The following is a 57,152-nucleotide window of genomic DNA, read 5'->3' on the forward strand; positions in this document are numbered from 1 at the left end:
CCCCACGCACAGCGCCCCCGCCCCCACGGCCGCCCACACGGCCGGGGGGGCGCCCGCCGCGGCCGCCGCCGCGGCCGCGGCCCCCACCGAGACCACCCCGGAGGGAGACGCGTGAGCCCCGCCGCCACCCTGGCCGCCACCGCGGCAGGCCCCGGTTTCCTCTCCCCGACCGGCGTCGAGATCGCCTTCGTCCTGGTCGGCCTCGCCACCCTCGGCGCGGCCCTCGTCACCGTCACCACCAAGCAGCTGGTGCACGCCGCCCTCTGGCTGGTCGTCGCCCTCGGCGGGATCGCCGTCGAGTACCTGCTGCTGACCGCCGAGTTCATCGCCTGGGTCCAGGTCCTGATCTACGTCGGTTCGGTGGTCGTCCTCCTGCTCTTCGGGCTGATGCTCACCAAGGCGCCCATCGGGCGCTCCCCCGACGCCGACTCCGGCAATCGCTGGGTCGCCCTCGCGGTCGCCGTGGCCGCCGCGGCGTGCCTGGTGTGGGTCGTCGTCGACGCCTTCCGCACCACCTGGATCGACCTCGACGGTCCGGCCCGGGGCTCCACCAAGGTGTCCGGCGAGTTCCTCTTCCAGCACTGGGTACTGCCCTTCGAGGCGCTGTCCGTCCTGCTGCTGGCGGCCCTGGTCGGCGCGATCGTGCTGTCCCGCAAGTCCGATCCGGCGGACGCCGGCGATGACAAGGAGCGGCAGCGCTGATGCACCTCGCCTATCCCGCCGTACTGGCGGCGCTCCTCTTCTGCACCGGCCTGTACGGAGTGCTGGCCCGCCGCAACGCCATCCTGGTCCTGATGTCCGTCGAGCTCATGCTCAACGCCGTCAACCTCAACCTGGTGGCCTTCGACGTCTGGCTGCGCGACACCCTGCACGCCGGACAGGCCCTCACCCTCTTCACCATCGCCGTCGCCGCCGCCGAGATCGGCATCGGCCTGGCCATCGTGCTGATGGTCTACCGCAACCGCGGCACGGCGGACATCGACAGGCTCCGCGACACCGCGGAACCCGCGGACGCCCGGAACCGGCCGAGCGACCCGAACAACCCGAACAACCCGAGCAACCCGAGCAACCCGAGCGAGGTCACCGCGTGAGCACCACGACCCTCGCCGTCCTCGTCCCGCTGCTGCCGTTCCTGGGCGCGCTCGCCGGACTGCTCTTCGGCCGCAAGGCCCCCGGATTCGTCCGCCCGCTGGCCGTCCTTCCGACGCTGGCCGCCGCCGTGGTGGCCGTCCTCGTCGCCGTCCGGCACGGTGGCGGGCAGGCCGTCGACGCCGCGACGGAACTGACCCCGACCGGCTCGGTGCCGATCGAACTCGCGCTCCACCTGGACGGCTTCGCCGTCCTGACGGCCGTCCTCGTCGGCGTCGTCGCCACCTGCGTCCAGATCTTCTCCACGGCGTACCTGCGCGAGGACCCGCGCTACCCGTCCTACGCGGCCCTGGTCTCGCTGTTCACCTCCGCCATGCTGCTCGTCGTCTACTCCGGCGACCTGATGGTGCTGCTGGTGGGCTGGGAGATCATGGGTATCTGCTCGTACTTCCTGGTCGGCCACTACTGGGAGACCGAGGCCGCCCGGGCCGCGTCCCTCAAGGCCTTCCTCGTCACCAAGCTCGGTGACGTGCCCTTCCTGATCGGCCTGTTCGCGCTCGCCGCCGACGCCGGTTCCTTCCGGATCACCAAGATCCTCGGGGCCGTCGCGGGGGGCGGACTCGACCACCCGACCCTGATCGCGCTGCTCCTGCTCGCCGGGGTCGCGGGCAAGTCCGCGCAGTTCCCGCTGCACACGTGGCTGCCCGACGCGATGGCCGGCCCCACCCCCGTCTCCGCGCTGATCCACGCCGCGACGATGGTCGCCGCCGGCATCTACTTCATCGCGCGCCTCCTGCCCGTCTTCACGGCCTCCCGGGCCGCGCTGGTGGTCATGGCCGTGATGGCGGCCGTGACGATGATCGGCTCGGCGCTGGCCGCCCTCGCGCAGGACGACATCAAGCGGGTGCTGGCCTACTCCACCATCGGCCAGCTCGGTTACATGACCGGAGCCCTCGCCGTCGGCGAGCGCGGCGCCGCCGTCTTCCACCTCCTCTCGCACGGCGCCTTCAAGGCGCTGCTGTTCCTGGGAGCGGGCGTGATCATCCACGCCGCCGGTACGAACTCCCTGGCCGCCATGGCCCGGATGGACGGCCTGTCCCAGCGCATCCCGGACGCCTTCTGGACGATGACGATCGCGCTGCTCGCGCTCGCCGCCGTCCCGCCCTTCGCCGGGTTCTTCTCCAAGGAGACCGTGCTGGTCGCGGCCGAACACGCCGCCCGCGGCCACGCGGAGCACGCGCCCGGCGCGGCCGGCTGGCTCGTGCTGATCGCCGGTGTGCTGACCGCCCTGCTCACCGCCGCCTACGCCACCCGCCTCTGGCTGATGGCCTTCCGCGGCCGCGGCGCCGCCGCCCCGGACCACGGCAGGGAACCCCTCGCCATGACCGGCGTGCTGTGGCTGCTGGCGATCCCGTCCCTCGGCTTCGGCCTCGCCGCCGGACCGATCGCCGACTGGTTCGACGGCGGAGAGCTCACCCCGACGCTGACGACCTCCGTCTTCGGCACCGGCGCCGCCGCCATCGGGGCCCTGCTCACCTACGGCCTGTGGCAGCGCGCCGTTGCCAGGGCCGCCGCCGGTGCGGGCCCGGCCCGCGCGGGCGTGCCCGCCGCTGCCGCCGCCGCGGAATCGGCCGCCGAGGCCCCCGAGGTCGCCGAGGTCACCCACGACCACCCCGCCGTCCCCGCAGGCCTCGCCCCCGACCCCGGCAAGGCGCTGCTCGGGCCCCTGCACCGCCACGCGGCCGCCGGGTTCCACCTGGACGCCGTCTACGACGCGCTCTTCGTCCGCCCCGTCCGGGGCGCCGCGAAACTCGTCCGCTTCCTGGACCGCGAAGTCGTCGACACCTACGTCCGGGGCGCGGGCGGCGCCCCCCGGCTGCTCGGCACCCTCGTACGCCGCGCCCAGACCGGCAACGTACAGAGCTACCTGAGCGCCCTGCTCGCCGGCGCCGTGGTCCTGGCGCTCGCCACCGCCGTCCTCGCCAACGTCAACGCCGGATCGTGAGCCGTGAGTCAGCCGTGATTGATATCAGCGCATCCGTGATGCAGTTCCTTCTGGCGTTCATCGTGGCCGCACCGCTCCTCGGCGCCGTGGCCGCCCTGCTCCCGGCCCCGCCCGGGCTCAAGGGGCGCGGCCCCGAACAGGCCGTGCTGCGCCACGGCGTGACCGTGACCGGCGTGATCCTCGCCGCGGCGATCGCCCTCACCCTGGGCTTCGACCACGACGCCCCGTCCCGCTTCCAGGCGACGACGGACATCAGCTGGATCCAGGCGCTGAACGTCCGGATCCACCTCGGCATCGACGGCATCTCGCTCCCCCTCGTCCTGATGACCGCGCTGCTGTTCTTCCTGTGCGCGCTCTACAGCTACTTCAAGCTCCCCGCGGGCCCCTCCCCGAAGGCCTTCGTCGCCCTGCTGCTCGTCCTGGAGTCCGGCACCCTCGCCACCTTCGCCGTCCTGGACCTGCTGCTCTTCTTCCTCGCCTTCGAGATGGTCCTCATCCCGATGTACTTCCTCATCGCCCGCTGGGGCGGTGCGCAGCGGCAGGCCGCCGCTTGGAAGTTCATCCTCTACACGCTGCTCGGTTCCGTGGTCATGCTCCTCGGGCTGCTGCTGATCGGGATCGACAGCGGCACCTTCGACATGGTGGCACTGGCCACCGACAACGGCCGCGGACTGTCCCACACCACCCAGCTCCTCGCCGTCCTCACCATCGGGATCGGCCTCGCGGTGAAGACCCCGATGTGGCCGCTGCACAGCTGGCTCCCGGACGCCCACACGGCCGCGCCCACCGTCGGATCCGTCCTGCTGGCCGGCGTCATGCTGAAGATGGGCACCTACGGGTTCGTCCGCATCCTGCTGCCCGTCGCCCCCGACGGGATGCACACCTTCGCGCCCTACCTGGCCGCCTTCGCCGTCGTCGGGATCGTCTACGGATCCCTCGCCTGCCTCGCGCTGGCCCGCAAGGGCGCCCAGGGCGACCTCAAGCGCCTGATCGCCTACTCCTCCGTCGGACACATGGGCTTCGTGCTCCTCGGCATCGCGACGATGACCCCCACCGGAGTCAACGGCGCGCTCTTCGCCAACATCGCCCACGGCCTGATCACCGGCCTCCTCTTCTTCCTGGTCGGCGCGCTCAAGGACCGCTACGGCACGAGCGACCTCGACACCCTCGCCGGAGCCACCGGCGCGGCCCTCTACGGCCGTGCGCCCCGCTTCGGCGCGCTCCTCGCCTTCGCCGCCGTCGCCTCCCTCGGGCTGCCCGGACTCGCGGGCTTCTGGGGCGAGATGCTGACCCTGTTCGGCGCCTTCGACCCGGCCGAGGGGCTGTCCCGGCCCGCGTTCCTCACCTTCATGGCGATCGGTGCCTTCGGCACGCTGCTCACCGCCGCCTACATGCTGGTCGTCGTACGGCGCATCTGCATGGGGGACCCGCAGGCCCGCCCCGCGGACCAGCCCCCGCTCGTCGTGGCCGACATCCAGCGCTACGAGTTCGTGGCCTGGACCCCGCTCGCCGCCCTCACCGTCCTCGCCGGCCTGTGGCCCGCGGTCCTCCTCGGCCTCACCGACCCGGCCGTCCAGAAGCTCCTCGCAGGAGGCACGTCATGACGGCCCTGTACGCGGCCACCGCGGCCACCGCGTCCGCCGCCGCCCCGCAGCCGGGCGCGGCCACCCTGGTCCAGTCCGTCGACTGGCTCGCCATCGCGCCGGTGGTCATCGCGGCCTCCGTCGGCCTCGTCATCCTGGTCGCCGACCTCTTCGTACCCGAGCGCCGCAAGACCCTCCTCGGCTGGACCGCCGTCGCGGGCCTGGCGCTCGCCACCCTCGCGCTGCTGCCGCTGCGCGCCGGCGACCGCGCGACCTTCTGCCTCACCGGCGACGCGGGCGCCTGCAGCTACACCGCCGATCACTTCGCGCTCGTCGTCCAGTTCCTGGTCCTCGGCGGCGCTCTGGTCACCGCCCTGCTGTCGGTCGCCACCGTCGAGGAGAGCAGGCTGCCCGCGGGGGAGTTCTGGTTCCTGCTGCTGTCCTCCGCGGCGGGCGCGGCCCTGCTGCCCGCCTCCCGCGACCTCGCGACGCTGATCGTCGCCCTCGAGGTCGCCTCGTTGCCCGCCTTCGCCCTGGTGGGCCTGCGCCGGGGCGACCGGCTCTCCTCCGAGGCCGCCCTCAAGTTCTTCCTGTCCTCGGTCACGGCCACCGCCGTCTCCCTGCTCGGCGTCAGCTTCGTCTACGCCGCCACCGGCAGCCTGCACCTGACCCGGGTCGCCGAGGGCCTGCGGGACGTCCCCGGACAGCTCGACACCCTGGCCATGGCGGGCGTCGCGCTCACCCTCGTCGGCTTCGCCTTCAAGACGGCCGCCGTCCCCTTCCACTTCTGGGTCCCCGACACCTACGTCGGCGCCCCGCTGCCCATCGCCGCCTACCTCTCGGTCATCGGCAAGGCGGTCGGCTTCACCGGCCTGATCCTCGTCACCGTGATCGCCTTCCCGGCGTTCTCGGACATCTGGGGCCCGGCGCTGGCGGTGCTGGCCGCGCTCACCATGACCCTGGGCAACGCCGCCGCGCTGCGCCAGGCCAAGGACCGCGCGCACAGCGCCGTCCGGCTGCTGGCCTGGTCCTCCGTCGGACAGGCGGGCTACCTGCTGGTCCCGATCGCGGCGGCCGCCTACGCGGGCCGGGAGCAGATCGGCTCCACCGTCGCCTACGCCCTGATGTACGCCGTGGTGAACCTGGGCGCCTTCTCCGTCGCCGCCCTGGTCGCCCGTACGAGCCCGCTGGGCCGGATCAGCGACTACCGCGGCCTGTACGCGACGCGGCCCTTCGCCGCCCTGTCGCTGGCCTTCTTCCTGCTCTGCCTGGCGGGCCTGCCCCCGGGCATCATCGGCCTCTTCGCCAAGGTCACCGTCTTCCGCTCGGCCGTGGACGCCGGGCTGGGCTGGCTCGCGGTCGTCATGGCGGCGAACGTCGTCGTGGCGCTGTACTACTACCTCCAGTGGACGGCGCTGCTCTTCCGCACCCCGGCCGAGGGCGCGGACGCGGCGGCCCCGGCGGCATCCCGCCCCAAGGCCCCGCTGCCCGTCGTGGTGGCCATCGGCCTCACCGCTGTCCTCGCTCTTGTGTTGTCGGGCGCCCCTCAGCTGGTACTACGTTTCGCGACCACCGCCCTGTTCCCGCTGTAACCCGTACGGAGTAACGCCCGCCCGGCGGCCCGCCCCGGGCCGCCGTCCCGCCCGCCGCCTGCCCCCGCCCGGCCCCGTCCGGGACCGCGGCGGGAACCCGTCGTGCCCGCCTGGCGTTGACCAGGAAGGAAGGGTCCACTGGACCGGAGACCCCCGGACCCTCGGATCCACCGGTTCGCCGACCGGCGATCACCGATCACCGATCACCGATCACCGATCACCGATCACCGATCACCGATCACCGATCACCGATCACCGATCATCGATCACCGATCACCGATCACCGATCACCGATCATCGATTGACGATCACCGGTCGACCGATCCTGGACGGGGTCCCTGCCGCACCACTTGGAGGGCGTACCGTGCACCGCCGGCACAACGGGCTGAAGACCGCCGTACTCCTGGGCGGGCTCTCGGCGCTCATCATCGTCATCGGCAGTTTCTTCGGCCGGGCCGGTCTGGTCGTGGCCGTCCTCGTCGCCCTCGGGACGAACGCGTACGCGTACTGGAACAGCGACAAGCTGGCTCTACGCGCGATGCGCGCCCGCCCGGTCAGCGAATTCGAGGCCCCGGACCTCTACCGGATCGTGCGCGAGCTCTCGACCTCGGCCCGCCAGCCGATGCCCCGCCTCTACATCTCCCCGACCGAGGCCCCCAACGCCTTCGCCACCGGCCGCAACCCGCGCAACGCCGCCGTCTGCTGCACCGAGGGCATCCTGCGCATCCTCGACGAACGCGAGCTGCGCGGGGTCCTCGGCCACGAGCTGAGCCACGTCTACAACCGGGACATTCTGATCTCCTCGGTCGCCGGAGCCCTGGCCTCCGTGATCATGTTCCTGGTGAACTTCGCCTGGCTGATCCCGGTCGGCCGCTCCAACGACAACGAGGGCCCCGGCATCTTCGGCATGCTGCTGATCATGATCCTCGGCCCGGTCGCGGCCTCCGTCATCCAGCTGGCCATCAGCCGCTCCCGCGAGTATGAGGCCGACGCCTCCGGCGCCCAGCTCACCGGTGACCCCTTGGCCCTCGCCAGCGCCCTGCGCAAGCTCGACGCCGGGACGAAGCAGCTCCCGCTGCCCGCCGAGCCCCGCCTGGAGACCGCGAGCCACATGATGATCGCGAACCCCTTCCGCCCGGGCGAAGGGATGTCCAGAATGTTCTCAACGCACCCCCCGATGGCCGAGCGCATCGCCCGGCTCGAACAGATGGCAGGCCGACGGCAGTGAAAACCATCCTGAACATCATCTGGCTCGTACTGAGCGGCTTCTGGCTCTGTATGGGTTACGCCCTGGCCGGCCTGATCCTCTGCATCACGATCATCGGCATCCCCTTCGGTATCGCGGCCTTCCGGATCGCGGTCTACGCCCTCTGGCCCTTCGGCTACACCACGGTCGAGCGCCGCGACGCGGGCGCCCCGTCCTGCGTCGGCAACGTCCTGTGGCTGGTCCTCGCGGGCTGGTGGCTGGCCCTGAGCCACATCGTCACCGGGCTCGCCCTGTGCGTCACGATCATCGGCATCCCGTTCGGCATCGCGAACTTCAAGATGGTCCCGCTGGCCCTGCTTCCGCTCGGCCGCGAGATCGTCCCCACCGACGCCCCGTTCGCCTCGCGCTGAGCGGTCCGATGCGCTCCTGAGGCCCATGCGCCGTCAGGCTGAAACCACGAGCAGGATCACCCATGTCGGCAGCGCCCTCCACGACGACCCTGTCGGTCGTCGTTCCCATGTACAACGAGGAGGAAGCCCTCCCGGCGCTGGTGGAACGCCTGCGGCCCGCGCTCGACGGCACGGCCGTCGGCTACGAGGTCATCGCCGTCGACGACGGCAGCGCCGACCGCACCGCCGAGCTGCTGGAGGAGTTCCGCCGGACCTGGCCCGAGCTGCGCATCGTCACGCTGCGCGGCAACTCCGGCCACCAGGCCGCCCTGACCGCCGGTCTGCACAGCTCCAAGGGCGCGTACGTCGCGAGCATCGACGCCGACCTCCAGGACCCGCCGGAGAAGATTCCGGAGATGCTCGACCTGGCCGTCGCCGAAGGCCTCGACATCGTCTACGGCGTCCGCACCGACCGCAGCACCGACACCGGCTTCAAGCGCCGCACCGCCGGCCTCTACTACTGGCTGATGCGCCGCATCGTCGGCAAGCAGGTCCCCTCGCAGGCCGGTGACTTCCGCCTGCTCAGCCGCGAGGCCGTCGACGCGCTCAAGGCCCTCCCCGACCAGCACCAGGTGTACCGCCTGCTCGTGCCGTGGCTCGGCTTCCCCAGTGGCCAGGTCACCTACCACCGCGACAAGCGCGTGGCGGGCCAGACCAAGTACCCGCTGGCCAAGATGATCCGGCTCGCGGTCGACAGCGTCATCACCTTCTCCGCCGCCCCGCTGCGCCTGGCGACCTGGCTCGGGGTGTTCACCTTCTTCTCCTGCTTCGTGCTGATGGCCGTGACCTTCGTCATCTGGCTCATCGGGCACACCGTCCCCGGCTGGACCTCGCTCTTCGTGGCGATGCTCTTCCTCGGCGGCGTGCAGTTGATCTGCGTCGGGCTGCTCGGCGAGTACATCGGGCGCATCTACACCGCCGTGCAGCGCAGGCCCACCTTCTTCATCGGCCACGACTCGGACACGGGTCCCGCCAAGGGCGCGTCCAAGGGCCCCGAGCAGTACGCACGACACGCCCCGACACGACCAGGACGCGACGACGCGACGCGACCAGGACGCGACGACGCGACACGACCAGGACACGACGACGCGACGCGCTAGCGCGCCGCCCCGGATCCCGCCCCGGACCCCGCGCGGGGACCGGGGCGCCGCCGTACGCCGTACAGCAGCGCGCCCAGCGCCAGCACCCCCGCGCCCGCCACCGCCGACGCGAGCGGCAGCGCGCAGGCCAGCACCACGCACCCGGCCAGCCCCACAGCCGCCGTCACACGCCCCCCGAGACGCCCGCCAAGGCCCCCGCCCACGCCCCCGCCCAGCGTCCACGCCGCCGCGTTGGCGATCGCGTAGTAGGCGAGCACCCCGAACGACGAGAACCCGATCGCCCCCCGCAGGTCCACGCACCCGGCCAGCACCGCCACCACGGCCCCCACCGCCAGCTCCGCCCGGTGCGGCGCCCCGTGCCCCGGGTGTACGGCCGCCAGCGCGCGCGGGAGATGGCCGTCCCGGGCCATCGCCAGGACGGTCCGCGACACCCCCAGCACCAGCGCCAGCAGCGCGCCCAGGGCCGCCAGTACCGCCCCCGCCCGCACCACCGGGGTCAGCCCGCCCCACCCCGCCGCCCGGACCGCGTCGGACAGCGGGGCCGTCGAGGCGGCCAGCCCGGCCGTCCCCAGCACCGACAGCGCGGCCACCGTCACCGCCGCGTAGACGGCCAGCGCGATCCCCAGCGCCAGCGGCACGGCGCGCGGGATGGTCCGCTCCGGATCCCGGACCTCCTCGCCCAGGGTGGTGATCCGCGCGTACCCGGCGAAGGCGAAGAACAGCAGCCCGGCCGCCTCCAGCAGCCCCCGCACCCCCCGGGGCCCGTCCCACGAGAACGGCACCCCGCCCCCGGCCGCGCCGTAGGTCAGGCAGAGGACCACGACCCCGGCGAGCACCGCCAGCACGGCCGCGACGATCACCCGGGCGATCCGGGCCGACTTCCGCACGCCCCCGTACCCCGCCGCGGTCAGCGCCACCACCGCCACGACGGCCACCAAGTGCTCCCGCCCCGGCCACAGGTACGCGCCCACCGTCAGCGCCATCGCCGCGCACGACGCGGTCTTGCCGATCACGAAGCCCCAGCCCGCCAGATACCCCCAGAACGGCCCGAGCCGTTCGCGCCCGTACACGTACGTCCCCCCGGACGACGGATGGCGGGCGGCCAGCCGGGCCGAGGACCAGGCGTTGCAGTACGCCACCACCGCGGCCACGGCGAGCGCGGCGAGGAGCGCGCCGCCGGCCGCCCGGGCCGCGGGGGCCAGTACGGCGAAGACCCCCGCGCCGACCATCGCGCCCAGCCCGACGACGACCGCGTCGCCCACTCCGAGGCTGCGCGTCAGCCCGCCGTCCGGGGCACTGCTCGGGGCACCGCTCACGTCGTTCGTCACGGGCGGGAGATTAGCCGGGCCCGGTGACGCCCCCGTGGCCGGGAGCCGAAGCCTCGCGCTCCGCACGCTGCGCCTGCCAGCCGTCCAGGGCGGTCAGGCACGCGTGGTCGAGGTGGCGCACCCCGCTCAGGTCGAAGCGCACGGCTCCGTCACCCGGCAGCGCGTCGAGGACGTCGAGCAGCCGCGGCAGCCGCAGGAAGCTGGCGTTGCCCGCCACCCGCAGGCACAGCACGTCCCCCTCCCACACCTGCTCGAGCTGCATGCTGGAGGTCTCCCAGGCCGCCTTCGCGACCGCGAGCACCAGCCCGACCAGCACCCCTTCGAACAGGTTGGTCGCCACGATCGCCCCCGCCGTCGCCACCAGCACCACCGCCTCCCCGCGGTGCGAGCGCCACAGCGCCGCCACCCCGCGCACCGGCAGCAGCTTCCAGCCCGCGTGCAGGAGTACGCCCGCCAGCGCGGCCAGCGGTACGACGGCCAGCGCGTGCGGCAGCAGGACGGCGAACAGCAGCAGCCAGGCCCCGTGCAGCACCCGGGCGGCCCGGGTCCGCGCCCCCGCCTCCACGTTGGCCGCGCTGCGCACGATCACGGCGGTCATCGGGAGCGCGCCGAGCAGCCCGCAGACCGCGTTCCCCGCGCCCTGGGCGATGAGTTCGCGGTCGTAATCAGTGCGCGGGCCGTGGTGCATCCGGTCGACGGCGGCCGCACTGAAAAGGGTCTCGGCGGAGGCGATCAGCGCGAGGGCGACCACGGTCCCCACGGCCCCGGCGGAGCCGAGCACGGCGAACGCGCCCCAGCCGGGCGGCGATACGGCGTCCAGCACCCCGGTCACCTCGACCTTCGCCACCGGCAGTCGCAGCAGCACCGCGGCCCCGGTCGCCGCCGCCACCGCGACGAGCGCCCCCGGCACCACCCGGACCGTGTCCGGCAGCCGCCGCCACCCCGCCATCACCAGCACGGTGGCGGCCCCCAGGGCGATCGCCGCCCAGTCGGCCTCCGCGAGCAGCCGCGTCAGCCCCCCGAACTTCTCCAGGGTCCCGCCGGGCGCGTCCACCCCGGCCACGGCGTACAGCTGTCCGGCGATCAGTACGAGCCCGATCCCGGCGAGCATCCCCTGGACGACGGCCACCGAGACCGCCCGGAACCACCGCCCGAGGCGCAGCGCGCCCATCGCGAGCTGGAGCAGCCCGGCCGCGAGGACCAGGACCCCGAGCGCGGCCACGCCGTACGTCCGCACCGCCTCGTAGACCAGCACGGTGAGCCCCGCCGCCGGGCCGCTGACCTGGAGCGAACTCCCGCGGAACCAGCCGGTGACGAGCCCGCCGACGACGCCGGTGACGATGCCCAGCTCGGCGGGCACCCCGGAGGCCACCGCCACTCCGACGCACAGGGGCAGCGCCACCAGCGCGACCACGACGGACGCTCCCACGTCCTCACGGAAAGTGCCGTCCCCTGGCATCCGAGCCCCCCTGCCCACGCGGTGATGGTCGCCCCCCAGGGTGGTGGGGCGCGTCCCGCCGGGCCCAGTCCGCACCGAAGCCCCCCGGGGCCCGTGCGCCGCACGCGCTCCGCGCACACCCCGCCGGGCGCCCGACCGCGGGCGTGACGTCCCGAACGCCTGCCCGAAACGGCCGAGGGCGCAACGGGGTGTTCCCCATTGCGCCCTCGGCGGCCGTGCCAGGTCGGCCGTGCGCCCGCGATCAGCGGGCCCGCGGCCAGTGGGTCAGCCGGTCAGCGGTAGTTCACGAACTGGATCGCGAAGTCCAGGTCCTTGCCCTTGAGCAGGGCCTGGACCTCCTGGAGGTCGTCGCGGCTCTTCGAGGTGACGCGTAGTTCCTCGCCCTGGACCTGGGCCTTGACGGCCTTGGGGCCCTCGTCCCGGATGATCTTCGCGACCTTCTTGGCGTTCTCCTGGGAGATGCCTTCCTCGATCGTGGCGAAGATCTTGTACTCCTTGCCGGACAGCTGCGGCTCGCCGGCGTCGAGCGCCTTCAGCGAGATGCCGCGCTTGATCAGCTTGGTCTCGAACACGTCGAGGATCGCCTTGACGCGCTCCTCGGAGTTCGCCTCCATGACGATCTTCTCGCCGGACCAGGCGATCGTGGCGCCGGTGCCCTTGAAGTCGTAGCGCTGCGAGAGTTCCTTGGCGGCCTGGTTGAGGGCGTTGTCGACCTCCTGCCGCTCGACCTTCGAGACGATGTCGAAACTGGAGTCGGCCATGTGCTGTGGCTCCTTGAAATCGGCTGTGATGGCCCGCAGGGGCACGCGCCGGACGTTCCCCGGCCGCGCCGTCAAGCCTAGGGCCTGTCTCCGCGATCGGACCGGACAGCCCGGAGCCCCGTGTCCGATCAATGCGGTGGCGGAGCACCCCTGTCCATCAGGTATCGTTTACGTCGTTGCCAGAGAGCACCGCCGCAAGGCGGAAATCGACGGCGGCCTCCCATGGCGGTGTGCCCGAGTGGCCAATGGGAACGGACTGTAAATCCGTCGGCTTAGCCTACCCAGGTTCGAATCCTGGCGCCGCCACGTGGTAAAGAAGTCCCCCTCATCTGCGGAAACGCAGGCGAGGGGGACTTCTTCGTTTCCGTACGTCCCCGCGCCCGTGCCGGGGCTGCGTGACGGGGCTAGATGATGTCCCGGCGAGTCTCCTCCACGACCGGGATCGCCGCGCCCGCGGTCCGGCGGCGCTTGAATATGCTCGTGTACACGGCGAGGCCGATCGCGCCCACCGCCATCATGATCAGGCCGACCAGATCGAGGTTGACGCTCTCCATCTTCCAGTCGGTGGCGAAGGTGAGGATGGCGCCCACCACGATCAGGATGATGCATCCGCCGATACCCATGAGTTGCCTCCGCTGTCGTGGCCGTCTGACGGCGCGGCTACCCGGCTTCCCGGGGTGAAAACGCCCCCGGGGGCGCCCGGTTGGGCCGGCGGCCGCCGCCGGGCGCCGCCGGGCGCCGTCGCCCGTATGCCGCACGGAGGGCGTACCGGCCGCAACGCGCGGGCCCGTCGGTCGTTCACCCCGCGTGATGTGGACTACTGACACCCGCGGAAAGCTCGGCGGCGGGGTACTCCTCGCCCTGCTCGGAGCGGGCATCCCGGCCCTGGTCGGCGCGGCGATGCACGGGCACACCGGCGCGCCCTACCGCGAAACCCGGCTCTACTTCGGCACCGAGCGCCCCGGTGGTGCGCCGCCGGTCGCGGAGCGGGAGTTCGACCGCTTCCTGGACCGGGAGGTCACCCCCGCCTTCCCCGACGGGCTGACCGTGCAGCCGGGGCACGGGCAGTGGCGCGGCCCCGACGGACGGATCGTCCGCGAGACCTCGTACGAGGTCGTCCTGCTCTACCCGCAGAAGGGCGCCGACGAGCGCGGCGAGAGCATCGAGCGGATCCGCCGGGCGTACGAGAAGCAGTTCGCGCAGGATTCCGTCCTGCGCTCCGACGACCAGGTGAACGCCGACTTCTGACGCCCCGTGAGCGCTGTGCCCGGGCTGAGCGCTGTGCCCGGGCTGAGCGTCGCGCCCGGGCTGAGCGTCGCGCCCGGGTTCGCGGGCTTCCGCCTCAGTTGCCCGCCACGTCCTTGACCGCCACCGCGACCGGCTTCGTACCCGACACCAGCTCCAGCGTCAGGCCGGCCGTCGCCGGGGTCTCCACCAGCTCGGCCAGCACCGCCGCCACGTCGTCGCGGGGGACCTGCCCACGGCCCGTACTGGCCTCCAGACGGACCAGGCCCGTCCCCGCGTCGTCGGTGAGCGAGCCGGGGCGCAGGACGGTCCACTCCAGGCCCAGCCGGGTCCGCAGGTGGTCGTCCGCCTCGCCCTTGGCGCGCAGGTAGACGTCGAAGACGTCGTCGCCCGGATGGTGCGCGTCCGCCCCCATCGAAGAGAGCATCAGGAACCTCGGTACGCGCGCCCGTTCGGCCGCGTCGGCGAACAGCACCGCGGCACCCCGGTCCACCGTCTCCTTGCGCCCGGCGCCACTGCCCGGGCCCGCGCCGGCCGCGAACACCGCGACCTGCGCACCCTGCAGGATCCCCGCGACGTGCTCGACCGTCGCCGACTCCAGGTCGCAGAGGACCGGTTCGGCACCGGCCGCCCGGAGATCGTCGCCCTGTGCCGGGTCGCGGATGATGCCCGCGACCTCGTACCCGCGCGCGGCGAGCAGGCGCTCCAGCCGCAGCGCGATCCGACCGTGTCCACCAGCGATGACAATGCGCATGCCTCGACCGTACGTCGACCCGCGCGCCCCCGCGCCCGAACGCGGCGCCGACGCTCAGGGACCGGGCTCCATACGGCCCTGTCGGGGCAGGTCGAGGGCGACCGCGACCGCCGAGTCGCAGTACTCGCGCACCGCACTCGTCCGGGCCACCACCCGCCCGCGGTGGATCACGATCCGGCTGTACGCGAGGGACAGCACCCCCGCGATCCGGTCCCCGCGCACGGCGAGCAGCTCCGCCGGGAACCCGGCCTCCACCCGCACCTCCGGCAGCCCCATCGCCTCCCGGGCCGCCGTGCTCACCGCGTGGTACGCCTCGGCCGCCCGCAGCCCGCCCTGGGAGGCGAGGAGGTACGCGGCCTCCAGCGGGTCCCCGCGGCCCACCGGGTTCCCGGCGTCCCGCAGCGCCCCGCTGCCCGCCGCCACGCGCACCCCGGCGGCGCGCAGCAGCCGTACGGGCGCCGTGCGCAGCCCGCGCCGCTCCAGGGCGGCGCAATCGCCCTGGGGCAGGCAGGTGACCCGCACCCCGGCCGCCGCCAGTTGGTCGGCGGCCCGCGCCGCGACGTCGAGCGGCAGCCGCGAGAGGCCGCCGCAGGGGCCGATGCTGACCCCGGCGCGCAGCCCGCCGGCCATGGCCGCGAGCCGGGCGAGCCGGCCGGGATCGTCACCGTCCGTGTGCAGGTCCACAGGGCAGCCGTGCTCGCCGGCCACCTCCAGGACGGCCTCGACGAAGCCGCTCGGGTCGGGGTCGAGGTCCGGGCAGCCGCCGACGACGGCCGCGCCCATCTTGACCGCGTCGCGCAGCATCGCCAGCCCGTCGGCGCCCGCGACCCCGGTCAGCAGCCGGGGCACGGCGACCGCCGTGAGGTCGGCGAGACCGCGCAGCGAGCGGCGCGCCTGGAGCACCGCCGCCATCGGGACGAGGCCGTGCGGGTCGGCGACGCGGACGTGCGAGCGGATGGCGGTGGCGCCGTGGCCGAGCTGGAGCAGGGCCGCCTCGGTGGCGCGGCGCTGGACCTCGTCGGCCGTGTGGGACACGGGTCCTTCGCCGTCGGCGGTGAGCGCGGTGTCCGCGTGGGCGTGCGGCTCGGCGGGCGCGGGGAGCAGCAGATAGCCGGTCAGGTCGACCCGGGAGGCGGTCGGCGCGGACAGGCTCCCGGCGGTGGCGACGGCCTGGATGCGGCCGCCGCCGAGCCGGACGTCGACCGTACGCCCATCGGTCAGGCGGGCTCCGGCGAGCAGCAGGGTGGTGGTGTCGGCGGGGGCGGGAGCGGGGCCCTTGCCGCCGCCCTCGCCGCGGCCGCCGCGCGGGGAGTGGGACGGCTGCGGCGGCTGGCTGTCGGACATCGCGCTCCTGCGGTGGCTCGGGCGGTTCCTGGGCCCGTGGCCGCGGCTCGCGGCCCAAGATCACGCAGCGTGCTCAGAGCCTAGGGCGCGGTGCGGCCCGGTTCCGGGAAGCGTCGGGGCAGGGCGCAATAGTCGTACCGGTGTGGTGCGGGGGTGAGGGTGGGGGTGGGGGCCGTGGTCCGGGGAGCGTGGGGCGCGAGTGGTGTGTCCTCGGCCGAGGGGGCGGGGTGCGGACCGCGGCGGATCCCCGTCAGAGGCCAGGCGCCGCAAAGGATTTGGGCGATCGGCGGGCAACCGTGTAATGTCTTCATCGCTCGCCCCAATAGCTCAGTCGGTAGAGCGTCTCCATGGTAAGGAGAAGGTCTGCGGTTCGATTCCGCATTGGGGCTCTGGTGAGAAAGGTCCCCTGCCTGCTTTAAGGTAGGGGAGCAATCACACCAAAGCGGCGTAGCTCAGTCGGTAGAGCAAGCGGCTCATAATCGCTGTGTCACCGGTTCAAGTCCGGTCGCCGCTACACACAGTAGCCGATTGCGGGGTCGGTCTCCCGGTCGGCTACTCTTGTATGCGTTCATCCGTCCCAATTTCCGTCAAGGAGCACTCACGTGGCTGCCACCGACGTCCGCCCGAAGATCACGCTGGCCTGCGTGGAGTGCAAGGAGCGGAACTACATCACCAAGAAGAACCGGCGTAATGACCCGGACCGTCTTGAGATGAAGAAGCACTGCCCGCGCTGCAACTCGCACACCGCGCACCGCGAGACCCGCTGACCCCAGCGGTTTCTCGAATACAGGCTCCGTCATAAGGTCGTCCCCTGCAAGGGGGGCGGCCTTGTGTCGTTTCCGCACGTCTTTTTCATGTGTCTCATCCAACACAGGAGGTAGTTCGCCATGGCGCTCGACCAGTCCTTCGTGGGGCGGAGCTACCCGCCCACCGATCCGTACGAGGTCGGCCGGGAGAAGATCCGCGAATTCGCGGAGGCGGTGGGCGACGCCAATCCCGCCTACACCGATCCCGAGGCGGCCAAGGCGCTGGGTCACCAGGATGTGATCGCGCCTCCGACCTTTGTGTTCGCGATCACATTCAAGGCGGCCGGGCAGGTCATCGAGGATCCCCAGCTCGGCCTGGACTACAGCCGGGTCGTGCACGGCGACCAGAAGTTCGCCTACACCCGGCCGGTGCGCGCGGGTGACCGGCTGCTGGTGACGTCCACCATCGAGGCCGTGAAGTCCCTCGCGGGCAACGACATCATCGACATCCGCGGTGAGGTCCACGACGAGACCGGTGAGCACGTGGTGACGGCCTGGACGAAGCTCGTGTCCCGGGCTCCGGCCGATCCTGCCGCTGCCGCCGCTTCCTCTGCTTCCGCCGACACTGAGGGGGCCTGACATGGCTGCGCAGATCCACTACGCCGACGTGGAGGTCGGCACCGAGCTGCCGGCCGGTACCTTCGCGGTCCAGCGGTCCACGCTGGTGCGGTACGCGGGGGCGTCGGGTGACTTCAACCCGATCCACTGGAACGAGAAGTTCGCCAAGGAGGTCGGGCTGCCGGACGTGATCGCGCACGGCATGTTCACCATGGCCGAGGCGATCCGGGTGGTCACGGACTGGGCGGGTGACCCGGGTGCGGTGGTCGAGTACGGCGTGCGGTTCACCAAGCCGGTCGTGGTCCCCAACGACGACGAGGGCGCGGTGATCGAGGTCACGGCGAAGGTCGCGGCGAAGCTGGACGACAACCGGGTCCGGGTGGACCTGACGGCGACGAGCGCGGGCCTGAAGGTCCTGGGCATGTCGCGCGCGGTGGTCCAGCTGGTCTGAGGTGTCGGGTGCGGGTGCGGCTGCCGGGCCGGGGCCGGTGGTGGTGGCCCGGGGTCGGTGCCGGGACCCGGTCCTTGCCTGGCCGGGGGTGCGGGGGCGGGTTCGCCGCGGCCTGCGGCCGGTCTCCAGGGGTGCGTGCCTGGCGGCCCGCCTTTGTGGGGCTGCGGGGTGGTGCGTGCGGCTGCCGGGTGGCTGGGGTGGCTGGGGTGGCTCGGGTCCTTGCCGGGTCGGAGTGGTGGCGGTGGAGCGCGGGCGCTCCGGGGTGTCTCCTCGGCTCGCAAAACCCGCTCCGGGTCGGAGGGCTACCCGGGGTTGGTTTTGCTCGGCCTGCGGGGACACCCCGGAGCACCCACACTCCACCGCCGGCCCCGCCCCACCTGCCCAAAACCCCGGCAGGGAGGTCCCAGCCCCTGCCAGAACCCCGCGGACCCTCCCGGGCTGCGCCGGGGCCCGCCGATGCTCCGGGCTCCGCCCGACCCCGGCCCGCGGACCCCTCCGGGCTCCGCCCGGCCCGGCCCGCGGACCCGTCCGGGCTCCGCCCGACCCTCTGGGGCTCCGTCCGGCCTTGGCCCGTGGACGCTCCTGAGCTCTGTCCGGGTACCGCATGGCCTCGAGTCGAGTCGGGTCGGCTCGGCTGGTGTCTGGTGGGGGTGTTGCCCCGGCTCGGGGTGGCTCCCGTTCTCTGGTGCCGGACTCGGCCCCCCCAGCCCCGCCGGCGTTTGAGGCGCGGGCCGTGGGGGCCCGGGACCGGCACTTGGGCCTGCCTTGTCTGGGTCCTGCTCGGGGCCGCTGCCTTGGCCTGGGCGCCGTCCAGCCTTGGTGCCTCGCCTGGGGCGAACTCCCAGCCCCGCCGGCGTTTGAGGCGCGGGCCTCGCGGCCCGGCCCGCCTGGCGGACCCGGCCCGGACCCCGCGGCGCTGAGGTCTCCGGGCGGCACCCGCGTTTGTGGGTTGACTTAGTTAGTGATTGGCCACTAACTTAAGGGCATGGTCAGGATGAGCGCAGACGAGCGACGCGAGAGCGTCATTCGCGCGGCGACGCACGAGTTCGCCCGCGGCGGGTACTACGGGACCTCCACCGAGTCGATCGCCAAGCGCGTCGGGGTCTCCCAGCCGTACCTCTTCCGCCTCTTCCCCAACAAGCAGGCCATCTTCCTCGCCGCCGCCGACCGCTGCGTACAGGACATGCGGGACGTCTTCGCGGAGTGCTCCAAGGGCCTCCAGGGAGAGGAAGCCCTCCAGGCGATGGCCGACGCCTACATGCGGCTGATCACGGAGCACCCCGACAAGCTCCAGATGCAGCTCCAGGTCTACGTGACCGTCGCCGCCGCGGAGGCCGCCGGGGAACCGGCCTTCGGCGAGATGGTCCGCAGCGGCTGGATGGAGCTGTGGGACACCGTCCAGGCGCCCCTCGGCGACGACCCGGAGCAGGTCACGAACTTCATGGCCTACGGCATGTTGATCAACACCCTCACCGCCATGGGGTTCCCGCCCGGCCACCGGGTCTGGGACGGGTGCTACGCGTCCGTCCACCCCGTGAAACCGCCCGGCGACCGCCCGGCGGTCCACCCCGAGGGGTGAGCGCGAGAGGCGGCGCCCCGAGCGCCGCCGACGGCGAGGCGGGCGGTGGTGCGCGCGAGGGGTGCGCGCCGGCCGCACGTACGCCGTGTTTTTTTGGGCACCAAAGTTAGTAATTGATAACTAACGTTCCGGATGTTCCAGGGGGAACCATGAACGCCACAGACCAGCCCGCCACCACCACCGACACCCGCCTGCGCGGCCCCGCCGTCTGGGCCCTCGTCCTCACCGGCGTCGCCAGCTTCATGGCCGCCCTCGACAACCTCGTCGTCACCACCGCCCTCCCCGCCATCCGCACGGACCTCGGCGGCGCGCTGGAAGACCTCGAGTGGACGGTGAACGCCTACACCCTCACCTTCGCCGTCCTCCTCATGTTCGGCTCCGCCCTCGGCGACCGCTTCGGCCGCCGCAAGCTCTTCATCGCCGGCCTCACGGTCTTCACCGGCGCCTCCGCCGCGGCCGCCCTCTCGCCCGGCATCGACGCGCTCATCGCGGCCCGCGCCGTCCAGGGCATCGGCGCCGCGGTCATGATGCCGCTCACCCTCACCCTGCTGACCGCCGCCGTCCCGGCCGCCCGCCGCGGCATGGCCCTCGGCGTCTACGGCGCCGTCACCGGCCTCGCCGTCGCCAGCGGCCCGCTCATCGGCGGCAGCCTCACCGAGCACATCTCCTGGCAGTGGATCTTCTGGCTGAACGTACCGATCGGCCTCGCCCTGATCCCGCTCGCCCGCCTGCGCCTCGCCGAGTCCACCGCGCCGAACTCCCGCCTGGACATCCCCGGCACCCTGCTCATCAGCGCCGGCCTCTTCGGCATCGTCTACGCCCTGGTCAACGCCAACTCCGAGGGCTGGACCAGCGCCCCGGTCCTGACCGGCCTGATCGTCGGCGGTGCGCTCGTCGGCGGGTTCATCCACCACGGGTCGAACAACCCGAACGCGATGCTCCCCATGCGCCTCTTCCGCGACCGCGGCTTCCTCGGGATCAACCTGGCCAGCCTGCTGATGTTCCTCGGCATGTTCGGTTCGATCTTCCTGCTGAGCCAGTTCCTCCAGGGCGCCGCCGGATACTCGCCCACCGAGGCCGGCCTGCGCATGCTGCCCTGGACCGGAATGCCGATGATCGTCGCCCCGATCGCGGGGATCCTCTCCGACCGGATCGGCGGCCGCCCGGTCGTCGCCACGGGCCTCGTCTTCCAGGCGCTGGGTCTCGCCTGGTTCGCCATGGTGCTCAGCGCCGACGTGTCGTACGCTGCCCAGCTCCCGGCGCTGATCCTCAGCGGCATCGGGATGGCCCTGTACTTCGCCCCCGCCTCCAACGTCCTGATGTCCACCGTCGTCCCCGCCGACCAGGGGAAGGCCTCCGGCGCCAACAGCGCCCTGCGCGAGCTGGGCGGGGCCCTCGGCGTCGCGGTCCTGGCCTCGGTCTTCTCCGCCCAGGGCGGCTACCAGACCCCCCAGACCTTCACCGACGGGACCGTCCCCGCCCTGTGGATCGGCGCCGGCGCCGTCGCCGTGGCGGCCCTGCTGGCCCTGCTCCTCCCCGGCCGGGCCAAGCAGCGCGCCGCCCAGACCGCGGCCCCGGTGACCGGCTCCGCCGCCACCACGGCCCCCGACCGGGTCAAGGTCTCCGCCACCTGAGACCCGCCCCCGAGGCGCGGCACGGAAACGCACAGCACGAAACGCACAGCACGAGAACGCACAGCACGGAAACGCACAGCACGAGCACCCAGCCCAGCCCCCGAGCCAAGGAGCGCGCGCCATGCCCGACATCCCGTGGATGACCCCCGACCGGCCCGCCCCCGGCACCGAGGTCTACGTCATGGCCTCGCGCTTCGAGACCGGCACGCTCATGGGCGCCGTCCGCTTCCTGCTCAAGGCCCCCGGCATCGTCCTGCAGATCCGCAAGGCCCCCGGAGCCCACGGCGCGGCCCTGCGCGCCCGGGTCTTCAGCCGGACCTTCCTGACCCTCTCCGCCTGGGAGGACCGGGACGCGCTCTACCGCTTCGCGCGCAGCGAGCCGCACCGCACCAGCTCCCGCGCGGCCAGCGCGTACATGAAGGAGTCCGCCTTCACCTTCTGGACCGCGGACGCCGCGGACCTGCCCGTGAGCTGGGCCGAGGCCGAGCGGCGCCTCGCCGAGCAGAAGGCCGGCAGCTGAGCGGCCGGACACAGCGCGACCCGTACGGTCCGTGGCCCCGCATCGACAGGGGGGCACGGACCGTACTCTTGTCCACGTGCAGGAACTCCACGACGCCCCCCTCGCCCCGCTGACCACCTTCCGCCTCGGCGGCCCGGCGACCCGGCTGGTCACCGCGACCACCGACGCCGAGGTGACCACCGCCGTGCGCGCGGCCGACGAGAGCGGTACGCCGCTCCTGATCATCGGCGGCGGCAGCAACCTGGTCATCGGCGACCGCGGCTTCGCCGGCACCGCCCTGCGCATCGCGACCACCGGCTTCACCCTCGACGGCACCACCCTCGAGCTCGCCGCGGGCGAGAACTGGAGCGAGGCCGTCGCCCGCACCGTCGAAGCGGGCCTCGCGGGCATCGAATGCCTCGCCGGAATCCCCGGCTCCGCGGGCGCCACCCCGGTCCAGAACGTCGGGGCGTACGGTCAGGAGGTCTCCAGCACCATCACCGAGGTCGTCGCCTACGACCGCCGGCTCGGCGAGACGGTCACCCTCTCCAACGCCGAATGCGCGTTCTCGTACCGCCACAGCACCTTCAAGGAGCAGCCGGAGCGCTACGTCGTCCTGCGCGTCCGCTTCGCCCTGGAGGCCGCCGGAGGGCTCTCCGCGCCGATCAAGTACCCCGAGACCGCCCGCGCCCTCGGGGTCGAGGCGGGCGACCGGGTCCCGGCCGCCGCCGCCCGCGAGACCGTCCTGCGGCTGCGCGCGAGCAAGGGCATGGTGCTCGACCCCGCCGACCACGACACCTGGTCGGCCGGCTCCTTCTTCACCAACCCGGTGCTGACCGACGAGGCGTACGCCGCCTTCCTCGCCCGGGTCCACGACCGGCTCGGCCCCGACACCGCCCCGCCCGCCTACCCGGCCGCCGACGGACGGACGAAGACCAGCGCGGCCTGGCTGATCGACAAGGCGGGCTTCACCAAGGGCTACGGCACCGGCCCCGCCCGGATCTCCACCAAGCACACCCTCGCGCTCACCAACCGCGGTGAGGCCACCACCGAGGACCTGCTCGCCCTGGCCCGCGAGGTCGTCGCGGGCGTCCACGCGGCCTTCGGCGTCACCCTGGTCAACGAACCGGTGACGGTCGGCGTCAGCATCTGAGGAGTCCCGGCCGCCCATGCTCTGTCCCCTGCACGGGGCCGGTACCGACCCCACCCGGCTCGTGGGGCGCGCGATCAGCAGCGTCGTCGCGTCCTGGCACGTCTACGAGGGTGAACGCTCCGAGGCTCCGCTCGACGTCTGGCTGCTCGACAGCGAGGGCGAGTCGACCCGGATCACCACCGGCTCCGACTGGTGCCTCATCGTCGAGTCCGCCCGCCCCCACGAGCCGTACGACATGGGGGAGTGGGGTCGCATCGAGGTCGGCGACGACCTCGGCGACCACCCCTTCCTGCGCCACCTCGGCGACACCGTCGCGACGGTGGCCGAATTCGCCGTCCCGCAGACCGGGCGCACCCACCTGGAGATCGGCTTCGCCGACGGCGACCGGGTACGGGCCGACTGCTGGGAAGGCGACCTGCGCCTCACCCGATGACGATGACGCTGACGCTCAGCCGGTCAGCCAGTGGTCGATCCCGGCCAGCAGCTTGGCCTGTACGTCCTCGGGCGCGGCCGAACCGCGGACCGACTGGCGGGCCAGCTCGGCCAGCTCCGCGTCCGTGAAGGCGTGGTGGCGGCGCGCGATCTCGTACTGCGCCGCCAGCCGGGAGCCGAAGAGCAGCGGGTCGTCGGCGCCCAGCGCCATCGGCACCCCGGCCTCGAAGAGGGTCCGCAGCGGGACGTCCTCGGGACGCTCGTAGACCCCCAGCGCCACGTTCGACGCGGGACAGACCTCGCAGGTGATCTGGCGGTCGGCCAGCCGCTTCAGCAGCCGCGGGTCCTCCGCGGCCCGTACGCCGTGCCCGATGCGGGCGGCGCGCAGATCGTCCAGGCAGTCCCGGACGGAGGAGGGCCCGCTCAGCTCACCGCCGTGCGGGGCGGCGAGCAGGCCACCCTCACGGGCGATCGCGAAGGCCCGGTCGAAGTCGCGGGCCATGCCGCGGCGCTCGTCGTTGGAGAGCCCGAAGCCGACGATGCCGCGGTCGGCGTAGCGCACGGCGAGGCGGGCCAGGGTGCGGGCGTCCAGGGGGTGCTTCATGCGGTTGGCGGCGATGACCACGCGCATGCCGAGGCCGGTCTCGCGGGAGGCGGCGTCCACCGCGTCCAGGATGATCTCGACGGCCGGGATCATCCCGCCCAGGAGCGGGGCGTAGGAGGTCGGATCGACCTGGATCTCCAGCCAGCCGCTGCCGTCCCGGACGTCCTCCTCCGCGGCCTCGCGGACCAGGCGCCGGATGTCGTCGGGCTCGCGCAGGCAGGAGCGGGCGGCGTCGTAGAGCCGCTGGAAACGGAACCAGCCGCGCTCGTCGGTGGCCCGCAGCTTGGGTGGCTCTCCGCCGGTCAGCGCGTCGGGCAGCCGCACGCCGTACTTGTCGGCCAGCTCCAGCAGGGTCGACGGGCGCATGGAACCCGTGAAGTGCAAGTGGAGATGGGCTTTCGGCAGAAGCGTGAGATCGCGTACGTGCTCCATCCAGTGATCCTGCCGTATGAATGGCTCTGGTGGCAGCCCGTTTCCCGATCGGGCCCACCCCCGAACGCATCTGCCAGCGGCGGAGGGCCCTGCGGGGGCGAATTCCCCTACCCGCCCCTTCCCGAAACCGGGACTCCGCCCCGGACCCCGCGCCTCAAACGCCGGCGAGGCTGGGTACCGTCCCGGCGAGGCTGGACATACAGCCTCGCCGGCGTTTGAGGCGCCCCCGGAGGGACGGGAAAGGGGGCCCGGAGTGAACCCCGGACCCCCCTTCCCCGCAGCCGGCCGCTCTAGGCCTAGGCCTTGGCCTCCGCCAGCAGCTTCTGGATCCGGGACACGCCCTCCACCAGGTCCTCGTCACCGAGGGCGTACGACAGGCGCAGGTAGCCCGGGGTGCCGAAGGCCTCGCCCGGGACGACCGCGACCTCGACCTCGTCGAGGATCAGGGCGGCCAGCTCGACCGAGGTCTGCGGACGCTGCCCGCGGATCTCCTTGCCGAGCAGCTCCTTGACCGAGGGGTACGCGTAGAACGCGCCCTCCGGGGTCGGGCAGAAGACGCCGTCGATCTCGTTCAGCATCTTGACCATGGTCTGGCGGCGGCGGTCGAAGGCCTTCCGCATCTCCGCGACGGCGTCCAGGTTCCCGGACACCGCGGTCAGCGCCGCGATCTGCGCCACGTTGGAGACGTTGGAGGTGGCGTGCGACTGGAGGTTCGTCGCGGCCTTGATGACGTCCTTCGGGCCCACGACCCACCCGACGCGCCAGCCGGTCATGGCGTACGTCTTGGCCACGCCGTTGACGACGATGCAGCGGTCGGCGAGCGCGGGCACCAGCACGGGCAGCGAGGTGAACTTCGCGTCGCCGTAGACCAGGTGCTCGTAGATCTCGTCCGTGAGCACCCACAGGCCGTGCTCGGCGGCCCACTCGCCGATGGCGCGGGCGTCGTCCTCGGAGTAGACGGAGCCCGTCGGGTTGGACGGGGAGACGAAGAGGACGACCTTCGTGCGGTCGGTGCGCGCCGCTTCCAGCTGTTCCACGGAGACCCGGTAGCCCGTGGTCTCGTCGGCGACGACGTCCACCGGGACACCGCCCGCGAGGCGGATCGACTCCGGGTAGGTGGTCCAGTAAGGGGCCGGGACGATGACCTCGTCACCCGGGTCGAGGATGGCGGCGAAGGCCTCGTAGATGGCCTGCTTGCCGCCGTTGGTCACCAGGATCTGCGCCGGGTCGACGGCGTAGCCCGAGTCGCGCAGGGTCTTCTCCGCGATGGCCTTCTTCAGCTCCGGCAGGCCGCCGGCCGGCGTGTAGCGGTGGTACTTCGGGTTGCGGCAGGCCTCGACCGCCGCCTCGACGATGTAGTCGGGGGTCGGGAAGTCGGGCTCACCGGCGCCGAAGCCGATCACCGGACGGCCCGCGGCCTTGAGGGCCTTGGCCTTGGCGTCGACGGCGAGGGTGGCGGACTCGGAGATGGCGCCGATACGGGCGGACACCCGGCGCTCGGAAGAAGGCGTTGCAGAGGTCATGCGGCCAATCGTCCCAGACTGCAAACCGGCGCCGCACAACGTTTCAGGTACCGGACGGAGCAGCTCCGGCGGCTTCTGTTCGACGTCGGCGCCGGGACCACGTATGCTCACCTGTCGTTGGACCTCACCAGCCGCCCCAAACGCGTGCACTCCGTGCACTCGGTCGGATGCGGTAGGTTGGGGGACGCAAAGGGTCGTAGCTCAATTGGTAGAGCACTGGTCTCCAAAACCAGCGGTTGGGGGTTCGAGTCCCTCCGGCCCTGCTCCACACTCCTTCGCCGGATGTGTGCGCAGGTACGTACATCTATGCACCGCCGTGCGGCTCAACCGGGGCGCGGCACGGCCATGACCCGGATTCAGGTGAGAGACGTGACGGACGCCGTGGGCTCCATCGACATGCCTGACGCCGAGGACGAGACCCGCGAGAAGAAGGCCCGAAAGGGCGGCAAGCGCGGCAAGAAGGGCCCCCTGGGCCGTCTCGCGCTCTTCTACCGGCAGATCGTCGCGGAACTCCGCAAGGTCGTCTGGCCGACTCGCAACCAGCTGAGCACCTACACCACTGTGGTGATTGTGTTCGTCGTCATCATGATCGGTCTGGTGACCGTGATTGACTACGGCTTCAACGCGGCCATCAAGTTCGTCTTCGGCTGATCCCCGCGGGGGGCGGCACCTTGATGGGTGTCGCCCGTTTTCGCATGTTCCACCCCATTTTGTATCCAGGAAGAAGCAGCCACCGTGTCTGACCCGAACCTGAACGCGAGCCCCGACTCCGTCGAGTCCGTCGAGGACGCGCTCGACATCGTCGAGGCGGCGGACGCTGCGAACCCTGACGAGGCCGAGATCGCCGACGTCGAGGCGGGTACCGCTGCCGAAGAGGCCGCCGTGCACGTCGTCGAGGACGCCGACGAGGCCGACACGGCCGACGAGGACGACGCCGAGACCGACGAGGCCGACGACGCGGACGCCGATGAGGCCGACGACGAAGCCGACGACGAGGCCGAGGACGAGGACGCCGACGCCGAGGTCACCGACGAGGCCGAAGAGCCCGTCGAGCCCGCGGAGCCGGTCGACCCGATCCAGGCCCTGCGCGACGAGCTGCGCCTGCTTCCCGGCGAGTGGTACGTGATCCACACCTACGCGGGCTACGAGAAGCGCGTGAAGGCGAACCTGGAGCAGCGCGCCGTCTCGCTGAACGTCGAGGAGTTCATCTACCAGGCCGAGGTGCCCGAGGAAGAGATCGTCCAGATCAAGAACGGCGAGCGCAAGAACGTCCGGCAGAACAAGCTGCCCGGTTACGTTCTCGTCCGCATGGATCTGACGAACGAGTCCTGGGGCGTCGTCCGCAACACTCCGGGCGTCACCGGCTTCGTGGGCAACGCCTACGACCCGTACCCGCTGACCCTCGACGAGATCGTCAAGATGCTCGCCCCCGAGGCGCAGGAGAAGGCCGCCAAGCTGGCCGCGGAAGAGGCCGGCCTGCCCGCGCCCGCCGTCAAGCGCACCATCGAGGTCCTGGACTTCGAGGTCGGCGACTCGGTCACCGTCACCGACGGCCCGTTCGCCACGCTCCAGGCGACCATCAACGAGATCAACCCGGACTCGAAGAAGGTCAAGGGTCTCGTTGAGATCTTCGGCCGCGAGACCCCGGTCGAGCTGAGCTTCGACCAGATCCAGAAGAACTGATCCAGATCTTCTGACACACGCTTCCAGCCAGGTCAGATCGCCCCGAAAAGGGTGGTCTGACCTGCTGGGTTTTCAGCCCCGCCCTGATACCCGTTATCGTGGTGCGGTATGCCTCCATCCGGATGACCGGTTGGCGGCGAAAAACTCTCACAGGACCCGGAGAGAGCAATGCCTCCCAAGAAGAAGAAGATCACGGGGCTCATCAAGCTCCAGATCAAGGCCGGTGCGGCCAACCCGGCGCCGCCGGTCGGCCCCGCGCTCGGTCAGCACGGCGTCAACATCATGGAGTTCTGCAAGGCCTACAACGCCGCGACCGAGTCGCAGCGTGGCATGGTCGTGCCGGTGGAGATCACGGTCTACGACGACCGCTCCTTCACCTTCGTGACGAAGACCCCCCCGGCCGCGCGCCTCATCCTCAAGCACGCGGGTGTGGAGAAGGGCTCGGGCGAGCCGCACAAGACCAAGGTCGCCAAGCTCACCGGCGCCCAGGTCCGCGAGATCGCCACGCTGAAGATGCCCGACCTGAACGCCAACGACCTGGCCGCCGCCGAGAAGATCATCGCCGGCACCGCCCGTTCGATGGGTATCACGGTCGAGGGCTGATCCAGCCCCTCGCACGCCCCCAGTGGTAGGACCAGCGCTGGTCCGCACCACGACTCCACACCCTGCCAGGCGGCGGAAGCCGCATGGTGAATCTGCAAACAGGAGCAGAAGTGAAGCGCAGCAAGACTCTCCGCGCTGCGGACGCCAAGGTCGACCGGGACAAGCTCTACGCCCCGCTCGAGGCCGTCCGTCTCGCCAAGGAGACCTCCGCGACCAAGTTCGACAGCACCGTCGAGGTCGCCTTCCGCCTGGGTGTCGACCCGCGCAAGGCCGACCAGATGGTCCGTGGCACCGTGAACCTCCCGCACGGCACCGGCAAGACCGCCCGGGTCCTGGTCTTCGCGACCGGTGACCGTGCAGCGGCCGCGGAAGCCGCCGGCGCCGACATTGTCGGCAACGACGAGCTGATCGACGAGATCGCGAAGGGCAACCGCCTCAACGAGTTCGACGCCGTTGTGGCCACCCCGGACCTCATGGGCAAGGTCGGCCGCCTCGGCCGCGTGCTCGGTCCCCGTGGCCTCATGCCGAACCCGAAGACCGGCACCGTCACGATGGACGTCGCCAAGGCTGTCACCGAGATCAAGGGTGGCAAGATCGAGTTCCGCGTCGACAAGCACTCGAACCTGCACTTCATCATCGGCAAGGTCTCCTTCACCGATGAGCAGCTGGTCGAGAACTACGGCGCGGCCCTGGACGAGATCCTTCGTCTGAAGCCGTCCGCCGCGAAGGGCCGCTACATCAAGAAGGCCGCCCTGAGCACCACGATGGGCCCCGGCATCATCCTGGACCAGAACCGCACCCGGAACCTCCTCGTCGAGGAAGACCCGGCCGCGGTCTGATCCGGACGGGCCCCCGGGCTCACCGGCAGTACCTGAGCGGGCCCCGCACCTCCCTCACGGGAGGCGCGGGGCCCGTTTCCGTTCCCCGGCGGCCCGTCGGGCCACCGTGGGGGTCCGGGGCCGCAGCGGGGCTCCCAGCGGCCCGGAGGGGCGTGCGAGGGGCCCCGGGGGGCGATTTGCTCCGGGCCGGGGTGTTCGCGTACGCTTCCGGAGAAGCCAAAGACCGCTGGTCGTTGCCGTGCTCGCAAGAGGACGGCGGCCGAAGGATTCGCTAGCTGCGAACGACCTGCGCAGGTGTTCAGTGGAAAGTTCCCGGGACTCGTCCCGGTTGAGCTACGCCCCGAGCGCTTGCGCCGGGGCGTTTTCGTTTTAGCCCCTTCTGAGCGGTCCTCATCACCCGGAAGGAGGCCGACGCACTATGCCGACGCCCAACAAGGCTGCCGCGGTAGCCGAGCTCACGGACCAGTTCCGCGACTCGAACGCCGCCGTGCTGACCGAGTACCGGGGTCTCACCGTGGCGCAGCTCAAGACGCTGCGTCGTTCCCTCGGTGAGAACGCCCAGTACGCCGTGGTGAAGAACACGCTGACCAAGATTGCGGCCAACCAGGCCGGGATCACCGCGCTGGACGAGCACTTCGCTGGTCCCACCGCGGTCGCCTTCATCACCGGTGACCCGGTGGAGTCGGCGAAGAGCCTGCGTGACTTCGCCAAGGAAAACCCGAACCTCATCATCAAGGCGGGTGTCCTTGATGGTAAGGCGCTCACCGCTGATGAGATCAAGAAGCTCGCGGACCTCGAGTCCCGCGAGGTTCTGCTCAGCAAGCTGGCCGGCGCGTTCAAGGGCAAGCAGTCTCAGGCTGCCTCGCTCTTCCAGGCGCTGCCGTCGAAGTTCGTCCGCACTGCGGAAGCGCTTCGCGTCAAGCTCGCCGAGCAGGGCGGTGCCGAGTAATTCGGCTCGCGCACTGATCCGCGCCGCCTAGTGCGCGGGTCAAAGCGGGCCGTTACGCCCGCCTCTATATACATCCGGCACCTGCCGATTTAGTGGAAGGATCGCCCATCATGGCGAAGCTCTCTCAGGACGACCTCCTCGCCCAGTTCGAGGAGATGACCCTCATCGAGCTCTCCGAGTTCGTGAAGGCGTTCGAGGACAAGTTCGACGTCACCGCCGCCGCGGCCGTCGCCGTTGCCGGTCCGGGCGCCCCCGTCGCCACCGAGGCCGTCGAGGAGCAGGACGAGTTCGACGTCATCCTCACCGGCGCCGGCGAGAAGAAGATCCAGGTCATCAAGGTCGTGCGTGAGCTGACCTCCCTGGGCCTGAAGGAGGCCAAGGACCTCGTCGACGGCACCCCGAAGCCGGTCCTCGAGAAGGTCGCCAAGGAGGCCGCCGAGAAGGCTGCCGAGTCCCTCAAGGCCGCTGGCGCCTCGGTCGAGGTCAAGTAACACCTCTGAGGCCCTCACAGGGCCTCTGCGAAGGGCGATCACCCGTAAGGGTGGTCGCCCTTCGGCGTATCCGCAGTGCCTGATTTGCCCTGCTCTCGTTGGGGAGTAGGGTGATCTTCGTTGCTCCGCGGGCGGCCCCGGTGATGATCCGCACGGAGCAGGGGGCCTTGACGAACGGCACGCGGCGCGCAATTCTCAGAGCCGTTGCCAGCATGGGCTAGTCGATCCGGATCCCGAGGCATGGATCGATTACAAAGAGGGCAGTACTGATACGCGCTCTGTGTGCGAGGGCCGCAGCGTTACCAACAAGGGGAAGGCCTGTTGCCGGACTCCAGAAAGCTGGTCTGGACATCAGTGAGCCAAGTGGCTACACTGACCCTTTGCGCTGCCTGTTAGCTGCCCCCTGCCCGTCGCCAGGGGCATACCCACGCTAGAGCACACCTGACAGATCACCCTGACCTGGTTCTTAGAGCCGGATAGGGGACGTTCTTCTTCTGTGTCAGCTGGGACCGGTACGCGCGTAGTGAGTCCGAGCCCTCGGAAGGACCCCCTCTTGGCCGCCTCGCGCAACGCCTCGACCAATACGAACAACGGTGCCAGCACCGCCCCGCTGCGCATCTCCTTTGCAAAGATCAAGGAGCCTCTCGAGGTTCCGAACCTCCTGGCGCTGCAGACCGAGAGCTTTGACTGGCTGCTCGGTAACGCCGCCTGGAAGTCTCGCGTCGAGTCGGCTTTGGAGAGCGGACAGGACGTCCCCACCAAGTCCGGTCTGGAAGAGATCTTCGAGGAGATCTCGCCGATCGAGGACTTCTCCGGGTCGATGTCGCTGACCTTCCGCGACCACCGTTTCGAACCCGCGAAGAACTCTGTCGACGAGTGCAAGGACCGCGACTTCACGTTCGCGGCGCCGCTGTTCGTCACGGCCGAGTTCACCAATAACGAGACCGGCGAGATCAAGTCCCAGACGGTCTTCATGGGCGATTTCCCGCTCATGACCAACAAGGGCACCTTCGTCATCAACGGCACCGAGCGTGTCGTCGTGTCGCAGCTCGTCCGTTCCCCCGGTGTCTACTTCGACTCCTCCATCGACAAGACGTCCGACAAGGACATCTTCTCCGCCAAGATCATCCCGTCCCGGGGTGCCTGGCTGGAGATGGAGGTCGACAAGCGCGACATGGTCGGTGTCCGCATCGACCGCAAGCGCAAGCAGTCCGTCACCGTTCTCCTGAAGGCTCTCGGTTGGACCACCGAGCAGATCCTGGAGGAGTTCGGCCAGTACGAGTCCATGCGCGCCACCCTGGAGAAGGACCACACCCAGGGTCAGGACGACGCGCTGCTCGACATCTACCGCAAGCTGCGTCCGGGCGAACCGCCGACCCGTGAGGCCGCGCAGACGCTGCTCGAGAACCTCTACTTCAACCCGAAGCGCTACGACCTCGCGAAGGTCGGCCGCTACAAGGTCAACAAGAAGCTCGGCGCCGACGAGCCTCTTGACGCCGGTGTGCTGACGACGGACGACGTCATCGCCACCATCCGTTACCTGGTCAAGCTGCACGCCGGCGAGACCGAGACGGTGGGCGAGTCGGGCCGTCCGATCGTCGTCGAGACCGACGACATCGACCACTTCGGCAACCGTCGTCTGCGCAACGTCGGCGAGCTCATCCAGAACCAGGTCCGCACGGGTCTGGCTCGTATGGAGCGCGTCGTGCGTGAGCGCATGACCACGCAGGACGTCGAGGCGATCACGCCGCAGACCCTGATCAACATCCGGCCGGTCGTCGCCTCCATCAAGGAGTTCTTCGGCACCAGCCAGCTGTCGCAGTTCATGGACCAGAACAACCCGCTGTCGGGTCTCACCCACAAGCGCCGTCTGTCGGCGCTCGGTCCGGGTGGTCTGTCCCGTGAGCGGGCCGGCTTCGAGGTCCGAGACGTTCACCCGTCGCACTACGGCCGCATGTGCCCGATCGAAACCCCTGAAGGCCCGAACATCGGTCTGATCGGTTCGCTCGCGTCCTACGGCCGCGTCAACGCGTTCGGTTTCGTCGAGACCCCGTACCGCAAGGTCATCGAGGGTGTCGTCACGGACGACGTCGACTACCTGACCGCCGACGAGGAAGACCGCTTCGTCATCGCCCAGGCCAACGCCGGCCTGAACGACGAGATGCGCTTCACCGAGAACCGCGTGCTGGTTCGCCGTCGTGGTGGCGAGATCGACTACATCGCCGGCGACGACGTCGACTACATGGACGTCTCCCCGCGCCAGATGGTGTCCGTCGCGACCGCGATGATCCCCTTCCTCGAGCACGACGACGCCAACCGCGCCCTCATGGGCGCGAACATGATGCGCCAGGCCGTTCCGCTCATCAAGGCGGAAGCGCCGCTGGTCGGCACCGGCATGGAGTACCGCTGTGCGGTCGACGCCGGTGACTCGATCCGTGCGGAGAAGGACGGTGTCGTCCAGGAGGTCTCGGCCGACTACATCACCGTCGCGAACGACGACGGTACGTACACCACGTACCGCGTCGCGAAGTTCTCCCGCTCGAACCAGGGCACCTCGGTCAACCAGAAGGTCATCGTCAACGAGGGTGACCGCATCATCGAGGCTCAGGTCCTCGCCGACGGTCCTGCGACCGAAGAGGGCGAAATGGCCCTCGGCAAGAACCTGCTCGTCGCGTTCATGCCCTGGGAAGGTCACAACTACGAGGACGCGATCATCCTGTCGCAGCGCCTCGTGCAGGACGACGTCCTCTCTTCGATCCACATCGAGGAGCACGAGGTCGACGCCCGTGACACCAAGCTGGGCCCCGAGGAGATCACCCGGGACATCCCGAACGTCTCCGAGGAGGTCCTCGCGGACCTCGACGAGCGCGGCATCATCCGCATCGGTGCGGACGTCGTCGCGGGCGACATCCTGGTCGGCAAGGTCACGCCCAAGGGTGAGACCGAGCTGACCCCGGAAGAGCGTCTGCTCCGCGCGATCTTCGGTGAGAAGGCCCGCGAGGTGCGTGACACCTCGCTCAAGGTTCCTCACGGTGAGATCGGAAAGGTCATCGGCGTCCGCGTCTTCGACCGCGAAGAGGGCGACGAGCTTCCCCCGGGCGTGAACCAGCTGGTCCGCGTCTACGTCGCCCAGAAGCGCAAGATCACCGATGGTGACAAGCTCGCCGGCCGTCACGGCAACAAGGGCGTCATCTCGAAGATCCTCCCGATCGAGGACATGCCCTTCCTTGAGGACGGCACCCCGGTCGACATCATCCTGAACCCGCTGGGTGTCCCGTCCCGAATGAACCCGGGACAGGTCCTGGAGATCCACCTCGGCTGGCTCGCCAGCCGCGGCTGGGACGTCTCCGGCCTCGGCGAGGAGTGGGCGGAGCGGCTCAAGGCCATCGGCGCCGACAAGGTCGCCCCCGGCACCAACGTCGCCACCCCGGTCTTCGACGGCGCCCGCGAGGACGAGCTCACCGGCCTGTTCGAGCACACGCTGCCGAACCGCGACGGTGACCGCCTGGTCCTGCCTTCCGGCAAGGCCCGGCTGTTCGACGGCCGCTCCGGCGAGCCGTTCCCGGAGCCGGTCTCGATCGGCTACATGTACATCCTCAAGCTCCACCACCTGGTCGACGACAAGCTCCACGCCCGTTCGACCGGTCCGTACTCGATGATCACGCAGCAGCCGCTGGGTGGTAAGGCGCAGTTCGGTGGTCAGCGCTTCGGTGAGATGGAGGTGTGGGCGCTCGAAGCTTATGGCGCCGCTTACGCCCTCCAGGAGCTGCTGACCATCAAGTCCGATGACGTCACCGGCCGCGTGAAGGTCTACGAGGCCATCGTCAAGGGCGAGAACATCCCCGAGCCGGGCATTCCCGAGTCCTTCAAGGTGCTCATCAAGGAAATGCAGTCGCTCTGCCTCAACGTGGAGGTGCTGTCCTCGGACGGCATGTCCATCGAGATGCGCGACACCGACGAGGACGTCTTCCGCGCGGCGGAGGAGCTCGGTATCGACCTGTCCCGGCGTGAGCCGAGCAGCGTCGAAGAGGTCTGACGGGCCTGACGGGGGGCTCGCTCAAGAGCCCCCCGTCATCCCCGGGACCGTTCAGACCATGATTGAGACTCGACCCCGAAAGAGGGATTGACGCACAGTGCTCGACGTCAACTTCTTCGACGAGCTGCGGATCGGCCTTGCCACCGCGGACGACATCCGAACCTGGTCCCACGGCGAGGTCAAGAAGCCGGAGACCATCAACTACCGCACGCTCAAGCCCGAGAAGGACGGACTCTTCTGCGAGAAGATCTTCGGTCCGACCCGGGACTGGGAGTGCTACTGCGGCAAGTACAAGCGTGTCCGCTTCAAGGGCATCATTTGTGAGCGTTGTGGCGTCGAAGTCACGCGCGCCAAGGTGCGTCGTGAGCGCATGGGCCACATCGAGCTTGCCGCTCCCGTCACCCACATCTGGTACTTCAAGGGCGTTCCGTCGCGTCTTGGCTACCTGCTGGACCTCGCGCCGAAGGACCTCGAGAAGGTCATCTACTTCGCCGCGTACATGATCACGTTCGTGGACGACGAGCGCCGCACCCGCGACCTCCCGTCGCTGGAGGCCCACGTCTCCGTCGAGCGCCAGCAGATCGAGAACCGCCGCGACGCGGACCTCGAAGGCCGCGCGAAGAAGCTCGAGACCGACCTGGCCGAGCTCGAGGCCGAGGGCGCGAAGGCCGACGTACGCCGCAAGGTGCGCGAAGGTGCCGAGCGCGAGATGAAGCAGCTGCGCGACCGTGCGCAGCGCGAGATCGACCGTCTGGACGAGGTCTGGTCGCGCTTCAAGAACCTCAAGGTCCAGGACCTCGAGGGCGACGAGCTGCTCTACCGCGAGCTGCGTGACCGCTTCGGCACGTACTTCGACGGTTCGATGGGTGCCGCGGCGCTGCAGAAGCGCCTGGAGTCCTTCGACCTCGAGGAAGAGGCCGAGCGCCTCCGCGAGATCATCCGTTCCGGCAAGGGCCAGAAGAAGACCCGTGCGCTCAAGCGCCTCAAGGTCGTCTCCGCGTTCCTGCAGACCAGCAACAGCCCCAAGGGCATGGTTCTGGACTGCGTGCCGGTGATCCCGCCGGACCTGCGTCCGATGGTGCAGCTGGACGGTGGCCGCTTCGCGACCTCCGACCTGAACGACCTGTACCGCCGCGTGATCAACCGCAACAACCGTCTGAAGCGTCTCCTCGACCTCGGTGCCCCCGAGATCATCGTGAACAACGAGAAGCGCATGCTTCAGGAGGCCGTCGACGCGCTGTTCGACAACGGCCGTCGTGGCCGTCCGGTGACCGGTCCCGGTAACCGCCCGCTGAAGTCCCTGAGCGACATGCTCAAGGGCAAGCAGGGTCGATTCCGTCAGAACCTCCTCGGCAAGCGCGTGGACTACTCCGCGCGCTCCGTGATCGTCGTCGGCCCGCAGCTGAAGCTGCACCAGTGCGGTCTGCCCAAGGCCATGGCGCTGGAGCTCTTCAAGCCGTTCGTGATGAAGCGCCTGGTCGACCTGAACCACGCGCAGAACATCAAGTCGGCGAAGCGCATGGTCGAGCGCGGCCGCACGGTCGTGTACGACGTGCTCGAAGAGGTCATCGCCGAGCACCCGGTTCTCCTGAACCGTGCGCCCACGCTGCACCGCCTCGGCATCCAGGCCTTCGAGCCCCAGCTGGTCGAAGGCAAGGCCATCCAGATCCACCCGCTCGTCTGCACCGCGTTCAACGCGGACTTCGACGGTGACCAGATGGCCGTGCACCTGCCGCTGTCGGCAGAGGCGCAGGCCGAGGCCCGCATCCTGATGCTGTCCTCGAACAACATCCTGAAGCCGGCCGACGGTCGTCCCGTCACCATGCCGACCCAGGACATGGTGCTGGGTCTGTTCTTCCTCACCACCGACGGCGAGCTCCGTGACACCAAGGGCGAGGGCCGCGCGTTCGGCTCCACGGCCGAGGCGACCATGGCGTTCGACGGTGGCGAGCTGGCTCTGCAGTCGTCCGTCGACATCCGCTTCCCGGTGGGCACCATCCCGCCGCGTGGCTGGGTGCCGCCGGTCGCCGAAGAGGGCGAGCAGGAGTTCCAGCCGGGCGACAGCTTCCGTCTGCGCACCTCCCTGGGCCGCGCGCTCTTCAACGAGCTGCTGCCCGAGGACTACCCGTTCGTCGACTACTCGGTGGGCAAGAAGCAGCTCTCCGAGATCGTCAACGACCTGGCCGAGCGCTACCCCAAGGTCATCGTGGCGGCGACGCTCGACAACCTGAAGGCGGCGGGCTTCCACTGGGCGACCCGTTCGGGCGTCACCGTGGCCATCTCCGACGTCGTCGTGCCCGAGGCCAAGAAGGCCATCGTCAAGGGCTACGAAGACATGGACGAGAAGGTCCAGAAGCAGTACGAGCGCGGCCTGATCACCAAGGACGAGCGCACGCAGGAGCTCATCGCGATCTGGACCAAGGCGACCAACGAGGTTGCCGAGGCGATGAACGCGAACTTCCCCAAGACGAACCCCATCTTCATGATGGTTGACTCGGGTGCCCGAGGAAACATGATGCAGATGCGACAGATCGCCGGTATGCGTGGTCTGGTGTCGAACGCGAAGAACGAGACCATCCCGCGTCCCATCAAGGCCTCGTTCCGTGAGGGCCTCACCGTTCTGGAGTACTTCATCTCCACGCACGGTGCCCGTAAGGGTCTGGCGGACACCGCCCTGCGTACCGCCGACTCGGGTTACCTCACCCGTCGTCTGGTGGACGTCTCGCAGGACGTCATCATCCGCGAGGAGGACTGCGGTACCGAGCGCGGTCTGAAGCTCAAGATCGCCGTTCGGGACGAGACCGGTGTCCTGCGCAAGGCCGACGACGTCGAGACCTCGATCTACGCCCGCATGCTGGCCGAGGACGTCGTCATCGACGGCAAGGTCATCGCGCCGGCGAACGTCGACCTCGGTGACGTCCTGATCGACGCCCTGGTCGCCAACGGCGTCGAGGAGGTCAAGACCCGCTCGGTCCTGACCTGTGAGTCCGCGGTCGGCACCTGTGCCTTCTGCTACGGACGCTCGCTCGCCACCGGCAAGCTGGTCGACATCGGTGAGGCGGTCGGCATCATCGCCGCCCAGTCCATCGGTGAGCCCGGTACCCAGCTGACGATGCGTACCTTCCACACCGGTGGTGTGGCCGGTGACGACATCACGCAGGGTCTGCCGCGTGTCGTCGAGCTCTTCGAGGCCCGTACCCCGAAGGGTGTCGCCCCGATCTCCGAGGCCGCCGGCCGCGTGCGGATCGAGGAGACCGAGAAGACCAAGAAGATCGTCATCACGCCGGACGACGGTGCCGAGGAGACGGCGTTCCCGATCTCCAAGCGCGCCAAGGTCCTCGTGCACGAAGGTGACCACGTCGAGGTGGGCCAGAAGCTCACCGCGGGTGCCACCAACCCGCACGACGTGCTGCGCATCCTCGGTCAGCGCGCGGTCCAGGTCCACCTGGTCGGCGAAGTCCAGAAGGTCTACAACTCGCAGGGCGTGTCGATCCACGACAAGCACATCGAGATCATCATCCGGCAGATGCTGCGCCGCGTGACGATCATCGAGTCCGGCGACGCGGAGCTGCTTCCGGGCGAGCTGGTCGAGCGGTCGAAGTTCGAGACCGAGAACCGTCGTGTGGTCACCGAGGGCGGTCACCCCGCCTCCGGCCGTCCGCAGCTGATGGGTATCACCAAGGCCTCGCTGGCGACGGAATCCTGGCTGTCGGCCGCCTCCTTCCAGGAGACGACCCGAGTCCTGACGGATGCGGCGATCAACGCCAAGTCCGACAGCCTCATCGGCCTCAAGGAGAACGTCATCATCGGTAAGCTCATCCCGGCCGGTACGGGTCTGTCCCGCTACCGCAACATCCGGGTCGAGCCCACCGAGGAAGCCAAGGCCGCGATGTACTCGGCCGTCGGCTACGACGACATCGACTACTCGCCCTTCGGCACCGGCTCCGGCCAGGCCGTCCCGCTGGAGGACTACGACTACGGCCCGTACAACGGCTGAGTCGCAGCAGAGCAGTAGGCAGTAGGCAGTAACCGCAGGGCGCTCACCCGAAAGGGTGGGCGCCCTGCGGCGTTTCATCGGTGCGATCCGTCCAGATAGGGCCGGAGGTGATGCAGCCGGGTCCGGTGATCGGGGTGGCTGGACAACAGCCGGTCGATCAGCCGGTCCTTCTCCAGGACCGCGCCTTCCTCCTCGGCCAGGACCTCGCGCAGGAGCGCGGCCAGCATCGGCGCGAAGCCCAGCCGCGCCGCGTGTGCGTCGGCCCGCAGCTCGGCGCGGCGGCCGACCGCGGCGGTCAGGTAGGGCAGGGCGAGCAGGAGCAGAGGAAGGCCGTAGGTGGCCGCAAGGGTGCGGTACGCGAGGTAGCCGACCACAGCTGCGAGCGTGAGGGCGGCCATGGGGGACAGGGCCCGGGCGCCCTTGAGCCGCAGGCGGGTCAGCATCCGCCACAGGGCCCGGGCCGGGAGCCCGTACCACTGGCCGAGCAGCCCGGCCCAGGCGTGGCCACGTGTGTGGTGGCCCAGCTCGTGCGCCAGTACGGCCGCCAGCTGTGAGCGGGGCAGCCGCTCCAGGGCGTGACGGGTGACCCCGACGATGTGCCCGGCGGCTGCGAGTGCGTTGAGGCCGTCGCTGTCTTCGATCCACAGCTGGTAGCGGCTTCCGTCGACGCCCGCGCGGGCGGTGACCTCCCGCCACACCGGGGCGAGGGCGGCCGACTCCTGGGGGAGTGGCCGGTGCAGCCGCAGCAGATGGCGGGCGATGTGCTGCTCGGTGGGCCGGTGGAAGACCAGCACGCCCGAGCCGATCCAGAGCGTGACCGGTATCCAGGCGGGCAGCCCCAGCCAGAGCTCCAGCGCGAGCGATCCCATCACCACCACGGCGAGGGCGAGCAGGAAACCGGGCAGGTGCAGCGCGAGCCGCAGCCATGCGGTGGCGTCGGTGCCCCGCTGCCGGGCGAGGTAGGTGATGCGGGTACCGGGGGCGTGCCGGTAGACGAGGTCGTCGGGCTCGGAGCGCGGGGCGGGGTCGGGCATCGGGTACACGTGGTCCTCCGGTCAGCCGATGAGCAGGGCCGCGGGCAGCAGGAGTACGCCCGTGCAGAAGGCGAGCAGTCCGGTCCGGATCCACTGGTGCTTGCGGACGGCGATCCGGCTGTTCGCCGCGAGAGCCGCGCGCAGCGCGCCGCCGGGGTCCCGGTCGGTGGCGGCCAGGGCCTCTTGGAGCCGGCCCTGCCGGTCCGCGGAGGCGATGTCACCGAAGTAGGAGAGGGGGACCCCGGTCTGCCACGGGGTGGTGAGGTACCGGGGGAGTACGGCGAGCAGCAGGGCGGGCAGAGCCAGTGCGAGCGCTCCCGCTCCGGCCCACCAAACGGCTTGCCCGGGTGTCGACAGTTCGTCCGGCTGCCAGCGACGCCCGGCGAGCTGCGAGCTGAGTGCTCCGGCGGTCATCCCGAAGGCGCCGACCAGGAGGGCGGCCTTGCTGTCGGCCCGGGCTATCTCGACCCGGAGGTCGGCCAGCAGCCGGGCGGCGGGCCCGTTCTCGTCGTCGCTCACCGGGCGCCGCCGGGGCCGTCGGGGTGCTCCGGAACCGACCGTTCGACCGGGGGCGGCTCCGCGGGGGCGAACTGGCCGAGAATGCCGTGCGCGGCGGCGTTGATCGACAGCCTCCTGAGCGTCTCCAGCTCGAAGGGTTCGGCGCCGCCCTTGTCCAGCACCGCCGTCACCAGCTTCAGCTGCGCATCGAGCCGGTGCTCGTGGTCCTGGGCGAGACCTTCCAGGACCGCCTTCGAGTCCGCGGGATTTCGGGCCAGGTGCATGGCCCAGGCGTCGATTCCGCCCCGCGCCAGGTACTCCTGGTAGAAGGCGATGCGTTTGGCCTCGTACTCCTGGACCTCCAGCTGTCCCTGCTGCGCGAGGACGCTGGCGGTCGTCTCGTGCTCGATGCCCTGGATGCGTCGCGCGTGCGCGAGGTTCTCCGCGTCCCGTCGTACCCGTACGGTCCACCGCACGCGCAGGCCCGCTTCCTCGCCGGGCGGCGCGTGGTCCCGAACGGCGGACAGCACCGCGGCCTCGGCGGCGGCGCTCGCCGCGATGGGGAACCCGCGGGCCACCGGGCGGGCGGCCCGTTCCAGCTCACCCAGCAGCAGCCGGGGCACGTCGCGCTGGCCGCTGCGGACGAACAGGGCCGGGTCGGTCACCTGCCAGTCGAGATCCACGGCCACGTCGAACTCGTGGGCGTCGTCACTGCTGGGCAGGAGGATCTGCTCGCGCACCCGGTGGATGCCGAGGTCCACTTCGTAGACGGCCGTGTATCGGTGACGGGCTCCGCGCGGTCGGTGCGGGGGCAGATAGGTGTCGTACGTGCCGCGCGCGGTCGAGCAGACCAAGGCGTTGTCGATGCGGGTGGGGATCGTGCGGACGAGGTCGAACCGGCCGAGCTGGCGCACGGTGAGGACCGGATCGATCAGCTGGGTGTGCCGGTCGGCGTGCTGGTCCCAGTCGGGTACACGCAGTAACGGGTTGTCCACGAGGGGCTCCTCTCAGGCGGTGGCGGTGGCGAGGCTGGGGACGAGGGCGCGCAGTCGGCCAGCCGCCGCGGGCGGGGGACGGCCGTCGAGCCCCGGCACGGCGCCGAGCAGGTGATGGAGCCGGGCGGCCTCGCGGGGATCGGTGACGAGGGCGGGAAGCAGGGCGGCCAGGGCCCTCTCGGTACCGGAATCGACATCGGCCGCCCGGACCCATCCGTGCATCACGTCCTCTGCGGCGCGGTTGTGCTCGCGGTCGCCGAGGGCGGTGCGCAGCAGTCGGGCGATGCCGTCTGCGCCGCTGTCGGACTCGGTGGACCGGACGAGCAGGGTCGGACAGCGCCCGTTGTCGCTCTGCGGACAGGCCACGAGGAACCCGTTCAGAGCGAGGGCCCGCGTGGCGGGATGGTCGTCCAGGGTGCGGTTCAGCTCGGCCAGGACCGTTTCGGCGGCGGCGGAGAGTAGCAAGAGGGCCACGGAATGGGAGAGCTCCCTGACGATGTGCTCGTCGGGTTTCGTCAGCTGGTGCTGCGTACGGGCCTGGGCGCGCAAAGCCGCGAGGGTATCGACCGGCCGATCCGGGCCTATCAGGCCCTGCGCGCGGACGGCTACCCAGCAGCGCTTCGCCGCCTCGCCGTCGGTGCTCCAGACATCGACGATCTTCGCGATGTTGGGGACGTCGAACCGGTACGCGAAGGTGAGGGCGCTGACCGCGGTCAGCTGCTGCCGGGAGTCCTTTGCCGCGGCCCAGCGCTCGATGATCAGCGCCATGGTCGACGGCAGGTCGGTGAGGGCGAGAACGGCCACGGTGGCGGCGGCGCGGGTGCGGACGAAGGGGCGACCGTCCGTGGAGAGCTGGCCCAACCAGGTGATGAGCGCCGGGCGGGCGTCGGGGTGGCCCGTCCACACCTGCTTCAGCAGCACGGGGGCCGTCCTGGGGTCCTTGAAGTAGGCGTTCTCCTGTCGGACCACTCCCCATTCGGTCTGCTCGTCCGACGACCGGAGAGCAGCACGGGCGATCTCGAGCCGCTTGCCGATGTGCGTACCGAACACGGGAATGCGCTCACCGTGTTGGGGGTCTCCGGTTCTGCGCAACCCCTCGAAGAGCCGGTCGCTGAGTTCGGCCGTCAGGGCGTAGGGGCCGTCGTTGAAGGCCGCGAGTGCGATCAGGAACGACTTCTCCCGCAGGGAGAGCGTGTCCTCGGCCTCTTCGAACCACTCCTGGACCTGGCGTTCCAGAGCCAGCTGGGCGTAGTCCTCGATGGCGCTCTTGTCGTCCTGGACGAGGACGTCGGCGTACGGGACCACCTCGCGCAGCTGGTTCTCCTGGGCGAGGAACCGGGTGACGGCGGGCAGGGCCATCAGCCGCTGTGCCGTGGGCGCGTCCACCTGCCGGTCGAGCCGGGCGGCGAGTACCGCTCGTGCGGGGGGCGGCGTCCAGTGGGCTCGCTCGATGGTGTCCTCGACGTACGGGCTGTGGCCCGTGGTGATCACCAGGTACGAACCCTTGCCGCGCAGTCGGTCTCGCACCGTGAGGAGCTGGGTTTCGCGCAGCGGCAGCTGGCGGGTGATCTCCAGGTCGAACACCACGTGGCCGCAATGCTCGTCCGGGAGGATGTCCTCCGGTTTGGTGGCACGGTCCACGGACTGCACGGAAGCGGCTCCGACCGCGCGCAGCAGCATGAGTGCGGTGGTGCGGCGACCGGTGTGCGGGTGTCCCGTCAGGACCAGCACGTGCTCATCGCGAAGCCGCTGCACCAGGGCGTGGAAGCAGGTACCGTCCGTGACGAAACCGTCCGCCAACCGGTCCAGGGTCTCCTGGGGCAGCCTCCCCGATGTGGTCACGGCGGACCCGTAGCCGCCGAAGGAATGGAAATGCACACCACCGCTGATGTGGTGGGCGGCGACGCCGTGGTTCACGCCGTCGAAGCTCATCAAGTGCGGGGCGTGGGCGTCCAGGTCGCGGAGGGCGTCCCACGCCTCTTGGGTCTGTTGTTCCGATTCTTCTGGTGCGCCCTGGGCTTGGTCCACAGCCTGGGGTTCGGCCTCGTCGCTCACCTCCGGCCGCCCGGGTCGCCGAAGCTGATGTTGCCTTGTACCTGGTGCGCGACGACACCGTGGTTGGTCCCCCGGAAGGCGAGGCCCGGGGGCTCGGGTGCCGGGGCAGCCGGGGCGGCGGCAGCGGGGGCGGCGGCAGCGGGCCCCGGGGCCGAGGGCGAGGCCGGGAGCGGGCCGCGTAGCCAGGCGCCCAGCGGGCCGTTCTTGCTGGGGAACGTGACGTGGGTGAAGTCCTCCGACCGGATCCCGAGGTGGTTGTGGCGCACGATGCCCGTGTGCACCGACTCCGAGACGCACAGGGCGTAGTCGTCCGAGCTCTCCCGGAGCGCCGCGCGCAGCGGGTCGGCGTCCAGCAGGCGGCATGCCTCGTTGAGGTCCGAGCCGACCCAGCCGTGGCCGTCCAGGGTGACGAAGCCGGTCGCGAGGACCGTCCGCAGGCGGATCCGAGCCGATTCGGCCGCCAGTCGGTTCACTGCGTGGAGTTCGGCGGGAACGTGGCTGAGCAGGGTGCGGAGCAGGGTCGTGAGCGGGACCGACGTGTCGATCAGCTCCATGACCGCGTCGCCGCGGTCCTCGTGCAGCCGCACGGTCTGGTCGACTCCGGCGGCCTGCAGGGAGCGGTCGACGATGCCGTAGAGCATGCGGCGCAGATAGCCCTGTTGGACGTCGTCGCGGTCGCTGAAGCGCTCGGTGTCGATGAGGAGGATCGAGTAAGGGAGCGGGTGTGCCGTCGGCGGATTCGTCGTCATGGGAGGAGCGTGCGGCAGTACGGGACCACGGCGTGAGGTCGTATGACGCTGCCGGAGTGTGACCGTGTGCACTGAAGACGGCGGTGCTCAGCCCGCTGGTGGCTGGGCCCGGGCGATCCGGCGCAGGACGTCCGGCCGTACGATCACCAGCGCGCGGCGGCCCGTGCTGACGACCCCGCGGTCGCGGAGGTCCTTCAGCGCGCGCTGGACCATCTCGCGCGACGCGCTGACGGCCCCCGCCAGCTCCTGCTTCGTCAGCGGGACCCCCACCTCGACGCCCTCGTCCGTGCGTCTGCCGTGGATCTGGGCCAGGTCCAGGAGGAGGATCGCCAGGCGCTCGCGCACGCTCAGCGAGGCGAACTCGAGGCTGCGCCGGTCCGACGCCCGGTTCCGGTCGGAGACGAGGGCGGCCAGCTGGAAGAAGACCTCGGGGTTGCGGCCGAGGAAGAGGCGGAAGCTCTCGTGCTCGATCACCACGGCGCGGACGCGTTCGAGCGCGGTGACGGTCGCGGAGCGGGGCCGCCGGGTGAGGGCCGCGGATTCGCCGATGATGTCGCCCGGACCGCGGAGGGCGAGGAGTGCCTGGTACCCGTTCGCGTGCGCGGCCGTGACCTTGGTCCAGCCGTGCAGCACCAGCAGCACGTGGGCCGTGGGCTCGTCCTGGTGGAGCAGGGCGGCACGGGGCGGATAGGTCACCTCGCGGCCCAGGGCCCGTAACGCCGCGCCGTCCGCGCCCTCCAGCCGGGCGAGGAAGGGGACGCGATCGTCCAGCCCGCCGTCCCCGCTCGTGACGTGTGTGTCCGCGCCCATCCGCTGCCGCCCCCCGCCCGGTGATCAGGGCGGTCAATGTACTGAACACCGGGTTCGGGCGGTCCCGGAACGACGGTATTAGCCGCCCGCGCCCCTGCGGCGGCGGGAGGTCACCGTGACCGAGAGGAGGGCCAGGAGGGACAGGGCGCCGGCTGTCAGGCCCGGGGTGAGGCCTCGGGGCGTGAAGGTGCATGCCACCTTGCCCGTGGACGGGGTGACCGGGAGGGAGACCAGGCCGTGGAAGGAGGCCGGGGTGGCGGTGGCGTCGCCCGCCGTGCACTGCCAGCCGGGGACGTCGGTCATCGCGAAGACCGCGGTGCCGGAGGCGCCCCGGGGGAGGGTGGCCTCGATGGAGTGGCCGCCCGCGGTGACCTTGGTGGCTCCGGTGGCGGTCAGGTGGGCCACGGCCGCCGTCAGCTTCGGGCGGTCCAGGCAGCCGACGGGGGAGCGGGGGGCGAAGGCCCGGGTCTGGGTCTCCACCGTCACCTCGACCTTGCCGGAGGCGGGGACCGGGCCGAGCCCCATGACGCCGGTGACCTTGTCCTCGATGGGGCGCCGGGTGCCGTCCGTGACCACCGTGCCGTAGAGGGCGGGGGAGTACCAGAACAGCTCGGAGCCGGGGGTGCAGCGGGCGGTGTACGTCTGTGCGGTGTCCGTCCCGGTACGGGTGACCTCGGGGACGTCGTACACGGCGGCGCCCAGGACGTTCTCCTGGTGCGCGTACACGCTGTCGGGCGGGTTGGGCGAGGTGAAGGGCGCGGTGCGCACGGTGACCAGGGGCGGGGCCGGGAAGCGGGTGCCCGTCCAGCTGTTCGCGGTGTCGCCCGGGCGGACCCGCGCGCCGATCGAGAAGATCGCGTCGAGGACCGGGTTGTCGGCGCCGAAGAAGGTCCGGCCGTCGTTCTTGAAGCCGTAGCCGAGGGGTTCGAGGGCCTTGTACGTCGCCTCGGGGAGGTAGCTGCTGTAGTACTGCGGGCCTTCCGCCCGCAGGGCCAGCGCGTCGTTGTACGAGGTCTGCGGCGCGCCCGAATCCGTCCGGTATGTGGGCCAGCCGTCCACCTGGCGGACCGCGTCGAAGTGGTTCGTGATCGACCGGTTCGAGGTCGCGGCCGGTGTGGCCCAGCGCTCGCGGGCCCGGCGGGAGTCGGCGTTCACCGCGGCCAGGGTGGATTCGGCGAAGACCACGCCGACCATCAAGGCCGCCGCGACCGGGACCAGTACACGGCGCTTCTCGCCCATGCCCAGCAGCAGCAGGGCGAGCAGCGAGACCCCGCCGCCGCCGAGGACGGCGGCCCAGGTGTAGCCGCCGAAGTCGTTGGTGTGGCGCAGTACGAAGGTGGCCACGACCAGCAGCGCGGCGGTGAGCGCCAGGTGCAGCGGGCGCGGCCGGTGGGCCAGCGCGAGCCAGGCCAGGATCACCAGCATGCCGCTGAAGACGAAGGCCTCGCGGTACGGGTTGCCGTTCGGGACCGCCAGGCCGTGCCACACGTACTGCGTCGGCGGGAACTGGAAGGAGGCGGCCACCAGCACGATCGCGGCGCCCCACACCAGCCGGGTGCGCCGGGCGATGGCGGTGTTCAGCAGGAAGGACCCGGCCAGGATCAGGCCGAGCGAGGCGATGTAGAGCCGCGGCCGGCCGCCCCACAGGTGGGTGGCGGGCAGCATCCCGGTCAGGAAGACCTCGATGCGCTGCGGGGTGAAGGAGGACGCCTCGGTGGGCTGCGCGGCGCCACTGGAGAGGAAGGACGGCAGCAGCAGCGGGAGGGTGAGCATGATGCCCACGGCGGCGGCGGTGGCCGCGCGCCACACGGCCCGCAACCGCGCACCGGACTCCATGTCCCGGGTGATGAGACGGATGGCGAGGAGCACGCAGGCCGCCATCGTGGCCATCATCGCGGTGTAGAAGTTGCCGTACCAGGCCAGCGCGACGAGGACCGCGACCGAGGGCCAGCGGCGTTCCTCCAGGCACCACTCGACCGCGATCCCGAGCATGGGAAGCGCCACCAGGCCCCACAGCCACATCGGGATGTACGAGGCGTCGCTGAGCGCCCACCCGCACAGCCCGTAGCAGGCGCCGAGCACCCCGCGCTGCCACCAGGGGCCGGGGACCAGCTTGCCGAGGTAGACGGCCATCAGGGCCGCCGCCAGCCCCATGGTGAGCGGGGTGACCAGGAAGACGGCGAGGTCGACGTGGGCCCGCGGGACCAGCACGGTCAGCCAGGAGACCGGGTTGCCGAGGTAGGTGTAGTAGTCCGAGAGGAACTGCTGTCCGAAGCCGCCGCGCCAGGTGAACAGCAGGTCCCCGGCGGCCTGGCCGTGCACCAGGTCCCAGAGCGCGCGGTGGAAGGGCACGTACTGGTTGGCCTGGTCGTTCAGGGCCCGCCCGGTGTCGCCGAAGGGGAAGGTGCCCCGCAGCGCCCAGGCCGAGCAGAACGCGGCCGAGGTGACGAGGAAGGCGAGCAGGGGCGCGTACAGCCGCCGCAGGGCCTGCCGCGAGCGGCGGCGGGCGGGCCGGCCGGGCTCAGGGGGCGGGCCGCCGACCGCTGACCGCTCCGATGCCACGGTGCCCAATGTCTCGCTCCTGTGCTCGCCGATGCGCGCTGCTCAGTGATCGGTATGATGGTTGGTTTCGGGTAGTTTAAGCGGCCGCGACCTGCGCCTACGGGGGCGGTCGCCCCGGCCGGGGCATTTGTTTTGACCGGAGTGAATGCGGTAGGTACGCTCAGACCTTGTGCCTGGGGTGTGCCTGGGCTCCCGTGCGTGTCCATCAACCGCATGCGAGCCGCAACTGGCCACCGTTATCCGTAGGGTCTCCGCGCTGAGCGGGGGCTGAGCGGGTACGACACACCCGACCGCGTGGGTCGGCAAATGTTCCAGGTTAGCTTCACTACACGGCACACAGAAACCGGAGAAGTAGTGCCTACGATCCAGCAGCTGGTCCGTAAGGGCCGGCAGGACAAGGTCGAGAAGACAAAGACCCCCGCGCTTGAGGCTTCGCCCCAGCGTCGCGGCGTCTGCACGCGTGTGTTCACGACCACCCCGAAGAAGCCGAACTCGGCGCTCCGTAAGGTCGCGCGTGTGCGTCTGACCTCCGGCATCGAGGTCACGGCCTACATTCCGGGTGAGGGACACAACCTGCAGGAGCACTCGATCGTGCTCGTGCGTGGTGGCCGTGTGAAGGACCTGCCGGGTGTTCGTTACAAGATCATCCGCGGTGCGCTTGACACCCAGGCTGTCAAGAACCGCAAGCAGGCCCGCAGCCGCTACGGCGCCAAGAAGGAGAAGTAGAAATGCCTCGTAAGGGCCCCGCCCCGAAGCGCCCGGTCATCATCGACCCGGTCTACGGTTCTCCCCTGGTGACGTCGCTCATCAACAAGATCCTCCTGAACGGCAAGCGCTCCACCGCCGAGCGCATCGTTTACGGCGCCATGGAAGGCCTCCGCGAGAAGACCGGCAACGACCCGGTCATCACGCTGAAGCGCGCGCTCGAGAACGTCAAGCCGTCCCTCGAGGTCAAGTCCCGCCGCGTCGGTGGCGCCACCTACCAGGTGCCGATCGAGGTCAAGCCGGGTCGTCAGTCGACCCTCGCGCTGCGCTGGCTCGTGGGTTACTCCCGCGCCCGCCGCGAGAAGACGATGACCGAGCGCCTCATGAACGAGCTGCTGGACGCGTCCAACGGTCTTGGCGCCGCTGTCAAGAAGCGCGAAGACACGCACAAGATGGCCGAGTCCAACAAGGCCTTCGCGCACTACCGCTGGTAGTCCCAACCCACATCGAGACCGAGAGAAGACTGAGCCGATATGGCTACCACTTCGCTTGACCTGGCCAAGGTGCGCAACATCGGCATCATGGCTCACATCGACGCGGGTAAGACGACCACCACCGAGCGCATCCTGTTCTACACCGGTGTGTCTTACAAGATCGGTGAAGTCCACGACGGCGCTGCCACGATGGACTGGATGGAGCAGGAGCAGGAGCGCGGCATCACGATCACGTCTGCCGCGACGACCTGCCACTGGCCGCTCGAAGACGTTGACCACACCATCAACATCATCGACACCCCGGGTCACGTCGACTTCACCGTCGAGGTGGAGCGTTCGCTCCGCGTCCTCGATGGTGCCGTCACCGTGTTCGACGGTGTCGCCGGTGTGGAGCCGCAGTCCGAGACGGTGTGGCGTCAGGCCGACCGTTACGGCGTGCCGCGCATCTGCTTCGTCAACAAGCTGGACCGCACCGGCGCCGAGTTCCACCGCTGTGTCGACATGATCAAGGACCGCCTCGGTGCGGTTCCGATCGTCATGCAGCTCCCCATCGGCGCCGAGATGGACTTCCAGGGCGTTGTCGACCTGGTCACCATGAAGGCGTTCGTCTGGTCCGCCGAGGCGACCAAGGGCGAGATGTACGACATCGTCGACATCCCGGACACCCACAAGGAAGCCGCTGAAGAGTGGCACGCCAAGCTGGTCGAGACGGTCGCCGAGAACGACGACCAGATCATGGAGCTGTTCCTCGAGGGCGTCGAGCCCTCGGTCGAGCAGCTGCACGCCGCTGTGCGTCGCATCATCATCGGTTCCAAGGGTGAGGGTGGCGCCACCATCACCGCGGTGTTCTGTGGCACGGCGTTCAAGAACAAGGGCGTTCAGCCCCTGCTCGACGCGGTCGTCCGCTACCTGCCGTCGCCCCTGGACGTCGAGGCCATCGAAGGCCACGACGTGCGGGACGCCGAGGTCGTCGTCAAGCGCAAGCCGTCCGACGAGGAGCCCCTCTCGGCGCTGGCGTTCAAGATCATGCGCGACCCGCACCTCGGCAAGCTCACCTTCGTCCGGGTTTACTCGGGCCGCCTGGAGGCCGGCACCTCGGTGCTGAACTCCGTCAAGGGCAAGAAGGAGCGCATCGGCAAGATCTACCGCATGCACGCGAACAAGCGTGAAGAGATCGCCGCGGTGGGCGCCGGTGACATCGTCGCCGTCATGGGTCTGAAGCAGACCACGACCGGTGAGACGCTGTGTGACGACAAGGCACCCGTGATCCTGGAGTCCATGGACTTCCCGGCTCCGGTCATCCAGGTCGCCATCGAGCCCAAGTCCAAGGGTGACCAGGAGAAGCTGGGTGTCGCCATCCAGTCTCTCGCGGAGGAGGACCCCTCCTTCCACGTTCACTCGGACGAGGAGACCGGCCAGACCATTCTCGGCGGTATGGGCGAGCTGCACCTCGAGGTGCTGGTCGACCGTATGAAGCGCGAGTTCAAGGTCGAGGCCAACGTCGGCAAGCCGCAGGTCGCTTACCGCGAGACGATCCGCAAGACCGTCGAGCGTCACGACTACACCCACAAGAAGCAGACCGGTGGTACCGGTCAGTTCGCCAAGGTGCAGATCGCGATCGAGCCGATCCTCGAGGCCGACGGTCCGGCGTACGAGTTCGTGAACAAGGTCACCGGTGGCCGCATCCCGAGGGAGTACATCCCCTCGGTCGACGCCGGTGCGCAGGAAGCCATGCAGTTCGGCATCCTCGCGGGCTACGAGATGACTGGCGTCCGCGTCATTCTTCTCGACGGTGGCTACCACGAGGTCGACTCCTCGGAGCTCGCCTTCAAGATCGCCGGTTCGCAGGCCTTCAAGGAGGCCGCGCGCAAGGCTTCCCCCGTACTGCTCGAGCCGATGATGTCCGTTGAGGTCACCACGCCCGAGGAGTCCATGGGCGACGTGATCGGTGACATCAACTCTCGCCGTGGCCAGATCCAGGCCATGGAAGAGCGTCACGGTGCTCGCCTCGTGAAGGGCCTCGTGCCCCTCTCGGAGATGTTCGGCTACGTCGGAGACCTCCGCAGCAAGACCTCGGGTCGCGCCAGCTACTCGATGCAGTTCGACTCCTACGCCGAGGTTCCCCGGAACGTCGCCGAGGAGATCATCGCGAAGGCCAAGGGCGAGTAACTCTTCCGAGTACACGCTTTAGGCTTGTCACCGGAGCCTCTGGGGCAACAGGAGCAACCCTCCCGTTGCCCCGGGGTACCGGCTTTCCAGCAAAGATCACCTGGCGCCAATCTGTAAGGCGTACAGAACCACTCTCCAGGAGGACCCCGTGGCGAAGGCGAAGTTCGAGCGGACTAAGCCGCACGTCAACATCGGCACCATCGGTCACATTGACCACGGTAAGACGACCCTCACGGCCGCCATTACCAAGGTGCTGCACGACAAGTACCCGGACCTGAACGCGGCTTCGGCCTTCGATCAGATCGACAAGGCTCCTGAAGAGCGTCAGCGCGGTATCACCATCTCCATCGCGCACGTCGAGTACCAGACTGAGGCGCGTCACTACGCCCACGTCGACTGCCCGGGTCACGCGGACTACATCAAGAACATGATCACCGGTGCCGCGCAGATGGACGGCGCGATCCTCGTGGTCGCCGCCACCGACGGCCCGATGCCGCAGACCAAGGAGCACGTGCTCCTGGCCCGCCAGGTCGGCGTTCCGTACATCGTCGTCGCCCTGAACAAGGCCGACATGGTGGACGACGAGGAGATCCTGGAGCTCGTCGAGCTCGAGGTCCGTGAGCTCCTCTCCGAGTACGAGTTCCCGGGCGACGACCTTCCGGTCGTCCAGGTCTCCGCGCTGAAGGCGCTCGAGGGCGACAAGGAGTGGGGCGACAAGCTCCTCGGCCTGATGGACGCCGTCGACGAGGCCATCCCGACCCCGCCGCGTGACACCGAGAAGCCGTTCCTCATGCCCGTCGAGGACGTCTTCACGATCACCGGTCGCGGTACGGTCGTCACCGGCCGTATCGAGCGTGGTGTCCTGAAGGTCAACGAGACCGTCGACATCATCGGTATCAAGGAGCAGAAGACCACCACCACGGTCACCGGTATCGAGATGTTCCGCAAGCTGCTCGACGAGGGCCAGGCGGGCGAGAACGTCGGTCTGCTCCTCCGCGGCATCAAGCGCGAGGACGTCGAGCGCGGCCAGGTCATCATCAAGCCCGGCTCGGTCACCCCGCACAAGGAGTTCGAGGCTCAGGCCTACATCCTGTCGAAGGACGAGGGTGGCCGTCACACCCCGTTCTTCAACAACTACCGCCCGCAGTTCTACTTCCGTACCACGGACGTGACGGGCGTTGTGACCCTCCCCGAGGGCACCGAGATGGTCATGCCCGGTGACAACACCGAGATGACCGTCGCGCTGATCCAGCCGGTCGCCATGGAAGAGGGCCTGAAGTTCGCCATCCGTGAGGGTGGCCGGACCGTCGGCGCCGGCCAGGTCACCAAGATCAACGCCTGATCTTGATCTGACCTGGTAGCTCTTCGGAGCGCCAACCACTGAGGGGCCCTTCCCCCGCCGCGAGAGCGGTGGGGGAAGGGCCCCTCGGCGTTTCACCGGACTCGGCGTTCCACCGGACCGCGGGGTCGGGGAGCGGGGTCCGGAAGGCAGGGGGCAGGGGCTAGGACCAGCCGTTGTCCTGCACCGTCGCCGACAGCGTGGGCGCCGACCAGCCGTTGTCCCCGGCCAGGGTCTGGCCCGAGCTGGACACCACAGGAGAGTGGCCGATAATGAGGGCCAACGCCGCGGCTACGCCGGCGATGAGCAGGGCGATTCGGGCAGAGATCGACTGCATTGTGTGGATCCTTTTCATGCTGATAGGTCAGAACAGCATCGGATTGAGTGACGACATGCGGCGCGGATCAGCCAGATTTTGCTTATCCGTGGTGTCCGGCTGCCTTGTCTTCGAGTAGCTTGCCGCCCGCAAGAGCCGCAGGGGACCCCCCTTGACCTGCGGTATTCACGTCTGTCGCAAACACGAAGGGTGGCGAAGTCGATGGAGTACGCCGAGGACGGAGCCACTGAGGCTCCGGAGGCGGAGCTGACCCCGGACGGGCTGCGGCTCTACGAGTTCGCGGCCGGTCTGCCCTCCTTCACGCCGGAGGAGGTGGCGGGCGTGCTCGGGCTCGGCGAGCTGGAGCTGTTCGCTGCCGTGGAGCAGCTGGAAGAGCTGCGGCTGCTGCGCCGGGACGCCGAGAACGTGAACCGGCTGGCGGTCGTCTCGCCGCAGTTCGCGGCCGGTCAGCTGCTGTGGCCGATGGAGCGCAGGATCCGCCGGCAGTCGGAGGCCGTGGAGCGGATCCGCACCTCGTTCGCGACGCTCGGGCCCTGCTACCAGAAGGGCCAGCAGCGCCAGCAGCGCAAGGCCGTGGAACTGCTGACCGATCTGGACGACGTACGACGTCTCATCGACGAGCTGACCGACAGCTGCCAGACCGAGGCCCTGCACGTGCAGCCGGGCGGCGCGCGTGATCCCGAGGCGCTGCAGAAGGCGCGCGGCAGCATGGGGCGGCTGCTCGAACGGGGAGTGAGCAGCCGGTCGATCTACCAGCACCCGGCCCGCTACAGCCAGCACACGGTGGAGTTCGCCGAGTGGATGATGGAGCGCGGTGCGGAGGTGCGGACCCTCGCGGACGGCCCGGACCGGATGCTGATCTACGACCGCCGGGTGGCGGTGGTCAGCGTGCAGGGCAATTCGGCGCACGCCCTGGCTGTGTACGAGCCCAATCTCGTGGCCTTCATGGTGACGTCGTTCGAGACGGCGTGGCGGGCGGCCGACCCGTTCCCGGTGGGCTTCGACCGCGAGTGGGCCAAGCAGGTCTCGGACGACCTGCGGCACTCGATCGTGCGGCTGCTGACCGAGGGCCTGGACGACAAGGCCATCTCGCGCAGGCTGGGGATGTCGGTGCGGACCGTGCAGCGGCACGTCGCGGAGATCATGCGCTCCTTCGACGCGAAGAGCCGCTTCCAGATCGGCTACCTGGTCGGCCTGGACGAGGCGGGCGTGGCGATCGACGGCGAGGGTGAGCGGGCCGGGGGCGCCGAGGGCGCCTAGGGCGCCGCCGCCCGGCTCACCACTGGGGCCGGGGCCTAGGCGGGCCGACGTCCCGGCGGCTGTGGCCCAGGGTCATGGCCCGGACGACGTCGGCGGTGTGCCGTCCGGCGAGCAGGGGCTCCAGCACGGCGCCGAGCGCGGCCGCGAGCCGCAGGTTCGCACCGGCCGGGTGCGCCGGCCCGCCCGCGGCGGGGGTTCCCGCGTCCCCGGGCGCCGGCCAGTCCAGCCCGGGCGGCGGGGCGCCGGGCAGGATCATCACGTACTCGTGTTCGCTCGCGTACGGCCCCCCGCGCGGCGAGCGGATCCACCAGGCGGGCCCGGCGCCCGCCAGCGACGGCACCGGCGGCGCGAGCAGCCGCGGGATCCGGCCGGTCAGCCGCCGTACGGCCGCCGACGCGGCCGCGGCCGGATCGTCCGCCCCGGACACGGGTGCGTGCGGCAGGGTGAGCGCGCCGCCGGGCAGGACTCCGTACAGCCAGGGCCCGGGCCCGCCGTCCGTGCCCTGGCCGGGGGTACGGGCGTAGACGTAGCACCGGACGGCCATCGGCCGCGTCACCGCCGGGGCAGCCGGTCCGGGAGGCCGAGCAGCAGCAGGGCCAGATTGACCCCGGGCCGGCCGAATTCCTCGTGGTAGCGGTCGATGACCACGTTCTCCTCGGCCAGCGAGGTCCGGGCGCCGCCGGAGGTGACGCGGGCGTGGGTCCGCTCGCGGGCGGCCTCGGCGCGGCGGCCGACGAGGTGGATGATCTGCTGGTCGAGGACGGCGATGTCATCGGGCTGCATGGGGTTCTCCGTTGCGGTGGTCACGGGGGGATCAGCCCGCCGGTACGAGTGCGGGGGCGCCGGAGTCGGCGGAAGCGGCGGGATCGGCGGGGGCGGTACGAGCCTTGCGGCGCAGCGTGGTCAGAGCGACGAACCCGCACAGGGCGGCCAGCGGCAGCCAGACCCAGGCGGGGTCGCCGAGGCCGATGAGCGCGATGCCCGCGGAGGGCCCGAAGAACATGCCGATGCCCATCATCGAATTGCACAGGGCGCTGGCCCGGGTCAGCTCGCGGTCGGGCACCTTGGAGATCAGCCAGGGGTGGAACGAGCAGGAGTACGCGCACTCGCCGAGCCCGAAGAAGGCGGCGTAGAGGATCAGGCCGGTGAGCTGGACGGGCCCGGGGCCGAAGGCGGTGGCGAAGGCGAGCAGGAACCCGGTCACCCAGAAGGCGACGGCGACGCGCAGTCCGCGTTCCTCGGAGTGCTTCTCCAGCAGCTTCCCCAGGGGGCGCTGGCAGGCGACGATCACCACGACGTTGACGGTGAGCATCACCGAGATCCAGCCGATGCCGGTGTCCATGAGCCGGTCCGCGACCAGCGGAGCGGTGGCTTCGAACTGGCTGAAACCGAAGAGGTACGCGCCGAACTGGAAGAGGGCGGCGGTCAGCGAGGCGCGGATCAGCATGCCGGTGCCGAAGGCGGGGGCGGGGACGGGGGCCGGGGCGGGGCCCGGGGTGTCCGAGGCGTCACCGGGCTCTGCGGGCTCTCCCGGCCCGCCGGCTTCCGCGATCCCGGGGACCTTGCGGGCCAGGGCCAGCACCAGGGCCACCGGCAGGTATCCGGCCGCGTTCACCAGCAGCAGCCAGGCGATGGCCTCCCGGGAGAAGACGGCGAGGAACAGCCCGGCCACGAGGGAGCCGCTTGCCAGTGTGGCGTTGAGGATCTGGTAGCGGCGGGCGAAGACCGCGCGCCGTTCCTCGGGCGGTACCAGGGAGTTGACGATCGGGATGATCGCGGCCATGAAGGCGCCCTGGCCCGCGCCGCCGAGCAGGGCCGCCGCGCCCGCCTCGGGCAGGGTCGTGGCCCCGGTCAGCACGCCGAAGCAGCCGACCCACAGGAGCAGGCCGAGGATGCCGAGGGCGTGCCGGGGGACGCGTACGACCGCGGCGGTGAGCAGCAGTGACACGGCGAGGTTGGCCAGACCGGACGCGCCGTAGTAGACGGCGACCCCGGCCGTTGCGATGTCCGGCTGGGCGGCCAGGTGGATTCCGATGAACGGGAAGACCATGCCGTAGCAGAACGACGACAGGCCGTGCAGGACCAGGATGCGGTTGACCGACCTGCGGCGGAGCGCGGCCAGGGCGTCGGGCGTCGGGCTCATGGGTGCCCTTCCTTCCGGAAGCGGAGGCGGAAGCGGGGATCGGGGATCGGGGAATCGGGAAGCCGGGGTCCGGGGTGCGGTGTCGCGTGAGGACCCGGAGATCAGGCCAGGTCAGGCCAGGTCAGGCCAGGTCAGGCCGGGTCAGGCGCCGGAGCCGGGCACGAGGGCGAGGATGCGGGCGGGGCTGCCCGAGCCGCCGACGATGGGCAGCGGCGCGGCGATCAGCACCGCGCCCTGGGCGGGCAGCCGGTGCAGGTTGCGCAGCTGGGTGATGCCGTACTTGTCGGCGCCGTGGAAGTACCAGTGGCAGGGGTAGGGCTGGTCCTCGAACTCGCCCGCGAGGCCCGCGTCGGTGCCGACCGTCTCCACGCCGATGCCGATGATCCGGGTCTCCTCGGCGAGCCAGCGGGCGCACTCCGGGGCGATGCCGGGGGTGTGCCGGCCGTTGAGGAAGGTGTCCTGGTCGCCCTGGCGGGCCTCCCAGCCGGTGCGGTAGAGCAGCCAGCCGCCCGTGGGGAGCGGTCCGTGCTCCTGCTGCCAGGCCTCCACATGGGCGCGGGTGAGCAGGAAGTCGGGGTCTGCGGCGGCCTCGGCCGAGAAGTCGAGGACCGCGGCGGGGCCGACCAGGCGCTGCGGCGGGACCTGGGAGACGTCGTCGAGGTTGCGGCCCGTGAGCCAGTGGACCGGCGCGTCGAAGTGGGTGCCGGTGTGCTCGGAGAGGCGGATGTTGTTCCAGTAGACGGTCGGTCCGGCCTCGTCGTAGTGGCTGATGACCTCGCGCGCGAACGGCCAGGGCTGGCCGCGCTCCGGCGGCAGCTGGATCAGCGGGGTCTCCTCGGACAGCGGCGAGGTGAGGTCGACGACCTCGACGGACCCGTCGAGCAGGCCGGTCAGCAGCGGTGCGAGGGCGGTGTCGGGGACGGCCGTGGCGGGGACGGCCGTGGCGGGGGCGGGCGCGGTGCTCATGCGGAGGTCTCCGTGGTGTGGACGATCGTGTTCCAGTGCCGGTAGTCGGGGTGCTGGTCGCGCACCACGGCGTCGTACAGCTCCTGGAGCTTGCGGGTGGTCACGCCGGGCCCGCCGTCGCCGACCGGGATCCGGTCGATGGTGGTGACCGGCGCGACCTCGGCGAGGGTGCCCGCGACGAAGATCTCGTCGGCGGTGTACAGCTCGGTGCGGTCGATCTCGCGGCGCTCCATCGGGATGCCCAGCTCGTTCGCGGCGAGCTCGCCGATGGTGGCGACGGTGATGCCCTCGAGTACGCCGCTGGTCCCGGGCGGGGTGACGAGCTTGCCGTCGCGCAGCATGACCACGCAGGAGCCGGGGGCCTCGGAGACGGTGCCGCGCTGGTTGAGCAGGAGCGTGGTGTCGTAGCCGTTGCGGACGGCCTCGTGGTGGGCGAGACGGCTGTTGTGGTAGTTCGCGCCGGCCTTGATGCGCGGCGGCATGCTGTCGTCGCTGATCCGGCGCCAGGAGGAGATGGTCGCGGAGAGCCCGCCGTCGAAGCCGCGGCCGCGCGGGGCGCGGGTGGTGGTGATGTGCGCGCCGGCGTCGTCGGTGTGGCTGAGCGGGTCGCCGTTCGGGCCCATGTTGAAGTACGAGACGACGCAGATGTGGGCGTCCTCCTCGAAGGCGTTGGCCTTCAGGACGTCGAGCACGCCCTGCTTCAGCTGCTCGTCGGTGAAGGGGATCTCCATGCGCAGCGACTTCATCGAGCGGCGCAGCCGGGCCAGGTGCTCGTCGATGCGGAAGACCGCGAGGCCCTGCTGGTCGGGGCGGCGGTAGGCGCGCAGGCCCTCGAAGACGTTGGCGCCCCA

General features: G+C 70.5%; 51 protein-coding genes and 4 tRNA genes (1 of these 55 running past the window's edge). 34 read left to right on the top strand and 21 right to left on the bottom strand.

Annotated elements, in window-relative coordinates; translation table 11 throughout:
• Positions 1-111: 111 nt before the first annotated feature.
• The 8 genes from ABT084_RS19640 (at position 112) to ABT084_RS19675 (ending at position 9,025) form a co-directional block, all read left to right on the top strand.
• Positions 112-702: an NADH-quinone oxidoreductase subunit J family protein gene (locus ABT084_RS19640; RefSeq protein WP_351045298.1), complete on the top strand. Its 591-nt coding sequence runs from the start codon at positions 112-114 to the stop codon at positions 700-702.
• Entirely contained in the window at positions 702-1,091 is a 390-nt protein-coding gene (nuoK, locus tag ABT084_RS19645; RefSeq protein ID WP_351045301.1) for an NADH-quinone oxidoreductase subunit NuoK, read from the top strand. Before ABT084_RS19640 ends, nuoK begins: the two co-directional genes overlap by 1 nt.
• Complete coding sequence (locus ABT084_RS19650; protein ID WP_351045303.1) at positions 1,088-3,094, top strand: NADH-quinone oxidoreductase subunit 5 family protein; 2,007 nt, start codon at positions 1,088-1,090, stop codon at positions 3,092-3,094. Before nuoK ends, ABT084_RS19650 begins: the two co-directional genes overlap by 4 nt.
• A 38-nt stretch (positions 3,095-3,132) precedes the next feature.
• Positions 3,133-4,698: a complex I subunit 4 family protein gene (locus ABT084_RS19655; RefSeq protein ID WP_351045445.1), complete on the top strand. Its 1,566-nt coding sequence runs from the start codon at positions 3,133-3,135 to the stop codon at positions 4,696-4,698.
• Entirely contained in the window at positions 4,695-6,269 is a 1,575-nt protein-coding gene (locus ABT084_RS19660) for an NADH-quinone oxidoreductase subunit N (RefSeq protein ID WP_351045306.1), read from the top strand. Before ABT084_RS19655 ends, ABT084_RS19660 begins: the two co-directional genes overlap by 4 nt.
• A 364-nt stretch (positions 6,270-6,633) precedes the next feature.
• On the top strand, positions 6,634-7,497 hold the full coding sequence (gene htpX / locus ABT084_RS19665) for a zinc metalloprotease HtpX (RefSeq protein WP_351045309.1): 864 nt from the start codon (positions 6,634-6,636) through the stop codon (positions 7,495-7,497).
• Positions 7,494-7,886, top strand: a complete 393-nt coding sequence (locus ABT084_RS19670) for a YccF domain-containing protein (protein WP_351045312.1) — start codon at positions 7,494-7,496, stop codon at positions 7,884-7,886. Before htpX ends, ABT084_RS19670 begins: the two co-directional genes overlap by 4 nt.
• A gap of 62 nt (positions 7,887-7,948) precedes the next feature.
• A complete protein-coding gene (locus ABT084_RS19675; protein ID WP_351045315.1) occupies positions 7,949-9,025 on the top strand; it encodes a glycosyltransferase family 2 protein in 1,077 nt (358 codons plus the stop codon).
• Here the strand turns inward: ABT084_RS19675 and ABT084_RS19680 are convergent.
• From ABT084_RS19680 to ABT084_RS19690, 3 genes are all read right to left on the bottom strand, one after another.
• Positions 9,022-10,353, bottom strand: a complete 1,332-nt coding sequence (locus ABT084_RS19680) for an APC family permease (protein WP_351045318.1) — start codon at positions 10,351-10,353, stop codon at positions 9,022-9,024. The genes ABT084_RS19675 and ABT084_RS19680 overlap by 4 nt on opposite strands.
• 10 nt (positions 10,354-10,363) lie before the next feature.
• Positions 10,364-11,812 carry a SulP family inorganic anion transporter gene (locus tag ABT084_RS19685; RefSeq protein WP_351045321.1) on the bottom strand — a complete coding sequence of 483 codons (1,449 nt, stop codon included), beginning with the start codon at positions 11,810-11,812 and terminating at the stop codon, positions 10,364-10,366.
• Between the two features lie 272 nt (positions 11,813-12,084).
• Complete coding sequence (locus ABT084_RS19690; protein WP_351045323.1) at positions 12,085-12,573, bottom strand: YajQ family cyclic di-GMP-binding protein; 489 nt, start codon at positions 12,571-12,573, stop codon at positions 12,085-12,087.
• A gap of 224 nt (positions 12,574-12,797) precedes the next feature.
• Between ABT084_RS19690 and ABT084_RS19695 the strand changes: the two genes are divergently transcribed.
• Positions 12,798-12,879, top strand: a tRNA-Tyr gene (locus ABT084_RS19695).
• A 98-nt stretch (positions 12,880-12,977) separates the two neighbouring features.
• Here the strand turns inward: ABT084_RS19695 and ABT084_RS19700 are convergent.
• Positions 12,978-13,196 (bottom strand): DUF6458 family protein, encoded by a 219-nt coding sequence (locus tag ABT084_RS19700; protein ID WP_351045326.1) that lies wholly within the window; start codon positions 13,194-13,196, stop codon positions 12,978-12,980.
• 187 nt (positions 13,197-13,383) lie between these two features.
• Here ABT084_RS19700 and ABT084_RS19705 point away from each other — a divergent pair, with 187 nt between their 5' ends.
• Complete coding sequence (locus tag ABT084_RS19705) at positions 13,384-13,821, top strand: DUF3574 domain-containing protein (RefSeq protein ID WP_351045329.1); 438 nt, start codon at positions 13,384-13,386, stop codon at positions 13,819-13,821.
• A 94-nt stretch (positions 13,822-13,915) separates the two neighbouring features.
• On the opposite strand, the gene ABT084_RS19710 is transcribed toward ABT084_RS19705, so the two are convergent.
• Both ABT084_RS19710 and ABT084_RS19715 read right to left on the bottom strand, forming a co-directional pair.
• Positions 13,916-14,572, bottom strand: a complete 657-nt coding sequence (locus ABT084_RS19710) for an SDR family oxidoreductase (RefSeq protein WP_351045332.1) — start codon at positions 14,570-14,572, stop codon at positions 13,916-13,918.
• A gap of 54 nt (positions 14,573-14,626) precedes the next feature.
• Entirely contained in the window at positions 14,627-15,916 is a 1,290-nt protein-coding gene (locus ABT084_RS19715; RefSeq protein WP_351045335.1) for an amidohydrolase family protein, read from the bottom strand.
• A gap of 316 nt (positions 15,917-16,232) precedes the next feature.
• Here ABT084_RS19715 and ABT084_RS19720 point away from each other — a divergent pair.
• From ABT084_RS19720 to ABT084_RS19765, 10 genes are all read left to right on the top strand, one after another.
• Positions 16,233-16,305 (top strand) — tRNA-Thr (locus tag ABT084_RS19720).
• Positions 16,306-16,357: 52 nt separating this feature from the next.
• Positions 16,358-16,430 (top strand) — tRNA-Met (locus ABT084_RS19725).
• A gap of 88 nt (positions 16,431-16,518) precedes the next feature.
• On the top strand, positions 16,519-16,683 hold the full coding sequence (rpmG, locus tag ABT084_RS19730; protein ID WP_006604855.1) for a 50S ribosomal protein L33: 165 nt from the start codon (positions 16,519-16,521) through the stop codon (positions 16,681-16,683).
• Positions 16,684-16,803: 120 nt separating this feature from the next.
• Complete coding sequence (locus tag ABT084_RS19735; RefSeq protein ID WP_351045339.1) at positions 16,804-17,301, top strand: FAS1-like dehydratase domain-containing protein; 498 nt, start codon at positions 16,804-16,806, stop codon at positions 17,299-17,301.
• Between the two features lies 1 nt (position 17,302).
• Entirely contained in the window at positions 17,303-17,731 is a 429-nt protein-coding gene (locus ABT084_RS19740) for a MaoC family dehydratase (protein ID WP_351045342.1), read from the top strand.
• A gap of 985 nt (positions 17,732-18,716) precedes the next feature.
• The gene (locus ABT084_RS19745) at positions 18,717-19,310 is read left to right on the top strand and encodes a TetR/AcrR family transcriptional regulator (RefSeq protein WP_351045345.1); all 594 of its coding nucleotides are present in this window, start codon (positions 18,717-18,719) and stop codon (positions 19,308-19,310) included.
• 149 nt (positions 19,311-19,459) lie between these two features.
• Entirely contained in the window at positions 19,460-20,944 is a 1,485-nt protein-coding gene (locus ABT084_RS19750; protein ID WP_351045347.1) for an MFS transporter, read from the top strand.
• 121 nt (positions 20,945-21,065) lie between these two features.
• Positions 21,066-21,464, top strand: a complete 399-nt coding sequence (locus ABT084_RS19755) for a DUF3291 domain-containing protein (RefSeq protein WP_351045350.1) — start codon at positions 21,066-21,068, stop codon at positions 21,462-21,464.
• Between the two features lie 76 nt (positions 21,465-21,540).
• Positions 21,541-22,596, top strand: a complete 1,056-nt coding sequence (locus tag ABT084_RS19760; RefSeq protein WP_351045352.1) for a UDP-N-acetylmuramate dehydrogenase — start codon at positions 21,541-21,543, stop codon at positions 22,594-22,596.
• Between the two features lie 16 nt (positions 22,597-22,612).
• Positions 22,613-23,029, top strand: a complete 417-nt coding sequence (locus ABT084_RS19765; RefSeq protein WP_351045355.1) for a hypothetical protein — start codon at positions 22,613-22,615, stop codon at positions 23,027-23,029.
• A gap of 15 nt (positions 23,030-23,044) precedes the next feature.
• Here ABT084_RS19765 and ABT084_RS19770 read toward each other — a convergent pair whose 3' ends face one another.
• Positions 23,045-24,064 (bottom strand): adenosine deaminase, encoded by a 1,020-nt coding sequence (locus tag ABT084_RS19770; RefSeq protein WP_351045357.1) that lies wholly within the window; start codon positions 24,062-24,064, stop codon positions 23,045-23,047.
• Between the two features lie 296 nt (positions 24,065-24,360).
• On the bottom strand, positions 24,361-25,587 hold the full coding sequence (locus ABT084_RS19775) for a pyridoxal phosphate-dependent aminotransferase (RefSeq protein WP_351045360.1): 1,227 nt from the start codon (positions 25,585-25,587) through the stop codon (positions 24,361-24,363).
• Positions 25,588-25,777: 190 nt separating this feature from the next.
• Here ABT084_RS19775 and ABT084_RS19780 point away from each other — a divergent pair.
• The 9 genes from ABT084_RS19780 to ABT084_RS19820 all read left to right on the top strand — a co-directional run bounded on the left by ABT084_RS19780 (position 25,778) and on the right by ABT084_RS19820 (position 38,185).
• Positions 25,778-25,850 (top strand) — tRNA-Trp (locus tag ABT084_RS19780).
• A gap of 106 nt (positions 25,851-25,956) precedes the next feature.
• Entirely contained in the window at positions 25,957-26,238 is a 282-nt protein-coding gene (gene secE / locus ABT084_RS19785; RefSeq protein WP_351045363.1) for a preprotein translocase subunit SecE, read from the top strand.
• 84 nt (positions 26,239-26,322) lie between these two features.
• The gene (nusG, locus tag ABT084_RS19790; protein ID WP_351045366.1) at positions 26,323-27,270 is read left to right on the top strand and encodes a transcription termination/antitermination protein NusG; all 948 of its coding nucleotides are present in this window, start codon (positions 26,323-26,325) and stop codon (positions 27,268-27,270) included.
• 168 nt (positions 27,271-27,438) lie between these two features.
• A complete protein-coding gene (gene rplK, locus ABT084_RS19795; RefSeq protein ID WP_283452383.1) occupies positions 27,439-27,873 on the top strand; it encodes a 50S ribosomal protein L11 in 435 nt (144 codons plus the stop codon).
• 110 nt (positions 27,874-27,983) lie between these two features.
• Positions 27,984-28,712, top strand: coding sequence for a 50S ribosomal protein L1 (gene rplA / locus ABT084_RS19800; protein WP_330332007.1), 729 nt, complete (start codon positions 27,984-27,986; stop codon positions 28,710-28,712).
• 418 nt (positions 28,713-29,130) lie between these two features.
• On the top strand, positions 29,131-29,661 hold the full coding sequence (rplJ, locus tag ABT084_RS19805) for a 50S ribosomal protein L10 (protein ID WP_215023401.1): 531 nt from the start codon (positions 29,131-29,133) through the stop codon (positions 29,659-29,661).
• Positions 29,662-29,771: 110 nt separating this feature from the next.
• Positions 29,772-30,152 carry a 50S ribosomal protein L7/L12 gene (gene rplL, locus ABT084_RS19810; protein WP_351045370.1) on the top strand — a complete coding sequence of 127 codons (381 nt, stop codon included), beginning with the start codon at positions 29,772-29,774 and terminating at the stop codon, positions 30,150-30,152.
• Between the two features lie 553 nt (positions 30,153-30,705).
• Positions 30,706-34,188 carry a DNA-directed RNA polymerase subunit beta gene (gene rpoB / locus ABT084_RS19815; protein WP_351045373.1) on the top strand — a complete coding sequence of 1,161 codons (3,483 nt, stop codon included), beginning with the start codon at positions 30,706-30,708 and terminating at the stop codon, positions 34,186-34,188.
• Between the two features lie 97 nt (positions 34,189-34,285).
• Complete coding sequence (locus ABT084_RS19820) at positions 34,286-38,185, top strand: DNA-directed RNA polymerase subunit beta' (protein ID WP_351045375.1); 3,900 nt, start codon at positions 34,286-34,288, stop codon at positions 38,183-38,185.
• 74 nt (positions 38,186-38,259) lie between these two features.
• Here the strand turns inward: ABT084_RS19820 and ABT084_RS19825 are convergent, their stop codons facing one another.
• The 7 genes from ABT084_RS19825 to ABT084_RS19855 form a co-directional block, all read right to left on the bottom strand.
• On the bottom strand, positions 38,260-39,219 hold the full coding sequence (locus tag ABT084_RS19825) for a M48 family metalloprotease (protein WP_351045377.1): 960 nt from the start codon (positions 39,217-39,219) through the stop codon (positions 38,260-38,262).
• A gap of 21 nt (positions 39,220-39,240) precedes the next feature.
• Positions 39,241-39,738, bottom strand: a complete 498-nt coding sequence (locus tag ABT084_RS19830) for a Pycsar system effector family protein (RefSeq protein ID WP_351045380.1) — start codon at positions 39,736-39,738, stop codon at positions 39,241-39,243.
• The gene (locus ABT084_RS19835) at positions 39,735-40,712 is read right to left on the bottom strand and encodes a hypothetical protein (protein ID WP_351045383.1); all 978 of its coding nucleotides are present in this window, start codon (positions 40,710-40,712) and stop codon (positions 39,735-39,737) included. The genes ABT084_RS19830 and ABT084_RS19835 overlap by 4 nt, the downstream gene beginning before the upstream one ends.
• A gap of 12 nt (positions 40,713-40,724) precedes the next feature.
• The gene (locus ABT084_RS19840; protein ID WP_351045385.1) at positions 40,725-42,740 is read right to left on the bottom strand and encodes a hypothetical protein; all 2,016 of its coding nucleotides are present in this window, start codon (positions 42,738-42,740) and stop codon (positions 40,725-40,727) included.
• A gap of 23 nt (positions 42,741-42,763) precedes the next feature.
• Entirely contained in the window at positions 42,764-43,516 is a 753-nt protein-coding gene (locus ABT084_RS19845; protein WP_351045388.1) for a hypothetical protein, read from the bottom strand.
• Positions 43,517-43,603: 87 nt separating this feature from the next.
• Positions 43,604-44,326 carry a Crp/Fnr family transcriptional regulator gene (locus ABT084_RS19850; RefSeq protein ID WP_351045391.1) on the bottom strand — a complete coding sequence of 241 codons (723 nt, stop codon included), beginning with the start codon at positions 44,324-44,326 and terminating at the stop codon, positions 43,604-43,606.
• 78 nt (positions 44,327-44,404) lie between these two features.
• Positions 44,405-46,888 carry a YfhO family protein gene (locus ABT084_RS19855; RefSeq protein WP_351045393.1) on the bottom strand — a complete coding sequence of 828 codons (2,484 nt, stop codon included), beginning with the start codon at positions 46,886-46,888 and terminating at the stop codon, positions 44,405-44,407.
• A gap of 354 nt (positions 46,889-47,242) precedes the next feature.
• On the opposite strand from ABT084_RS19855, the gene rpsL reads away from it, so the two are divergent.
• The 4 genes from rpsL (at position 47,243) to tuf (ending at position 51,598) form a co-directional block, all read left to right on the top strand.
• On the top strand, positions 47,243-47,614 hold the full coding sequence (gene rpsL / locus ABT084_RS19860) for a 30S ribosomal protein S12 (RefSeq protein ID WP_007265893.1): 372 nt from the start codon (positions 47,243-47,245) through the stop codon (positions 47,612-47,614).
• Positions 47,615-47,616: 2 nt separating this feature from the next.
• On the top strand, positions 47,617-48,087 hold the full coding sequence (rpsG, locus tag ABT084_RS19865) for a 30S ribosomal protein S7 (protein WP_330332013.1): 471 nt from the start codon (positions 47,617-47,619) through the stop codon (positions 48,085-48,087).
• Between the two features lie 39 nt (positions 48,088-48,126).
• Positions 48,127-50,256: an elongation factor G gene (gene fusA / locus ABT084_RS19870; RefSeq protein ID WP_351045396.1), complete on the top strand. Its 2,130-nt coding sequence runs from the start codon at positions 48,127-48,129 to the stop codon at positions 50,254-50,256.
• A gap of 148 nt (positions 50,257-50,404) precedes the next feature.
• On the top strand, positions 50,405-51,598 hold the full coding sequence (gene tuf, locus ABT084_RS19875) for an elongation factor Tu (RefSeq protein ID WP_351045399.1): 1,194 nt from the start codon (positions 50,405-50,407) through the stop codon (positions 51,596-51,598).
• Between the two features lie 160 nt (positions 51,599-51,758).
• Here the strand turns inward: tuf and ABT084_RS19880 are convergent, their stop codons facing one another.
• A complete protein-coding gene (locus tag ABT084_RS19880) occupies positions 51,759-51,932 on the bottom strand; it encodes a hypothetical protein (protein ID WP_351045401.1) in 174 nt (57 codons plus the stop codon).
• 189 nt (positions 51,933-52,121) lie between these two features.
• On the opposite strand from ABT084_RS19880, the gene ABT084_RS19885 reads away from it, so the two are divergent.
• Positions 52,122-53,192: a LuxR C-terminal-related transcriptional regulator gene (locus ABT084_RS19885; RefSeq protein WP_351045403.1), complete on the top strand. Its 1,071-nt coding sequence runs from the start codon at positions 52,122-52,124 to the stop codon at positions 53,190-53,192.
• A gap of 16 nt (positions 53,193-53,208) precedes the next feature.
• Here the strand turns inward: ABT084_RS19885 and ABT084_RS19890 are convergent, their stop codons facing one another.
• The 5 genes from ABT084_RS19890 to ilvE all read right to left on the bottom strand — a co-directional run.
• Positions 53,209-53,736, bottom strand: a complete 528-nt coding sequence (locus ABT084_RS19890; RefSeq protein WP_351045405.1) for a hypothetical protein — start codon at positions 53,734-53,736, stop codon at positions 53,209-53,211.
• Between the two features lie 8 nt (positions 53,737-53,744).
• Positions 53,745-53,999, bottom strand: a complete 255-nt coding sequence (locus tag ABT084_RS19895; protein WP_351045408.1) for a chorismate mutase family protein — start codon at positions 53,997-53,999, stop codon at positions 53,745-53,747.
• A 7-nt stretch (positions 54,000-54,006) separates the two neighbouring features.
• Positions 54,007-55,335, bottom strand: coding sequence for an MFS transporter (locus ABT084_RS19900; RefSeq protein WP_351045411.1), 1,329 nt, complete (start codon positions 55,333-55,335; stop codon positions 54,007-54,009).
• A 141-nt stretch (positions 55,336-55,476) separates the two neighbouring features.
• On the bottom strand, positions 55,477-56,301 hold the full coding sequence (locus ABT084_RS19905; protein ID WP_351045413.1) for a cyclase family protein: 825 nt from the start codon (positions 56,299-56,301) through the stop codon (positions 55,477-55,479).
• Positions 56,298-57,152 carry the 3' portion of a branched-chain-amino-acid transaminase gene (gene ilvE / locus ABT084_RS19910; protein WP_351045415.1) on the bottom strand. The gene runs 105 nt beyond the window's last position, so the window shows 855 of its 960 coding nt (coding positions 106-960); its start codon lies beyond the right edge, outside the window; it ends in the stop codon at positions 56,298-56,300. Before ilvE ends, ABT084_RS19905 begins: the two co-directional genes overlap by 4 nt.

This window comes from Streptomyces sp. NPDC002138 (assembly GCF_040296485.1).
Lineage (GTDB): Bacteria > Actinomycetota > Actinomycetes > Streptomycetales > Streptomycetaceae > Streptomyces.

Bases quoted from the DNA above. Each gene is read 5' to 3' on its own strand.
- ABT084_RS19675 (WP_351045315.1), top strand. From the start codon at position 7,949: ATGTCGGCAGCGCCCTCCACGACGACCCTGTCGGTCGTCGTTCCCATG.
- rpsG (WP_330332013.1), top strand. From the start codon at position 47,617: ATGCCTCGTAAGGGCCCCGCCCCGAAGCGCCCGGTCATCATCGACCCG.
- ABT084_RS19700 (WP_351045326.1), bottom strand. From the start codon at position 13,196: ATGGGTATCGGCGGATGCATCATCCTGATCGTGGTGGGCGCCATCCTC.
- nuoK (WP_351045301.1), top strand. From the start codon at position 702: ATGCACCTCGCCTATCCCGCCGTACTGGCGGCGCTCCTCTTCTGCACC.
- ABT084_RS19750 (WP_351045347.1), top strand. From the start codon at position 19,460: ATGAACGCCACAGACCAGCCCGCCACCACCACCGACACCCGCCTGCGC.
- ABT084_RS19685 (WP_351045321.1), bottom strand. From the start codon at position 11,812: ATGCCAGGGGACGGCACTTTCCGTGAGGACGTGGGAGCGTCCGTCGTG.
- ABT084_RS19690 (WP_351045323.1), bottom strand. From the start codon at position 12,573: ATGGCCGACTCCAGTTTCGACATCGTCTCGAAGGTCGAGCGGCAGGAG.
- ABT084_RS19715 (WP_351045335.1), bottom strand. From the start codon at position 15,916: ATGTCCGACAGCCAGCCGCCGCAGCCGTCCCACTCCCCGCGCGGCGGC.
- ABT084_RS19745 (WP_351045345.1), top strand. From the start codon at position 18,717: ATGGTCAGGATGAGCGCAGACGAGCGACGCGAGAGCGTCATTCGCGCG.
- rplK (WP_283452383.1), top strand. From the start codon at position 27,439: ATGCCTCCCAAGAAGAAGAAGATCACGGGGCTCATCAAGCTCCAGATC.
- ABT084_RS19770 (WP_351045357.1), bottom strand. From the start codon at position 24,064: ATGGAGCACGTACGCGATCTCACGCTTCTGCCGAAAGCCCATCTCCAC.
- ABT084_RS19660 (WP_351045306.1), top strand. From the start codon at position 4,695: ATGACGGCCCTGTACGCGGCCACCGCGGCCACCGCGTCCGCCGCCGCC.
- ABT084_RS19850 (WP_351045391.1), bottom strand. From the start codon at position 44,326: ATGGGCGCGGACACACACGTCACGAGCGGGGACGGCGGGCTGGACGAT.
- ABT084_RS19705 (WP_351045329.1), top strand. From the start codon at position 13,384: ATGTGGACTACTGACACCCGCGGAAAGCTCGGCGGCGGGGTACTCCTC.
- ABT084_RS19710 (WP_351045332.1), bottom strand. From the start codon at position 14,572: ATGCGCATTGTCATCGCTGGTGGACACGGTCGGATCGCGCTGCGGCTG.
- ABT084_RS19880 (WP_351045401.1), bottom strand. From the start codon at position 51,932: ATGCAGTCGATCTCTGCCCGAATCGCCCTGCTCATCGCCGGCGTAGCC.
- rplL (WP_351045370.1), top strand. From the start codon at position 29,772: ATGGCGAAGCTCTCTCAGGACGACCTCCTCGCCCAGTTCGAGGAGATG.
- ABT084_RS19755 (WP_351045350.1), top strand. From the start codon at position 21,066: ATGCCCGACATCCCGTGGATGACCCCCGACCGGCCCGCCCCCGGCACC.
- ABT084_RS19775 (WP_351045360.1), bottom strand. From the start codon at position 25,587: ATGACCTCTGCAACGCCTTCTTCCGAGCGCCGGGTGTCCGCCCGTATC.
- rplJ (WP_215023401.1), top strand. From the start codon at position 29,131: ATGCCGACGCCCAACAAGGCTGCCGCGGTAGCCGAGCTCACGGACCAG.
- ABT084_RS19825 (WP_351045377.1), bottom strand. From the start codon at position 39,219: ATGCCCGACCCCGCCCCGCGCTCCGAGCCCGACGACCTCGTCTACCGG.
- ABT084_RS19900 (WP_351045411.1), bottom strand. From the start codon at position 55,335: ATGAGCCCGACGCCCGACGCCCTGGCCGCGCTCCGCCGCAGGTCGGTC.
- ABT084_RS19765 (WP_351045355.1), top strand. From the start codon at position 22,613: ATGCTCTGTCCCCTGCACGGGGCCGGTACCGACCCCACCCGGCTCGTG.
- fusA (WP_351045396.1), top strand. From the start codon at position 48,127: ATGGCTACCACTTCGCTTGACCTGGCCAAGGTGCGCAACATCGGCATC.
- ABT084_RS19845 (WP_351045388.1), bottom strand. From the start codon at position 43,516: ATGACGACGAATCCGCCGACGGCACACCCGCTCCCTTACTCGATCCTC.
- ABT084_RS19905 (WP_351045413.1), bottom strand. From the start codon at position 56,301: ATGAGCACCGCGCCCGCCCCCGCCACGGCCGTCCCCGCCACGGCCGTC.
- ABT084_RS19735 (WP_351045339.1), top strand. From the start codon at position 16,804: ATGGCGCTCGACCAGTCCTTCGTGGGGCGGAGCTACCCGCCCACCGAT.
- ABT084_RS19890 (WP_351045405.1), bottom strand. From the start codon at position 53,736: ATGGCCGTCCGGTGCTACGTCTACGCCCGTACCCCCGGCCAGGGCACG.
- ABT084_RS19655 (WP_351045445.1), top strand. From the start codon at position 3,133: ATGCAGTTCCTTCTGGCGTTCATCGTGGCCGCACCGCTCCTCGGCGCC.
- ABT084_RS19740 (WP_351045342.1), top strand. From the start codon at position 17,303: ATGGCTGCGCAGATCCACTACGCCGACGTGGAGGTCGGCACCGAGCTG.